General features: G+C 37.7%; 50 protein-coding genes, 1 tRNA gene and 1 riboswitch (2 of these 52 cut by a window edge). Of the genes, 21 read left to right on the top strand and 30 right to left on the bottom strand.

The genetic code is table 11. The features are described from left to right. Positions 1-137 carry the 5' portion of an acetyl esterase gene (gene aes / locus DK866_RS12435; RefSeq protein ID WP_109409160.1) on the bottom strand. Its footprint begins 832 nt before the window's first position, so only the first 137 of its 969 coding nucleotides appear in the window; it begins with the start codon at positions 135-137; the stop codon falls past the left edge of the window. A gap of 258 nt (positions 138-395) precedes the next feature. On the opposite strand from aes, the gene DK866_RS12430 reads away from it, so the two are divergent. Continuing rightward, entirely contained in the window at positions 396-821 is a 426-nt protein-coding gene (locus tag DK866_RS12430; RefSeq protein ID WP_109409159.1) for a TonB family protein, read from the top strand. A gap of 75 nt (positions 822-896) precedes the next feature. Here the strand turns inward: DK866_RS12430 and DK866_RS12425 are convergent, their stop codons facing one another. From DK866_RS12425 to DK866_RS12370, 12 genes are all read right to left on the bottom strand, one after another. Further along, positions 897-2,396: a helix-hairpin-helix domain-containing protein gene (locus DK866_RS12425; protein WP_109409158.1), complete on the bottom strand. Its 1,500-nt coding sequence runs from the start codon at positions 2,394-2,396 to the stop codon at positions 897-899. Positions 2,397-2,423: 27 nt separating this feature from the next. Continuing rightward, positions 2,424-3,923: a PP2C family serine/threonine-protein phosphatase gene (locus tag DK866_RS12420; RefSeq protein WP_109409157.1), complete on the bottom strand. Its 1,500-nt coding sequence runs from the start codon at positions 3,921-3,923 to the stop codon at positions 2,424-2,426. After that, entirely contained in the window at positions 3,923-4,963 is a 1,041-nt protein-coding gene (locus tag DK866_RS12415; protein ID WP_109409156.1) for a TerY-C metal binding domain-containing protein, read from the bottom strand. The genes DK866_RS12420 and DK866_RS12415 overlap by 1 nt, the downstream gene beginning before the upstream one ends. A gap of 106 nt (positions 4,964-5,069) precedes the next feature. Next, on the bottom strand, positions 5,070-5,708 hold the full coding sequence (locus tag DK866_RS12410; protein ID WP_072068977.1) for a vWA domain-containing protein: 639 nt from the start codon (positions 5,706-5,708) through the stop codon (positions 5,070-5,072). Beyond that, positions 5,708-6,349, bottom strand: coding sequence for a TerD family protein (locus tag DK866_RS12405; protein WP_109409155.1), 642 nt, complete (start codon positions 6,347-6,349; stop codon positions 5,708-5,710). Before DK866_RS12405 ends, DK866_RS12410 begins: the two co-directional genes overlap by 1 nt. Before the next feature lie 17 nt (positions 6,350-6,366). Continuing rightward, positions 6,367-7,005: a vWA domain-containing protein gene (locus tag DK866_RS12400; protein WP_109409154.1), complete on the bottom strand. Its 639-nt coding sequence runs from the start codon at positions 7,003-7,005 to the stop codon at positions 6,367-6,369. 526 nt (positions 7,006-7,531) lie between these two features. Further along, positions 7,532-8,020, bottom strand: a complete 489-nt coding sequence (locus DK866_RS12395; protein ID WP_109409153.1) for a tellurium resistance protein TerW — start codon at positions 8,018-8,020, stop codon at positions 7,532-7,534. Between the two features lie 307 nt (positions 8,021-8,327). Next, the gene (locus DK866_RS12390) at positions 8,328-9,272 is read right to left on the bottom strand and encodes an HpcH/HpaI aldolase/citrate lyase family protein (RefSeq protein WP_109409152.1); all 945 of its coding nucleotides are present in this window, start codon (positions 9,270-9,272) and stop codon (positions 8,328-8,330) included. Next, the gene (locus tag DK866_RS12385; RefSeq protein ID WP_109409151.1) at positions 9,272-10,348 is read right to left on the bottom strand and encodes a cysteine protease StiP family protein; all 1,077 of its coding nucleotides are present in this window, start codon (positions 10,346-10,348) and stop codon (positions 9,272-9,274) included. Before DK866_RS12385 ends, DK866_RS12390 begins: the two co-directional genes overlap by 1 nt. Before the next feature lie 2 nt (positions 10,349-10,350). Beyond that, positions 10,351-11,121 carry a hypothetical protein gene (locus DK866_RS12380; RefSeq protein WP_109409150.1) on the bottom strand — a complete coding sequence of 257 codons (771 nt, stop codon included), beginning with the start codon at positions 11,119-11,121 and terminating at the stop codon, positions 10,351-10,353. Next, positions 11,114-12,250 (bottom strand): phosphoribosyltransferase domain-containing protein, encoded by a 1,137-nt coding sequence (locus tag DK866_RS12375; RefSeq protein ID WP_208624182.1) that lies wholly within the window; start codon positions 12,248-12,250, stop codon positions 11,114-11,116. Before DK866_RS12375 ends, DK866_RS12380 begins: the two co-directional genes overlap by 8 nt. Before the next feature lie 14 nt (positions 12,251-12,264). Continuing rightward, positions 12,265-13,332, bottom strand: coding sequence for an ATP-grasp domain-containing protein (locus DK866_RS12370; protein ID WP_109409148.1), 1,068 nt, complete (start codon positions 13,330-13,332; stop codon positions 12,265-12,267). A 323-nt stretch (positions 13,333-13,655) separates the two neighbouring features. Between DK866_RS12370 and DK866_RS12365 the strand changes: the two genes are divergently transcribed. The 6 genes from DK866_RS12365 (at position 13,656) to DK866_RS12340 (ending at position 18,259) form a co-directional block, all read left to right on the top strand. After that, positions 13,656-14,240 (top strand): TerD family protein, encoded by a 585-nt coding sequence (locus DK866_RS12365; RefSeq protein ID WP_109409147.1) that lies wholly within the window; start codon positions 13,656-13,658, stop codon positions 14,238-14,240. Continuing rightward, a complete protein-coding gene (locus DK866_RS12360) occupies positions 14,241-15,419 on the top strand; it encodes a TerD family protein (protein WP_109409146.1) in 1,179 nt (392 codons plus the stop codon). A gap of 25 nt (positions 15,420-15,444) precedes the next feature. After that, the gene (locus DK866_RS12355; RefSeq protein WP_109409145.1) at positions 15,445-15,900 is read left to right on the top strand and encodes a tellurite resistance TerB family protein; all 456 of its coding nucleotides are present in this window, start codon (positions 15,445-15,447) and stop codon (positions 15,898-15,900) included. Positions 15,901-15,931: 31 nt separating this feature from the next. After that, a complete protein-coding gene (locus DK866_RS12350) occupies positions 15,932-16,972 on the top strand; it encodes a TerC/Alx family metal homeostasis membrane protein (protein ID WP_109409144.1) in 1,041 nt (346 codons plus the stop codon). Positions 16,973-17,025: 53 nt separating this feature from the next. Next, a complete protein-coding gene (locus DK866_RS12345) occupies positions 17,026-17,604 on the top strand; it encodes a TerD family protein (RefSeq protein WP_072070083.1) in 579 nt (192 codons plus the stop codon). 79 nt (positions 17,605-17,683) lie between these two features. After that, positions 17,684-18,259, top strand: a complete 576-nt coding sequence (locus tag DK866_RS12340) for a TerD family protein (RefSeq protein ID WP_109409143.1) — start codon at positions 17,684-17,686, stop codon at positions 18,257-18,259. 66 nt (positions 18,260-18,325) lie between these two features. Here the strand turns inward: DK866_RS12340 and DK866_RS12335 are convergent, their stop codons facing one another. Beyond that, positions 18,326-19,006 (bottom strand): HAD family hydrolase, encoded by a 681-nt coding sequence (locus DK866_RS12335; RefSeq protein WP_109409142.1) that lies wholly within the window; start codon positions 19,004-19,006, stop codon positions 18,326-18,328. 418 nt (positions 19,007-19,424) lie between these two features. On the opposite strand from DK866_RS12335, the gene DK866_RS12330 reads away from it, so the two are divergent. Then, entirely contained in the window at positions 19,425-20,954 is a 1,530-nt protein-coding gene (locus tag DK866_RS12330) for a methyl-accepting chemotaxis protein (protein WP_109409141.1), read from the top strand. 73 nt (positions 20,955-21,027) lie between these two features. Here the strand turns inward: DK866_RS12330 and DK866_RS12325 are convergent, their stop codons facing one another. The 5 genes from DK866_RS12325 to DK866_RS12305 all read right to left on the bottom strand — a co-directional run bounded on the left by DK866_RS12325 (position 21,028) and on the right by DK866_RS12305 (position 26,863). After that, entirely contained in the window at positions 21,028-22,194 is a 1,167-nt protein-coding gene (locus DK866_RS12325; protein ID WP_109409140.1) for a fimbrial protein, read from the bottom strand. Between the two features lie 3 nt (positions 22,195-22,197). Next, positions 22,198-24,858: a fimbria/pilus outer membrane usher protein gene (locus DK866_RS12320; RefSeq protein ID WP_109409139.1), complete on the bottom strand. Its 2,661-nt coding sequence runs from the start codon at positions 24,856-24,858 to the stop codon at positions 22,198-22,200. A 38-nt stretch (positions 24,859-24,896) separates the two neighbouring features. Continuing rightward, positions 24,897-25,613 carry a fimbrial biogenesis chaperone gene (locus DK866_RS12315; RefSeq protein ID WP_109409138.1) on the bottom strand — a complete coding sequence of 239 codons (717 nt, stop codon included), beginning with the start codon at positions 25,611-25,613 and terminating at the stop codon, positions 24,897-24,899. A gap of 65 nt (positions 25,614-25,678) precedes the next feature. Further along, a complete protein-coding gene (locus DK866_RS12310) occupies positions 25,679-26,245 on the bottom strand; it encodes a fimbrial protein (RefSeq protein ID WP_109409137.1) in 567 nt (188 codons plus the stop codon). Between the two features lie 318 nt (positions 26,246-26,563). Next, on the bottom strand, positions 26,564-26,863 hold the full coding sequence (locus DK866_RS12305; RefSeq protein WP_109409136.1) for a helix-turn-helix domain-containing protein: 300 nt from the start codon (positions 26,861-26,863) through the stop codon (positions 26,564-26,566). Between the two features lie 1,128 nt (positions 26,864-27,991). Here DK866_RS12305 and DK866_RS12300 point away from each other — a divergent pair. Both DK866_RS12300 and DK866_RS12295 read left to right on the top strand, forming a co-directional pair. Next, on the top strand, positions 27,992-29,521 hold the full coding sequence (locus tag DK866_RS12300; protein WP_109409135.1) for a methyl-accepting chemotaxis protein: 1,530 nt from the start codon (positions 27,992-27,994) through the stop codon (positions 29,519-29,521). Positions 29,522-29,725: 204 nt separating this feature from the next. Then, positions 29,726-30,634 (top strand): LysR family transcriptional regulator, encoded by a 909-nt coding sequence (locus DK866_RS12295; RefSeq protein WP_109409134.1) that lies wholly within the window; start codon positions 29,726-29,728, stop codon positions 30,632-30,634. Between the two features lie 62 nt (positions 30,635-30,696). Here DK866_RS12295 and DK866_RS12290 read toward each other — a convergent pair whose 3' ends face one another. Further along, positions 30,697-32,982, bottom strand: a complete 2,286-nt coding sequence (locus tag DK866_RS12290) for an FdhF/YdeP family oxidoreductase (RefSeq protein ID WP_109409133.1) — start codon at positions 32,980-32,982, stop codon at positions 30,697-30,699. Positions 32,983-33,646: 664 nt separating this feature from the next. Between DK866_RS12290 and DK866_RS12285 the strand changes: the two genes are divergently transcribed. From DK866_RS12285 to DK866_RS12275, 3 genes are read left to right on the top strand one after another with little or no spacing between them, the layout of a single operon-like run. Continuing rightward, positions 33,647-34,999, top strand: a complete 1,353-nt coding sequence (locus tag DK866_RS12285; protein WP_109409132.1) for a cytochrome ubiquinol oxidase subunit I — start codon at positions 33,647-33,649, stop codon at positions 34,997-34,999. Beyond that, a complete protein-coding gene (gene cydB, locus DK866_RS12280) occupies positions 34,999-36,006 on the top strand; it encodes a cytochrome d ubiquinol oxidase subunit II (RefSeq protein ID WP_109409131.1) in 1,008 nt (335 codons plus the stop codon). Before DK866_RS12285 ends, cydB begins: the two co-directional genes overlap by 1 nt. Further along, positions 35,990-36,163, top strand: coding sequence for a DUF2474 domain-containing protein (locus DK866_RS12275; protein ID WP_109409130.1), 174 nt, complete (start codon positions 35,990-35,992; stop codon positions 36,161-36,163). The genes cydB and DK866_RS12275 overlap by 17 nt, the downstream gene beginning before the upstream one ends. A gap of 74 nt (positions 36,164-36,237) precedes the next feature. On the opposite strand, the gene DK866_RS12270 is transcribed toward DK866_RS12275, so the two are convergent. The 5 genes from DK866_RS12270 to rpsU form a co-directional block, all read right to left on the bottom strand. Then, a complete protein-coding gene (locus DK866_RS12270; protein ID WP_109409129.1) occupies positions 36,238-37,155 on the bottom strand; it encodes a bestrophin family protein in 918 nt (305 codons plus the stop codon). Positions 37,156-37,715: 560 nt separating this feature from the next. Continuing rightward, positions 37,716-37,792 (bottom strand) — tRNA-Ile (locus tag DK866_RS12265). Between the two features lie 332 nt (positions 37,793-38,124). Beyond that, a complete protein-coding gene (gene rpoD, locus DK866_RS12260) occupies positions 38,125-39,978 on the bottom strand; it encodes an RNA polymerase sigma factor RpoD (protein ID WP_109409128.1) in 1,854 nt (617 codons plus the stop codon). Between the two features lie 186 nt (positions 39,979-40,164). Beyond that, on the bottom strand, positions 40,165-41,913 hold the full coding sequence (dnaG, locus tag DK866_RS12255) for a DNA primase (RefSeq protein ID WP_109409127.1): 1,749 nt from the start codon (positions 41,911-41,913) through the stop codon (positions 40,165-40,167). Between the two features lie 112 nt (positions 41,914-42,025). After that, positions 42,026-42,241, bottom strand: coding sequence for a 30S ribosomal protein S21 (rpsU, locus tag DK866_RS12250; RefSeq protein WP_001144069.1), 216 nt, complete (start codon positions 42,239-42,241; stop codon positions 42,026-42,028). Between the two features lie 342 nt (positions 42,242-42,583). Here rpsU and tsaD point away from each other — a divergent pair, with 342 nt between their 5' ends. Then, on the top strand, positions 42,584-43,606 hold the full coding sequence (gene tsaD / locus DK866_RS12245) for a tRNA (adenosine(37)-N6)-threonylcarbamoyltransferase complex transferase subunit TsaD (RefSeq protein ID WP_109409126.1): 1,023 nt from the start codon (positions 42,584-42,586) through the stop codon (positions 43,604-43,606). Between the two features lie 107 nt (positions 43,607-43,713). On the opposite strand, the gene plsY is transcribed toward tsaD, so the two are convergent. Beyond that, the gene (plsY, locus tag DK866_RS12240) at positions 43,714-44,370 is read right to left on the bottom strand and encodes a glycerol-3-phosphate 1-O-acyltransferase PlsY (RefSeq protein WP_072070074.1); all 657 of its coding nucleotides are present in this window, start codon (positions 44,368-44,370) and stop codon (positions 43,714-43,716) included. 104 nt (positions 44,371-44,474) lie between these two features. Between plsY and folB the strand changes: the two genes are divergently transcribed. Beyond that, positions 44,475-44,825 (top strand): bifunctional dihydroneopterin aldolase/7,8-dihydroneopterin epimerase, encoded by a 351-nt coding sequence (folB, locus tag DK866_RS12235; RefSeq protein WP_109409125.1) that lies wholly within the window; start codon positions 44,475-44,477, stop codon positions 44,823-44,825. On the opposite strand, the gene DK866_RS12230 is transcribed toward folB, so the two are convergent. Both DK866_RS12230 and DK866_RS12225 read right to left on the bottom strand, forming a co-directional pair. Further along, positions 44,826-46,064, bottom strand: coding sequence for a multifunctional CCA addition/repair protein (locus DK866_RS12230; protein ID WP_109409124.1), 1,239 nt, complete (start codon positions 46,062-46,064; stop codon positions 44,826-44,828). A 27-nt stretch (positions 46,065-46,091) separates the two neighbouring features. After that, on the bottom strand, positions 46,092-46,712 hold the full coding sequence (locus DK866_RS12225) for a TIGR04211 family SH3 domain-containing protein (RefSeq protein WP_072070071.1): 621 nt from the start codon (positions 46,710-46,712) through the stop codon (positions 46,092-46,094). A 219-nt stretch (positions 46,713-46,931) separates the two neighbouring features. Between DK866_RS12225 and DK866_RS12220 the strand changes: the two genes are divergently transcribed. From DK866_RS12220 to hldE, 3 genes are all read left to right on the top strand, one after another. Continuing rightward, entirely contained in the window at positions 46,932-47,855 is a 924-nt protein-coding gene (locus tag DK866_RS12220; RefSeq protein ID WP_109409123.1) for an inorganic triphosphatase, read from the top strand. A gap of 26 nt (positions 47,856-47,881) precedes the next feature. After that, complete coding sequence (gene glnE, locus DK866_RS12215) at positions 47,882-50,722, top strand: bifunctional [glutamate--ammonia ligase]-adenylyl-L-tyrosine phosphorylase/[glutamate--ammonia-ligase] adenylyltransferase (RefSeq protein WP_109409122.1); 2,841 nt, start codon at positions 47,882-47,884, stop codon at positions 50,720-50,722. 95 nt (positions 50,723-50,817) lie between these two features. Further along, a complete protein-coding gene (gene hldE / locus DK866_RS12210) occupies positions 50,818-52,242 on the top strand; it encodes a bifunctional D-glycero-beta-D-manno-heptose-7-phosphate kinase/D-glycero-beta-D-manno-heptose 1-phosphate adenylyltransferase HldE (RefSeq protein ID WP_109409121.1) in 1,425 nt (474 codons plus the stop codon). Positions 52,243-52,337: 95 nt separating this feature from the next. Here hldE and DK866_RS12205 read toward each other — a convergent pair whose 3' ends face one another. Then, positions 52,338-53,042, bottom strand: coding sequence for a GntR family transcriptional regulator (locus tag DK866_RS12205; protein ID WP_109409120.1), 705 nt, complete (start codon positions 53,040-53,042; stop codon positions 52,338-52,340). Positions 53,043-53,343: 301 nt separating this feature from the next. On the opposite strand from DK866_RS12205, the gene DK866_RS12200 reads away from it, so the two are divergent. Continuing rightward, entirely contained in the window at positions 53,344-54,972 is a 1,629-nt protein-coding gene (locus DK866_RS12200) for an alpha-glucoside-specific PTS transporter subunit IIBC (protein ID WP_109409119.1), read from the top strand. Then, positions 54,972-56,294: a 6-phospho-alpha-glucosidase gene (locus DK866_RS12195; protein ID WP_109409118.1), complete on the top strand. Its 1,323-nt coding sequence runs from the start codon at positions 54,972-54,974 to the stop codon at positions 56,292-56,294. Before DK866_RS12200 ends, DK866_RS12195 begins: the two co-directional genes overlap by 1 nt. 103 nt (positions 56,295-56,397) lie before the next feature. Here DK866_RS12195 and ubiK read toward each other — a convergent pair whose 3' ends face one another. Beyond that, the gene (gene ubiK, locus DK866_RS12190; RefSeq protein ID WP_109409117.1) at positions 56,398-56,718 is read right to left on the bottom strand and encodes a ubiquinone biosynthesis accessory factor UbiK; all 321 of its coding nucleotides are present in this window, start codon (positions 56,716-56,718) and stop codon (positions 56,398-56,400) included. A 202-nt stretch (positions 56,719-56,920) separates the two neighbouring features. Beyond that, positions 56,921-57,080: riboswitch (FMN riboswitch) on the top strand. Positions 57,081-57,205: 125 nt separating this feature from the next. Between ubiK and ribB the strand changes: the two genes are divergently transcribed. After that, positions 57,206-57,671, top strand: partial view of a 3,4-dihydroxy-2-butanone-4-phosphate synthase gene (ribB, locus tag DK866_RS12185; RefSeq protein WP_072070063.1) — the 5' portion only. The gene runs 188 nt beyond the window's last position; only the first 466 of its 654 coding nucleotides appear in the window; its start codon is at positions 57,206-57,208; the stop codon falls past the right edge of the window.

The following is a 57,671-nucleotide window of genomic DNA, read 5'->3' as shown; positions in this document are numbered from 1 at the left end:
TGATTATAAGCAAGCCGCATCGATGGATAGCCATCATTTTCTGGTGCAGGTTGCGGATTATCTGCATAAAATTGCATAACTTGTTTCATCTCTGGCGAAATAAGCTCTAGCACATTGATTTTATTTTTAGTTTTCATTCATGCCTCCAATTATCACTGTAGGGTATTGTAAATAATGGGGCTTAATAAACTGAGATCTTGATATCCAATATTGAACGTTAGCGTTAAATGGAAAGGGTGAGAGGTAAATATGTGATCTGACTTGGATTTAAATAAAATGGCTAAAATAGGATTAATTGCACAGTTTTTCTTAACTAAATAACTAAATTGAGAATAGAAATGATTATGAGATGTGTTATTGTATTTTTATATTTAATCTTATTTTAGAAAAGAAAAATGAAAATAAAATTAGCTATTTTAAGTTTACTTTGCAGCACTATTTTATTAAATGGATGTGCGACTCAATCAATACAGCCGGATACTCAATCTAATTTGTTATTGAAACCAAAATTAGCCGATGAACCAGAGAAAATGACTCAAAGTGAAATAGATGGGTTAAATCTAGCGTTTAAAAATCACCCTAAGAATTTATCACGTCCATTACCTAATTATCCTGTAAAAGCTTATTTTCAAGGTATTGAAGGTGAACTAAAGGCGAAATTTGATGTTGATGAAAATGGGCATGTACAAAATATTAGGATGTTAGATTCACCTTTAGTGGATGTTTTTGGTTTGTCACTTATTCACGCTATGGAACAATGGCGCTATGAAACAGGAAAACCAGCAAAAGATTTAAATTTGGTTATGAAATTTAAGCTTTGAGCTCAAGATTAAATTTAATACCATGAAAAAAGAGAATAATCCGCGATAAATTAAACAGATTATTCTCTTACTTTATTAATTTGATACTAATTGCACCACAACAAGTCGCCCGCCTTCTTCTGTCGATAACACAAATTGCAACCCATCTGTTAGTGCAATTTTATCGCCAATCGCTATCTGCTTTTTCTCTGGTAATACCATTAATCCATCAATACGCTCATTAACAAGCCACCATGTTGAATTGTGATAAACAAAATAACCTACACGTTTTTTCTGTTCATCGGTGGTGCGTTCATTAGGCGCAATAAGGCGATTAACATGCCAAGGAAACAGTGATTGATTACTCCAAACCATTAAGCGGTGATCGTCAGGTCTGAAACTACCCGCTTTACGTGAAGAATAAAGATTTAAAATCGGTAATTGCCCTTTATATGGCGTATGACAATAAGGACAAACGGGCTGTGTTTTTCCTGAAAAAACATACCATTGCTGTTCACAATTTTTATTCTGACAAGGCTGAACTAAATCTACTGTTTTGACTAAAGCGGTTTCCCATTCATCTGCAGTAGGCCGTTGTGAAGGATCGTGTAATCCTGTAATAAAGGCTCTTTCAAAAAGAGGTGTTAGGTAAGGCCCCATAATAGTGTATGGGATTTTTTTAGGATCAGCCCAAGGTAGAGATGACGGTTTTACCTGATTCAATTTTACCGCATTGCTATGATCTGTTGGGTGTTCAATAAACAGTGCTTTTTCACCCATAGAGAGTGTCTCATCTCTCATTTCATCGTCAAGATCGTGAATTTTACCGCCACGTAATGGGTGGCGATAAAACAGATACATATAGATTAATACCGCAAGAGCGTGTCTATCAGTGGTGATACTTGGCAAAATACGATTAGGATCTTCTTTCGGTAAATGGCTGGTTTTTACCACTTCAGGTGCAATAAAATCAGGTGTTCCAACAACATCAGGCGGGTATTTGCCGGGCACTACTAAACCGTCAATATCAATGACACAAGCATGACCTTGTTCAGGATCGATAAGGACGTTTTTATAGCTTAAATCACTATGGCATAAACCAGCTGCATGCATTCGGCGAACGGCACGAGAGAGCAATAAACAGACTTTCAGGTAATTTAATAAATTGCCTCTTTCACGAGGATCGAGAAATTTATTTTGGTTGTTGGCACTTGCAAACCATTTACCTTCTTTTTCGCGGCCTTTTATCGCTAGAAAGTCGTTGTTTTTAGAGCCATATTTAAAGAAAAAGTGGGATTGATACGTCGGCACCACAATACCGATTTTACCTTGATGTTCAACAACATCTGTTGGCCAGCAAAAGAGGTTTTTCCAATATTCTCCGCCACTTTGCTCAAAGATATTATGACGATAAGAGCCTGTTATCATATCGATTCTATCTTTGGCTTGTGCGTTTTGTTTTGTCTTATAAAAGGCAACAACATAGGTTCTGTCAGGGGAAAAATAGACATCTTTCATTGAGCCAGAGCCAATAATTTCATTGACGTACTGAACTGTTTTTCCACTTTGTGTTGTACAGGTAATGATATCTGCCATGAAACTCACCTATTTTTTCTTTGATGATCACCACGCCACAACCAGAGTGCGGTCATCGTGATTGCCTGCTGAAAAGAAATTTAGCCATTCGGCCAGTGTTTGATCAGCGGTTTCTGGTGAGGCTAAACAAGGCGATATTTCATCAATAAGCGCTGCCCATTTATTGGGATCTTGTAAGCCGTTATCTGTTTCAAACTTCGGATCAGACACACCATCTGTCATTAATATCAGGTGTGAAATTTCGCTCCATTTACCAATAATAATGCGTCGATTAAATTCGATATCATTAAGCGCATTATCATCAAGAAAACGGGTTTGTCCTGCATATTCACCACTATCAGGAATACCTAAAACGCGGACTTTTCCAGCGGGTCCATAAGCGGCAATTGCACCATCACCCATCCAAAAGGCTGCTGCAAATAGCTCATCATTGATACGTAAAGTCACTGTTGCCAACAGTGTAGTTGAAAATGATTTTACGGGTTCATTAATGCGAATGGCTTCATTTTTTAGGTGATTAATCGCAAGCTGTGACGCATTGTGAAATAGCTTAGAAAAAAAGTTGCCTACCTGCCTTTTCTCATTTTCATCATCCCATTGGTGAATGGTGTTGAGATAAGGGGCTAATGCTGGATTTTTTTCAATGTTCAATTGTTCTTGAAGGTATTCACTGACCACTTTGGTGACAATGCGTGAACCTTCACGAGAGTAGCGAGCACTACCTGCACCGTCAGCGACAATTAAAATATTCCATTGGCTTTGGCTATCGTGATGAATATAAAAATCGTCATCACGAAATGTACCTGCATGTTCATGAGAGCGACCACGACGACTTGCTCCTGCAATACGAATACCGTCTTTAAGAATAAGTTTGCTATCAATATGTGCTTTAGGATAAGGGCTATTTGCGGGAGGTTCGTTAATTTGCCATAAGCTACGAGGATCAGGATTAATGATTAATAAGACGTCATTGTGATAGCAAATGGCATTAACAGACCAATGGACAACCAATGTGAAATTGCCACTTTTTGTTGGTGTGCCGACTAAACAACAACTTTCGGCATCAAAGGTTATGCCGAGAGCTTCCGGAAAATTTACAGACTCAATTTGTGCAGTATCAAGCGTATCTAATTCAATATTAATCGAAGAATTAAATTCGCTACCGACTTTGGCATTAGAAAGGGTGATTTTGGCCGTAGGGCGGTGAATAATCGGTTTCTCTATTGGTATTGGTGATGAGTGTGTAGGAATTTGCCCTGGTTTTAATGGGTTTTCTTTTGGTAGTGATGTTTCGTCAGAGGCTAAATTGCGCGCAGGTGGCAATAACAGAAGAATAGGTTGTACTTTGTCTTGTGGTGTTATTTTTTCTGTTGTTTTTGCTTTAATTTTATCAATAATAAAATCAATATGTTGAGCAATTTCTGTATCTTCATATAACGCAATAATGAGCTCTTCATGTACCGCAATGCGTTGCGAAGTTAGCGTATCATCAATAATCAGTTTTGTGAGTAGGGCTTTCTTATCCATTAGCCTTTACCTCGAGTGACATCAAAGTCAGATTGATTGCTGTTATTTCCAAAGGTGATGCTGTTATCACACCATGGGCAAATAACTGTTTCAGGGCCATTTACACAGAGTAATTTACCACATTGGCAAACGGCAAAAGCAGTGGCATTACCACAATAAGGGCAACCAGGAGTGCCATGAAGCTCACTGGTATTTACTTGATATGCCGTAGCGCTGAGATCACTCCATGCAAAGTAATCTTCATTTAAGGTGTAGCAGCCTGTTAAATTAAACCCATTGAGGTTTAGGTTAAAATCAAGTCCAGAGGTTTTCATGGGGGGGCGTTCATATTTCATTAAATAAGGTGAGCGTGTGTGGCTACAACGGCCGACAAATGTGACACAAGATTCATCATAGGCACGAGCTACATCATCTTTCGCAAGGCGAACAATTTGCTCGGTTTTGCTTAAAAGTGGGGGTGTTTCCTCGCCAACACTCCGACTATGAGAAACCACAGACATTGTTATCCATTTTATAAAACGGGTGAAATCGCCTTCTTGTGCTTCAGTAAATAACAGCACATTTTCAGTTAATTGTGATAGCGCGTGTAAGTCAGCACTTAAGCCTAATCCAATCGCAATTAAGTTAACTTTGTTGGCGTAGTGAGCTTTCCAGCGCTTGATCTCTTGTGCGTAATCATCAGTTGGTCTGCCGTCAGTAAGAAGATAAACAACAGGTTTCCAATCACCTTTTTGCTCAAGGGTGGTTTTTCTTACTTGAGTGTCGATTTGGTGAGTGAGTTCTCGTAACGCACTGCCTAGTGATGTGCCACCACCAAGAGGAAGCTGAGGGGGATAAAAAGAGACAACTTCAGTGAGTGGAACAATGGTTTTCGCTACGCCAGCAAAGGCAATGACAGAAACCCAAGCAGTTTCAAGAGCGTGAGGATCTCGCCTGAGATCGCTAATAATAGTCGTAAGACCGTCATTCATCTTTTTTAGGTTTTCACCTATCATCGATTCTGAGCAATCTAACACAAAGAAAATAGGTAGCCTTCTCATTGTTATACCTTATCACTTTATAGTGGCTGTTATATATTTGTGATGGATAAATCAAAGCCTAAATAAAATAAAAGCAAAGCCTGTTTTAGCGCTTTGCTTTTGTGGATCATAGTACTAACTGAATTTCAGGCGGCGGTGGTGGTAATGTGTCTTTATCGGTGTTAATGCCCGCACTGGAACTGCCAGATGCGACACTAGCAGAAACCCATTTGAAAAAGCCTGAGAAGGCGTTAGAGTCTAATGTTTCTAATGCCACTACTTGAGATGTGAGCTCTTTAAGGTGGTCATGTTTGGCTTTTGGACCAACTGCACAGGCGATGATCGAACCAAATGAGCGTTTTTTCACTTCTTTAATGGCTTCACCATAGGCGTAAGCATCAGAAGGGGTGCCATCTGTCATTAAGAAAACCAGTGGGCGCCAGTCACCTTTTTGATCACCATCAGAGCGTTTAATATCACGATCAACACACTTGATTAAACATTCAAGAGCTGCACCAGTAAATGTGCCACCAGAGCTAGGAACGGTGATATCAGTGAATTGGAAATCTTCTAATGCCGTTAAAGGAATAAATTCACGTGCTTCATTATCATAAGTGATAATTGAGATATGTACACTTTCTAATGCGTAGGGATCTTGTCTCAATGCATTTAGCATTGTTTGTATTCCTACGTTAACGGCATGAATAGATTCACCTCTCATTGATCCTGATGTGTCAATAAGTAGGTAAACAGGAAGTCTTCTCATTAGGTAAAGTCCTTTAAGTAAGAAACAAAACTATCTGAACTTGAAGGTTCACCAATAGCGTTAAGTTTCCAGCCATTTTCTTCTCTGACTAATTCAGCAAATAACATTGAGCGTTGATTATTGAAGGCTTCGCCTCCTGATAAATCAAAACGAGCCATTTCTACATTTTTAGCATCAACGGCGCGGATAAAGGCATTTTGTACTTTACCAAAGTGTTGTTGTAGTTCACGCCCATTGTAAATCTGAACAATAAAGACGATTTTGGTAAATTTAGGATCTAAGGTATTTAATTTTGCGATGATCTGTTCATCATCCCCATCACCAGCACCTGTACGGTTATCACCTGTTAACCAGATTTGCCCAGATTTATGTTTAAGGCTATTAAAGAAAATAATATCGCCATTAACAAGAGAAGGTTGTCCACCTTCAATTTTACCCAGATCATTGACCTTGCCGTTTTCACCACATAAAAAGGCGATAACGTCTAAATCGTATTCTTCGCTTTTTTTGCCAAAAAGCCCACCAAGGAATCCGCGTTTTTCTTCGTTGATATCCCAACCTAAACCGATAGTGACAGAGGAAAGGTCATATTCATTTTTCTTTAAACTAATACCTTGTCCTTTTTTTAAACTCACTGACATATTCATTCCTTTTTTATTTAAAGTACAACGTTAACCTCAGGAGGAGGTGGTGGTAAGTCATCAAGATCACTAATATCTTTTTTGGTTAAATCGACTTTTTGGCTACCGACAGAAATACTGGCTGAAACCCACTTAAAAAATGATTTTATGGTGTTAGAATCCGCCGTATCTAGCTGTAATACAATCTCAGTAATATTTTTTAGTACATCCGTTTGTGCAGATTGTCCTGCTGCGCAAGCAATCACAACACCAGTACGGGCTACTTTAAATTTCTCAACGCCTTTTTTCCAATCGTCAGTTGGTGCGCCATCAGTCATTACAAAAACAAGCGGTCGCCAATCACCTTTAGTTTCAGCGGTTGTTTTTTGTACTTCGTTTTCAATACGATCAGAAACTAATGTGAGCGCCTCACCTAATGCTGTTGTTCCACTTGCAACTAAGTCAGGTACGTTAAAGTTAATTAAATCAGTGAGTGGAATAATTTGTTGTGCAGTTGAATTAAAGGTGATGATAGAAATATAGGCGGTTTCTAATGCGTAAGGATCTTGGCGTAATGTTGATAAGAGCATTTCAACGCCATTCTTTACTGCTTCAATAGGTTCGCCATACATAGAACCCGATGTATCAAGTAAAAGGTAAACTGGCAATCTTCTCATGCATTTATCCTGTTAGTGAGATAGGAATAAGCGGTTAATATACTAACCGACTGATGAACGTGTTGAATTGAGATTATGCTTAGTTTAATTAAATTAGGCAAAAAACGCAGTGATGATTGTCCGATATTATTAATCTGAAAGAAGATCACATAAAAAGTAAAATAAAAGAGAATTTAATCCACATTCACTCTTATTTTGTGTAGTTAATGGGCGTTTATTATTAAAGATATTTTTAATTGATTAGTCTTAATTGGAATAATCTTAAAAGAATGACTAATAAAGATTAGGTATAAATGCTTTTTATTTATATAATATTAAATAATTTAATAAAAAAACAAGTAAATTCAATTAATTGTGTTTGTTTTAATTTTCCATTAAAAATAATTGAAAATAAAACTACAACTCATTAATTATATAAAAAATATTTATTTAATAAGTATTTTATTTAATTTATTATTGATTGTAAAAATAGCTTGATACTAATGTATCAAGCTATTTCTTAATATATATTATTGTTTTTTTTAACCTATTTTTTGTCTTTTTCTTTTTCAGCTAATTCAGCAAGTGTTGATTGAATTAAATTTTCAATATAATGGTCAACCAATAATTCAACCGCTTCACTGCGTGTGGAATTATTTAAATAAGATAATCTGTCAATTTTGCGCAATGCTGACATTTTTAATGAAAGTGAAACCGATTTCTTCTTATCTTTATCAAGATAAACTCGGCTTGTCATTCCATTATGACGAAGATCTTCACTGGCTGATAATGCCTCACGCATACGACGTAAGGTTTTATTATCAAGTTGACCACGTTCAGTCATTTGATAAGCTCGAGACGCTTTACTGTACTTTATTTCAGCGTCATAAGAATCTCTTATCTCTTTTAAAACGCGAGTTAACGTTGGCTCTGAGCATTCAAGAGCAGAAATAATCTTAATGGTTGGAACCTTTTTTCCCGAGCTTAAAAGGGTTGCCAGTGTAAAGACTCTGACCTGACGAGTGCTTAATTGCATGCTTAGTTACCACTTATTCTGTCATTCGTGTGTTAAAATATTCGGCTGTAATTTTTATTATTCTTGTTCTTACACTTTATTTACAAGTATCAGAAACATTACAAGTATAAATAAAATAAGCGTCCTATTAAATGTAGTATAAAATAATAATTCAAATCAAAAAAATGACTTTTTAAATAAAAAAAGTCGGTTTTGTTTTTATAAGTTCTAGTTAAAGATAACATATTTTGACTAGAAACTTATAAATCAAAATCAAGATAAGATAATTATTTTACCTTATCGAGTTCATCACCTGCTATAGAGTGTTTTATGTTGCATTAAAACGTTGAGCATTATTTTGTTGGTTAGGAATAATGCCATAAATTTTAGCTCTGGTTAAAATACTCAATGCCCAGCGACGATGTGTTGCAGGTTCACACATCGCACCTTGTGATTTAAAGACGGCTTGCGTTGAGTTTAAGATACGTAAAGCATCTGAGTGGTCGGATTGAGATACCATGAGGGCTTGTTCAATCTTGTGAATTTGCTTTGGATGTATCGCCGTTTTACCAACAAGACCATTAGCAATATCAAGAGCAAGCTCTTTATCCATAATATGGTGATCATCAATATGCTCACAAACTGGCGCGGTGAGAGCAAACTGACGAGCACCAAATACAGCAACTAGCATTTTTATGACATAACCCATTGGGCCATCATAAAGTGTTAACTGGCGATTACGTCTTAGCGAAATCACATTCATTAAGTCATTGCCACCAATACGTAACGCGATAATTCTGTTATGACAAGGGTGAGTCAGTAGGTGGTTTGCAAGCGCTGTCATTTGAATAACATCAAACACCTCTTCGGTTTCAAGAGTTGGCATCATACATAAATGCGTGTTCTCAATGATATTCCACCAAACTGGTAAAGAGGCTTGAGTAAATTTAGGCAATACAAGGCCATCAATAGCACTGACATCAAGGTTTTCAGTGATCCATTGGCCCATTTCCGTATGGCGAGGGCGAATAAATAGCAAAGGCCAATGGCTACAATCATGGTTCTTTTTATGCTTTGCCAACTTAGTTAATAACGTAGCCAAATTTTCTAATGCCAGCGGAATATCAGCATCGCTAACCGCATCTTCTAAACAGATAATTAAAGAGCGTAACCCTTCAATTTTCTGATCGATAATCGTTGTCGCAATATCTGTTCGAGTTGCTGGCATATAAAGCGTTGCCCCTAAATTCCACGGGGATAATCGTTCAATCATTATTTCACCTTTTTAATGATAGTCACTGCACGATATTGACCAAGCGCTTGCCCTGCTTCAATAACAGCAATATTTTTTTCTTGTGCAAGATAAACCAGTAATGCCACATCAGGATCAGTTATCTCTCTCACAAGAACATGGTCAGGTACACGGCGTAAAACAGCGCGTGTGGCTTCAGCAATACCGGGTTTTATACGATTGATATTTGAAATATCATATTTTTTTGCAAGTGAACTAACGACGTTTTCGCTTAGCTTTTTTAAGCCTGATTGTTGTTCTTTAAATGTGGCATGTGGAATATCGTTATCAATCAAGCGATCAACGACTTTTCCTACAATATCAACAAGGTATCGACTACATTCATATTGTTTTAAATGTTGGCAATCGACAAAACCATGAAAACCTTTTTCTGTCCAAATTGAACGTGAAATTAATCCTGAAACGGGGGCGCCCATGATCCCAAAGGGAATAAGCCAATCTTCATCACTGGCACTTAGCCATGCGCAACCACAAGGATCTGCAAGGACGACAAGACGTGGTTGTGGGGGATAGCCTTTGCGTCCGGTTAACGAGCGAATTAACTCACCTGTAATAGCGCCTTTTCCCGTCCAACCATCAACAAAAACAATTCCTTCTGTACCGTGATGTTGTTCAATCCATGAAAGCGCTTCGCTATCAATGCCTCTATCTCGAATAATGCTTATTCCATAGTGATAAGAGGTTTTTCCCATTTTGCGCAATGTTTGTTGCAACATTACGCCTAAAGGAACACCTGCACGTACAAGGCTTGTTAGAATAATCGGGGTATCACCAAAGCGTTCAATAAGGGATTTTGTCAACATAATCACTTCAGTTGCTAAGCGCGTCGCACCGGTTTCTAGCGCTTTTTCAAAGAGATCAAGATGCCATGTTGTGGGTTCTGGCTCTTGGCTTAGCATGTCAGAATAGTGACGTTTACCCGATTGTATTAGCTCTTCCTTTAACTCAACCGGCGTCATTTCAATATTGACGGGTTGAAGTAGAAAATCGACATCACCTGATACATAAGATCCTGAAAACGGTTTATGATCCATCATGTTTATTCTCCAAAAATTTTTGTGTTGATCGCCTCAGCAAATTGGCTTTGGCGAGGAAGCCCATACCAACTGCACAATTTCATAAAGCGATGATCACTCAGACTATCGCCTAAACCAATGACAGGAAAAACGCCACGTTCTGCCTTTAATTTATTAAGCAAATAGGTGACGGCTTTACCTTTTTCAATAGGTTCAGGTAACCAAGCAATATTGTTACTGTTGCGATGAATATAAAAACCTTCGGTTGAGAATGTTTTTTCTATCTCATCACCTATGGCGTATAGCTCTTCTAGTCGGGTGCTATCGTTATGCTTCATCACTAAATAAATAGGCAAATCACCATATTCATAGTTAATTCGAGCCCAACCATCAATATGTCGTTCCGCCATTAATTGCGTAATGGATTGTTGTAGTGCGAGCAAACGTTGTGTATATGGCGTTAAGCTTTGAGTGATATAGCTTTGCCACTGGGCATCTGCTGTGCCTTCAGGGGTTAATACCACAGCACCATGTGTGGTAATTACCCATGAATAAAAAGGGATCGTGACTCGGCTTATTTCTTCTGTACCCCGCGCGGTAACAGGAATTAAGTCAGCATGTTCTAGCATCCAATCTACTAGCATGGCTTGTTCTTGCGTCATAAAGCTACGAGGCTCTAAGCTTCTGTCTAATGCCCCTGTTTTATAGGGTTCTAGCGCTAATTCATCTATCATTTTGCGACGCGTTTGAAATAAGGTGTCGTCGAGATCAGTTAAAATAACGGGCTTAGTCATAACTAATTACCTCAACAATTGGTGCAACTTTATTAAGGGCTTCAATCAGTTGGTTATCAATACTGTCAATCGGGGTTTCACAACAAAGTAAAATACGATCAAATTGTTGGTGTGCCACGTTATAGACAAAATTAGGAATGCCTAAACCATAATTATCAGTAAAAGTAATCGCTGACTGAATAGCAAAATTGGTTGAAATCGGTGAACGTGTTGTCGAGCTATATTTTACAATAGCACCTTGTTTTTCAAGACGTTCGGCCAATAAGAATGGTTCCCAGACAAATTCTCCCGACCCTAATACAAGAATTTTTTCATCAACTGATACTTTGATAGTTAAACCAAGATCATTTGCAGGCGTTGTCATTCCTAATCGACCCCAGCTTTGTTTGCCTGTAATCGCAACTTGACCTGATGCCGTAATATTAACATTAGGCATAACAGGTAGGGGGGCATTAGGATCAGCATCCCATTGCCATTCACCTTGAACTAAAGAGAGAGTCTTAATCGGTAATGGGGAACGCTCAGAGATAGAATCACCACTCCAATCAGTTAAGGTTACCGCAATAACCTGCTCAATATGGGTTAATCCACCTTCTTCACGCAGTGCTGAAAGCAGGTTAATAAAGGTATTGCCCGTAGTGGCTTCATCATCAATTAATACAACGGTTTTTGCTTGTTGTACCCACTGGCGTTGCTCTGCTGTTTTAGGCAAATAGAGTAAGTGATCGGTCGCGTGGCTGTGATTTTCTTTAAATTCACACAGCAATTCACCCTGCTCAACAGGATGACGTGTTGATGTTAAATAAACAGCTTGTTGATAGCGATTTCTCACTTCATCAAAAACGCCAGCACCTAAACCTACAGCAGTTTCTGCCATACCAATAAATAGAACTGGGCCTTCAAGTGAGTCAGGAAATTGACAGGCAAGCCTTTGATAGGTTTTACGCATTTTTTTCGGTGAAACAGGGATATGACGCCCCAATACTTTGCTGACAAATAAAAATGCACGCTTAGGATTGCGTCTTTCTGCAATATCAAATAATTCATCAAGTAACTCAATAGGGCAATTTGGCGTCACGCTCAATGTGCCACAACTAAGCTGGCGACGATAAACTAAAGAGTCACTCATGCCATTTTTCATTATTAATTATTATCCGTACTTATTACGTTTGTTAACGTTGAATTGAAAACAATAGAATCGGTGATTGAGCGTATTTTTGTCGGTGTAAAATAGTTATTTTGAGCTTGAGCCTCTTCAATACTCATCAATCCCAATTGGCGTAAAGCAAAAATACCAGCAAGGTTAATGCCGCAGTGTTGGGTATAACCGATGCCACCGGAAGGGCGCATATTAATTTCAAGTAATAATGGATGGCCTTGATGATCATTTCGGGTTTGAACATTCACAAGACCATCTGCTTTCATCGCAGTGGCACACGCTTTGCCTAATTCATAGGCTTCACCTGAAATTTCTAAATGTTGTATTGCACCTTCTTTGCGTCGAGCAACAGCAGCAATAACATTGCCTTGCTCAACAACCATATCAACAGAGTATTCAGGGCCAGGTAAATAAGGCATGAGCACTAATGGCTCAAAGTGTTCAACCGCTTTTAATGCATCAACATATTGTTGTGGATTAACTTGGCGATTTTCTGGGTGGTTAAACAGCGCCATCGGCGAAACCTGATTATCAAAGCGCCAAAAGCCCATTCCATAAATGCCTTTTACTGGCTTAATGCATAAAGGGATCTCACCAAAAGGTAGATTTTTTATTTGTTTTTCTAATTTATCGATTGAGTCAATATAAATGGAAGGTACAACAGGAAGACCGCATTGTTCCATAGCTTGTGCAAAAGCGACTTTATTATCAGCTAATTGAAGCTGTCCGAGCTCAGTTGCACCTGTGGTTAATTTTACCCCTAATGACTCAATTTCTTTGTGGTGTAATTCAAACCATGCGCCATTGCGCCCAGTATGAATGGCTTTGACTTGATGTTGTTTTACAACATCAGCGATAAATTTTAAGCGTAATGCCTCTTCAATAGGTTCATAAAAAGCCCCATCAGCAAGCGATAAAATCTCATTTCGTGTATGGCGATGAGATGCGAGCACAAAAATTTCTTGGTGCTGCTGTTTTGCAAAGTCTTTAACACTTTGAATAATATCGCGTTGTGATGATAAACCTTCCATAAACCAAATCGTATTGTTCATTACGCTGTATACCGTGAAATAAAAGTGTAGGGTTCAAGTCCTATAATCATGAAGTTTTCGAAGAACTGTGTCAATCATAATATGATTTATTTGATTTTAGTTTAAATTAGACTAACCAATAACGTTATTATTATAATTATTTTGTGTTTTTATAATTTATTTTTATAAAAATATTAATTATATCAATTGGTTGACAAAACTTTAGATTCAAGTGGTAAAAATAGTCTTGCTCATGTACTTCATCATGATATGATGATTTTTATGATATGGATTTAGTCACAAATGGCATTGTTATTTCACTCTACCTCTGAAGGAATTTAATTATGGTTTCATTAAGCAAGAATCAAACAGTTTCTCTCAGTAAACAAGCACCTACACTGAGCCATTTAATGTTTGGTTTGGGCTGGGATCCAATTAAGAAAAAAGGATTATTAGGTGGTCTTTTTGGTGGTGGTGGTTCTATTGATTTAGATGCAAGTTGCGTTTTACTTGACGCAAATGGCAATCAAATCGATACCATTTGGTTTCGCAAATTAAAATCAAGTTGTCAGTCAGTGGTTCACTCTGGTGATAACTTAACTGGAGACGGTGACGGCGATGATGAAACTATTTTCGTTGATTTAGACCGTTTACCAACAAATGTTGAATACTTGGTCTTCACTGTAAATAGTTTCCGAGGACAAACATTTAATGAAGTTGAAAACGCATTCTGTCGAGTTGTTGATAAAACAACTAATAAAGAGTTAGTGCGTTATACCTTAACAGAGCAAGGCTCTCATACTGGTATTGTGATTGCGTCAATGCAACGTAATCATGGTCAATGGGATTTCACCGCGTTTGGTGCACCTTGCAAAGGCCGTGTTATCAACGACATGATGCCTGATATAGTGGCGACGGTGGTGCGATAAATGAATATGACTCCCGGTGGAAATGTCCCCGTTCCTAATCAAACATTAATCGTTCGTATTCAATCTGGCGCACCTGTTGATGTTTCCGCTTTTAGACTTTATGCCTCAGGTAAAGTGAATGGCGATGCCGATATGGTGTTTTATGGACAAACAGCGAGTGATGATCGCACTGTTATTTATGCAACAGCAGGAAATAGCACTTCTTTTACCGTAGATTTAACACGTTTACGTCCTGATGTTGAAAAAATTGCGTTTACAGCGACTTGTGAAGGTCAACAAACTATCGCAAATTTACAACGATTATCGATTCAAGTTGAGGCTAATAATGAGGTCGTTGCGAATGGCAATGTTGATATTAACGGTCGTCCTGAAGCAGCACTAATTTTAGGTGAATTGTATCGTCGTAATGGTAGTTGGAAGTTCCGTTTTATCGCTCAAGGATTTAACGGTGGCTTAAAACCATTAGCTGAACATTTTGGGGTTGATATTGCAGACTCTGAACCAGCACCAGCACCAGCACCAGCACCAGCACCAGCACCGAAACCAGCTCCAGCGCCAAGTTCGGTGAACTTAAGTAAGGTTTCTCTAACCAAAGAGAAACCTGCAATCAGCCTAACGAAGAAAGATGATTTTGGAAAAATTCGTATTAATCTTGATTGGCATCGTGAAAGTAAGAGTGGTGGATCAGGGTTATTGGGTGGATTGTTTGGCGGAAATAAAGGTATCGACTTAGACATTGGTGCTTTTGTTGAACTTCAGCAAGGCCATAAATCTGTTATTCAAGCATTAGGAAACGGATTTGGTGATTTCAATCGTATTCCTTATGTTGAATTACAAGGTGATGATCGTACGGGAGATGTTGCTGGTGGTGAATGGATCTTTGTGAATGGACGTGAATGGAAAAATATCAAGCAAGTGCTGATTTTCGCGTTTATTTATGAAGGTGTACCGAATTGGAGCAAAACGGATGGCGTGGTTACCATTCATGTACCTGATCAGCCACCTATCGAAACACGCTTAACTGACGGTAATAATGGTCGTGGCATGTGTGCTATAGCACGACTGGTTAATGAGAACGGCTCAATCAGAGTTGAACGTCTCAATGAGTTTTTTAAAGGCCACCGTGATATGGATAATGCCTACGGGTGGGGATTTCGCTGGACAGCGGGTTCTAAGTGATCAAGTTGATATAAGGAAAAGTAACATGAGTTTTTTTAACAAATTAAAAGAAGGTTTTAATACGGGACGTTCTGAGTTAGCAAAGCAAGTTGGTCGCTTTAAAAATAAAAAATTTATGCAAGGAACGGTAGCTGTCTGTGCGCGTATCGCTATCGCCAGCGACGGTGTGAGTTCTGAAGAAAAACAGAAGATGCTGGGTTTTTTAAAAGCATCGGATGAACTTAAAGTCTTTGATACCTCTGAGGTGATTGAATTCTTTAATAAGCTAATTACAAGTTTCGAGTTTGATACTGAAGTCGGTAAAGGCGAAACCATGAAGTATATTCTGGCAATGAAAGATCAGCCAGAAGCTGCGCAATTAGCTATTCGTGTTGGTATCGCTGTTGCGAAAAGTGATGGTGATTTTGACAATGATGAAAAAGAAGCGGTGCGAACTATTGCTGTTGCATTAGGCTTTCAACCCGCAGAATTTGATTTGTAATTAATTTATAGGGAACCGTTCAGGAATTATTATGGTATCCACACATATTGGTTTTCCGACAGAAACTGTCATTGTCTTTGTAGTACTTGCGATTGGCGCTATTTTTATCGACTTATTCATGCATCGTGCTGATAAGCCGATAACGTTAAAGAATGCCATATTTTGGTCTATATTCTGGGTTGCTATTGCTATGGCATTCGCAGGATTCCTTTATATTCATCATGGTGCAGAAGTTGCGAGTTTATTCGTAACAGGTTATGCATTAGAGAAAGTGCTTTCCATTGATAATTTGTTTGTCATGATGGCGATTTTCTCGTGGTTTGCAGTGCCTGACCGCTTCCGTCACCGCGTTCTTTATTGGGGTATCATTGGTGCTATCGTTTTCCGTGGGATCTTTGTTGCCATCGGTACAGGACTGTTAAGTTTAGGACCATATGTTGAGATAGTATTTGCCTTAATCGTTGCTTGGACGGCAGTTATGATGCTGAAAAGTGGTGATGATAGTGAAGAAATTGAAGACTATTCACAACATCTTGCTTATCGCTTAGTAAAACGATTTTTCCCTATATGGCCAAAAATCACTGGACACGCTTTTTTGTTAACACAAAAAGAAGTTGATGTTGAATTAGCGAAACCTGAAAACAAAGATGTCACTATCGGTCGTGGTACAAAAGCTGCTCTATATGCAACACCACTTATGTTGTGTGTGGCAGTCGTTGAGCTTTCTGATGTGATGTTTGCTTTCGATTCGGTTCCCGCTATTATCGCAGTAAGCCGTGAACCCCTAATTGTTTATAGTGCAATGATGTTCGCAATCTTAGGCTTACGTACGCTTTACTTCGTGTTAGAAGCGTTAAAACAGTATCTCGTTTACCTTGAAAAAGCGGTTATTGTGCTGTTGTTCTTTATTGCTGCAAAATTAGGTTTAAATGCAACAGATCATATCTGGCAACATGGATACAGCATTTCCGCGACAACTAGCCTATTTGTAGTGCTTGGTGTTCTTGCTCTGGGGATTATTGCAAGTTTTGTATTCCCAGAAAAAAAAGATGATCAAGGTAAGACAAACTAATACATATTCTTGAAAAATCAGAATATTAAAAACAAAACTAAAGAGGTTATAAAATGAGCGTTTCTCTTTCTAAAGGTGGTAATGTCTCTCTGAGCAAAGCAGCCCCAACGATGAAAAACGTCCTTGTCGGACTAGGTTGGGATGCCCGTTCTACAGATGGTCAAGATTTTGACTTAGATGCATCTGTATTTCTGTTAGCTGCAAATGGAAAAGTGCGTAGCGATGCCGATTTCATTTTTTATAACAATTTAAGATCTGCTGATGGCTCAGTTGTTCATACCGGCGATAACCGTACGGGTGAAGGTGATGGTGATGATGAAGCACTGAAAATCAAATTAGACATGATCCCGAATGATGTCGATAAGGTTATTTTCGTTGTCACTATCCATGATGCACAAGCACGCCGTCAAAGCTTTGGCCAAGTATCAGGTGCATTTATTCGTTTAGTTAATGATGATAACCAAATTGAAGTTGCTCGTTATGACTTAACTGAAGATGCATCAACTGAAACGGCAATGTTATTTGGCGAGTTATATCGTCATAACGCAGAGTGGAAATTCCGCGCTGTAGGTCAAGGTTATGCGGGTGGTTTAGGATCAGTTTGTGCTCAGTACGGCATTAATGCCTCTTGATAGTCGATTAGTAAGATACTAACCGCTGGCAGTCATAATATGTGATTGCCAGATTATTCAATAAAGTAGGAGCTTTGATATGGCAGTTTCCCTCGTTAAAGGTGGTAATGTTTCTCTGACTAAAGAAGCACCAACAATGTCGGTTGCTATGGTTGGTCTAGGATGGGATGCCCGCGTGACTGATGGCGCAGAGTTCGATTTAGATGCGTCAGTATTCATGGTAGGTGAAGATGGAAAAGTACTTTCAGACGCAAGTTTTATCTTCTTTAATAACAAAGTGAGTCAGTGCGGAAGCGTTGAACACCAAGGAGATAACCGTACTGGGGAAGGCGACGGTGATGATGAGCAAGTCAAAATCACTTTATCAAAAGTCCCTGCTGAAGTGAAAAAACTGGTATTTGCAGTCACTATTTATGATGCTGAAAATCGTAAACAAAACTTTGGTATGGTAAGTAACAGTTTTATGCGCGTTTATAACAACGACAATAATACTGAAATTGCACGTTTTGATCTTTCTGAAGATGCGTCTACAGAAACCGCAATGATCTTTGGTGAGTTATATCGCCATGGCGCAGAGTGGAAATTCAAAGCCGTTGGCCAAGGTTTTGCGGGTGGTTTAGGTGCGTTAGCATCACAACACGGCGTAAATATCTAAGACTTTATTTAGCCCTCGTATTAGCGGGGGCTATTTTTTCTGTGTTGATAGGAAAACAGTTAGCAACTAAGACTCTTTTTTTACGGTCACTTTAATGGGCGAGTTTTTAGCTTTACGACGACCAGTATGAAAGTGACGCCAATGAGGTGTTTGAGAGGCTAGTAGCAATTCATGATCACCACGAGAATCTCCCCATGCTTTCATATGATATTGCGTTAGATCTCCGTAGACATCTTCTAAACGTTTAATTTTCTCACCACAGCGACAGTTATTCCCAATAATTTTACCTGTCAATTTTCCATCAACTACTTCAAGTGTCGTGCCTATCAGTTTAATCCCCAATCTATCTGCAAAAGGCTGTAGAACCATTGCTGGTGACGCAGAACAAATAGTAACTTGGGCATTACTTTTCACTTCTTCTGCTACTGCTAATAAGCCAGTAGGGCGCATTAATTTAGCCCAATAAAGCTGACAAAATGCTTCTGCTTTTTCTTTTAACCATTGTTCGTCAATGTTTGTTAAAAAAGTTTTGATAAGCACTTCTTTTAATTCATCACGGGTTAGTTTGCGTCTAAAACAACGTAATGTTGGTAATACCATCTTAATTAAACGGCGTGAAAATTTACGTTTACCGAAAGCAAACTTTAAAAAAGGAATAAAACTATCGTGGTAAGTTAACGTGCCATCAAAATCAAACACTGATAACGTTTTTACGGTGTTTTTTGAGTTTTCAAACTGGGGTTGCATAAAAAAGTAAGCTCCGTAAATCATCAGAGTTTTAAAGTCATTGCACATATTATATCATTGTTCTCAGAATGAGATAGTGTGTCTGTTACTTATTGAAAATAAAGCGATTTTTACACTTTAAATGTAAATAAATAAAGATTATTTATGTGATGAATAAAAAATAATATTTATCATAAAATAGAAATACTTATTTTTTAATAAAAAATAGATTTTTTATTATTAATAATATTAGTTGAATTATTTTATAAAATAAGAAAAAATTGAAAGTTATTTAAAATATAGATGTTGTTTATTGATAGATTAATATTTTAAAAATAAAAATCATTAACTTATAAATACCTATTGTTTTTAAATAAAAGAACAACTCTGTCGATAAGGAAATAAATCTTATCGATATATGTGTATAGGTATTTTTATTATGAGCATTAAACGATCTGCTAAGATAGGTTCGTCTGTATTATTATTGGTTTTTATTTTATCTTCGGCATTATCTTCATTTTTTATTTATAAAATGAAAAATAATTTCACCCAAGTGGAAACGTTGTTAACACGTTACACAGATGTATTAATGGCACGCTATGAATTAGCAACAATGCGTTCTAATGTGAATTTCTTAATGCAGGATACTGCATTAACAAACGCAAAAGATGCTGAGATTATTGAAAAAAACAAAAAATTAGCTGACAGCGCTAAACGTGCCATGGAAATGTGGACAAAAGAGAAAAAAGTCACTGTTGAAGCACAAAAAAGTGCCGATGCCATTGCAAAATTATTTTATAATTTAGTTGATAGATTAATTATCGCATCAAATACTTCAGGTTCAATAAATGTAAATGATGAAGAATTTGCTAATGATTTTGATAGATTAAATATTTTATTTGATAATTACATCACCATAAAAGCGAAGAATAGTGCTTCTCTTATAAATAACCAAGAAACCATGGTTAATTTTTCTATTTATTCAACCATTATTTCATTGTTAATTTTAGTGATTGTTTTATATTTTGTTATTCTTTGGGTAAATAAAACATTTATTTCTAATCTTCATACATTATCTGATATTTTAAATAAAGTTGGTCAAGGTGAGTTAGTTTTCACTTTACCTAAAATGAGAAAAGATGAATTTGGTGAACTATTCTCACATGTTGGCCATATGCAAAAAGCCTTAACTTCTACCATTCTTACTGTAAAGAGAGAGACTTTAGAGATAAAACGAGGTGCTTCTGAAATTGCATCGGGTAATCAGGAGCTTTCTTCTCGTACTGAAGAGCAAGCCAGCGCCTTGCAACAAACTGCGGCTAGCATGGAAGAGATTAAAACGGCTGTCGCCAATAACACCGAAAATACCCAAGAAGCCAATGTTATTATTAATCAATCCAATGATATCGTCATCGATGGTGCTAATGTGATGAAAGATGCGATGTTATCAATGAAGAAAATAGAACAAGGTGCATTAAAGGTTGGTGAAATTAATGAAGTTATTAATAGCCTTGCGAGCCAAACAAATATTTTAGCGTTAAATGCAGCAGTAGAGGCTGCAAGAGCAGGAGAACAAGGACGTGGTTTTACTGTTGTTGCTGCAGAGGTGCGAAATTTAGCCTCTAAAAGTGCAGATGCAGCCAAGGAAATAAGTCAGATATTAAAAGCATCTATAGAAGATGTGGCTGAAGGAACTGCTCTGGTTAATAAAACAGGGGAACACATGCAAGAGATTGTCACTTCAATTGCAAAAGTAAACAATATTATGCAAGGGATAAGTCTTGCTTCAGAAGAGCAACGTGTTGGTATTGAACAAATTGCGGTGGCAATTAATCAGATGGATACTGTTGTACAGCAAAATGCTTCTTTAGTGGATCAAGGCGCATCTTCAACGATGATGTTAGACGAAAAAGCGCAGATGTTGATGGATAATGTGGCCGTTTTTCAAATAGAAGAACAAGCATTATAACGATAAAAAAACTCACTCTGAATTAACGTATCAGAGTGAGTTTTTATTCTATTCTGGTAAACAGAATAAAGGATTAATAATATTCAATCATAAAGGTTGCAGCCCCATCCGCTCTACCTGCGGATATTCTGTCATCGACGCGAATATAGCGTGCACGTAATGGAATTGTAACATTCCCCGCTCTTTCAGAAGGCGGTTGTGAAAATGTTTTTAGCGTATTAAAGCTAACAAAATCCTCTCCTGTACTACCAAATGAAAGTTGTATTCCCACACCAGTTGCCGCGGCAGGAGTATTATTAATCGCAAAAGTACCAGGATATGTGGAAATAGTTGGATTTGCAGGTTTTATTCTTACTTTTATCTCATTAGGGCTTCTATCAGGAAAAGTTTGGTTCTTTTCAGTTGAAAGAATATTCCCTCTATACCCAGAATAATAGCCTCTAAATGCAGGACAGTTGGTTAAGATGATATCTGAATTTATCCAATTCGTGGTACTGCCTTTAGCTGGCAATTCAGATAATTTATGTTTACCTAACTCAACTGTGTAATCACTTGTTTTGCAACTAGATGATGTTACATTGATAGATGCTGTAATATAAGTATCAAAGAACGTATAAGGAAATTGAGGCGCTTTTACGCGGTCAAGTCGTTCATTCGGAAAGCTAATAATTGTTTGGTTTCTCGCTGTAAAATTGACATTTCCTGGTGTTATTGGCCCAATTTTTATTAATGAAAAAGATAAGTAAGGTTTACCCCAGTATTGCACATCTAAACCGCCATATACATCTTTAGCTAAGTGACGAACTACATCTCCAGATATATCGAGAGTTTGACCTGCAATTATAGGTCTGTTGAAATTTTGTGCGATAAAGAAACGAACACCAATGCCAGGTACATTTGTTTTATAGACAGCGTCAGGAATACCTGCCCCAGTGACAATAGAACCTGAAATGGAGAGCATCTTTGATGCTTCTCTCATGACAAAATCATATTCATCGCCCCTAGAATAATCCGCATGACATTGATAGTTATAGTTATATGCTGATGCATCGACATAACTTTGGTATAGAACCTTTCCTATTGGTGCATCAGGCCCTAAAAAAACAGCCCCTCCAACATTAACATGTAGCTGTTTAGTTGGTGCAATTGTTTTACATTCTACATCTTTTTTTGCCATTACTTCAGTCACGGGTAAAAGTAGAAGCATTAAGGCTAATGAGTTTTTAATAATCGGCTTCATACTTTATTCTCCACATACGCTGGTAAGTTGGACAAAACTATTTTGATTATCTTTATCTTGTGCTGGTGCACTATAGTTAATCGTACATTGCTGTATTTCACCGGGTCCCCACTTAATCGTTAAACGACCTGATGGATTTTTAACGCGGGCGTAGAGAAGTCCTCCTTGACCAATGCTACCCACTTCACTGTTCTGTTCATCGTAAGCGACACTACCAAATGGAATAGGTCCATTATTTCTTTGGATAGTAATCAACAATGGCATACCCTTATCAGTTTCAAAGACAACTTTGGTAATTGCACCTTCAAACGGAGCGACAAAGGCTTGAGTATTTTGTAATTCAACGCTAGTGGTCATATTTTTAGGGTTAATGGTGATATCGTTTAATTGATACGGAGTTAAGTAAGGCACTAAAGCATAACCAAAGCTGTTAACTTCGATGCCTGGATAGCCACTCACCGCTGCCCCTTCTGCACCATCGGCATCAACAATGGTGAAAGTATTACCTTGATAAGGCGATGTAGCTAAACCACCTGACCAACCGACTAACGAACCACTCGCGCCAACTGATGCATTTTGATAGTGCTCACCAATACCGTAGGTTGCACTTAAGCTGCTAAAGTTTGTTCTTGCATTACCACTCATCGTCATACTTGAGCCAACGCCGTGGTTTGTATTCATTGCGGTTACACCATAAGAGTAACGGTTATCCGCACCCGCAGAGCCAGAAATACCGAGTCTTTCACCCACATAACCTCGACCATCACGAGTCACAGCTGCGGTTAAGGTTGGCATGTGATCAATACTGAGGTCATATAATGGTAAGGTAAAGTTCATCTCAAAAGTGGTTTCTTTTTTACCTTCGGCATTACGGACTTGGCCTACGTTAAGACCGTAAGACAATCTACGCCAGTTGTTGTTATAACCCAATTGGTACTGTAAGTCGGTGGTATCATTATTCCAGTAGTTTTGGGTATAACCTGTCACATAAAAGTTACCCCAACCTTCAGCTAAACCCTGATCGATGGTAACGTTAAAACGACTCTTTGGACGCCAGATATTACTAATACTTCTGCCATGTTTTTCTTCATTTATTGCCTGTACTGCAGAGGTATAGTCGTAGAAGTTTTCGGAGTTAAATTTATATGCCGCAATAGTCAAGTTACTGTTGGTATCTTGAATATATTTACTGTAACTCACCTGATAACTCTGTCCGCTATTAACAGCAGAAGCGGTCGTATTTAAATGCACTCGGGCTTGTGTGACGTCGGCAGAAAAGGCACCTAAAGGTGTACTTAATGCCAAACCAACTTGAACAGCGTAGTAATCTGCACCTGTACCCTGAACACCTGCATAGCCTGTAATAATATTGGTTAAACCACGGCGGTAGGTGGCTTGATATAGAGTAGGATCATAATCTACAGATTTGGAATTTAAATGACCTGCTGCAACAGTGTAGTTATGCTGCCCAGGGCGTAATAATTGCACTAGTGAAGCATAATAAACTTTGAAGTTTTGTTGTGAACCATCGGCTTCTTGAATGGTGACATCCAAGTTACCACCATAACCAGAAGGATAGAGGTCATCAATTTCGAATGGGCCTGGTGAAACCACTGTTTCGTGAATAACACGTCCATCTTGGCGAATAATGACTCGCGCATTGGTTTTTGCAATACCACGGATGGTTGGTGCAAACCCACGTTGAGAATCCGGTAACATTTTCTCGTCACTAAAGAGTTGGATACCTCTTAGTGGCTGAGAGTCAAATAGCTGGCCTGTTGTTAGCACATCACCAATTTGTACTACGCCTCTGATTGTGGTGATAATACGCTCTAAATAGTTATAGGTTGATGTGTAATCATGGCCATTGTTTTCGTCCCATGAGTAGTTACCAGTATGATGAAAACTCCATGTTCCCAAATTCACATGGCTATCAATACCTGCAAACGCGGAATCATAATTTTTGCCGTTATTTCTAGATGTAAAATAGTTAGCATTATAATTCACTAATAGGGCATTGATCCCTCTATCCCATAGTGAAGGGCTTACATAACCTCTCGGTTTATAGCCAACAAGTGCTTGCGGCACTTCAACATTAAGGCGTTGTATTGAAGGATCATAGGTAACGGCTGTTGAAGGAACGAGATTGACTAATTCAATACATTCATGAAGCTCCATTGCACTTTTCAGCAATGGAGACTGTTTATCATTTTTGATATTGATAAGGCTCATCGTGTCTTTAGTGAGACAGGGTTCCACTTTTTGGTTAGCCATTTCTCTAAAAGTGATTTTTTGTTTAGCAATAAAATGATTATTAACGTAAACATCAACATCCCACGTACCAGGTAATATTGAGTTTTCCTTGTCAAAACGGCTGATATCAATATCACTTTGTGACGTATTCATAAAAATAGGGTTAAATGTGGTTGCGGTATTATTATTACCATTTGTGGTAGGCAAATTATTGCCATTAGCACTTGCTGGTAAACTTTGTGTCGCAACATGCGCGGGTAATGTATTTACACCCGATAATGCATGATTACCATTCGGCAGCCATTTATTCTTCTCTGTTACTGTTATATTTTCTGCATAGGTATAGGGTGCGATTAGAAAAAAAGTCGCACCAGCAGATATTATAATAGTTTTTAAAATATAACTGCTCATTTAAATATTCCCGTATATTTTATGAAATCACTGGAGAATTAAAGTTTTGATTCAACTATTTTCATTGCGCCCCAATCGTTTACATATCGATAAACGACTTTATTTCCTATATTTGTTGATATGCCATTGGGTATAGCAAAATCATGGCTACCTAATGGTGGAACTAATTCACCATCAATAGGTTGTTTATCATTTCCATTAAGAGAAATAGAAACTAAAGAAACATAATAGGGGGCATTATTGATGACTTTTAACGTGTTACCTGAAACTGAAAACTTTAAGCCTTCTGCTGCTTCAATGGCTCCCATTTTATCTTTTAGTGCTATTGGGCGATAAAATAGTTTTATTCTAGAGCGGTAAGCAATTTGTAATTTATTTTCTTCACCTGTTGCATTAGGTGGTATTTCTAATACGTTTAGCCAATAAATAGTTTCTTTATCTTTTGGTAAAGCAACGCCACCGGTATAACCAATTCTTAATGTCTGGGATTTAGTTGGTTCAATACGAAAAACGGGGGGCGTTAATACAAAAGGAACTTGAATAGTTTCTGGAGCTGCATCGACATCTCCGGTATCAAGCCAATTTTGAATTAATACAGGTACAGTTCCTTCATTAGAAACTTTAAGCGTTACTTCTTTTTCATTTTCATTATAAATAACACGAGTGCCACTAATAACAACGGCAGCATTCACCCATGTTGGAATAATAATTAATAAACTCAAAAAAAAGCTTTTAATTAATTTAGTGGTTTTCATATTTATCTTTATTCCATTAATAAAAAGCAAACAGGAAGGAGAAGCCTCCCCCCTGTTTATTTCGATTATTTATACTGCAGAGTATAAACAACGCTACTTGTTACTTTACCAGCCTCGGTTTTACCGATAGCGTAGTATTCAACAGCGTATGGTAGAGTGGCTTTTTCATCAGTAATTTGAACGTAAGCAGTTGCATTTACTTGAGAAGTATTACCAATTTTGATTGGTGCGAATGCATTGCTACCATCTAACAGTTGTAATTGAACCAGTTTTGCACCAGTTGCAGCGACATCCATATTGTTCAGACGACCAGCGGCTTGGTCAACAGTTGCACCAGTTTCAAAGAATGCAGATACTGTTTTATGGCCAGCGGTACCGACTTTACAATCAGACAGGTTCATATTGAAACCAGTACGACCAGTTACTTGGCCAGCAGCTGTTAAAGTTGCAGTACTGACTGTAGGCAGAGTAATAGTTGCATCTGGGCCTTGGCCTTCGATATCAACTTTACAAGTTGTATCCGTTAATTCACCATTAAAAGTAATCGTACCAGTATTATCAGCAGCAAAAGCATTACCAGCCATTAGACCAAATGCCATTGCTAAAGATGCACCAATGATAGATTTTTTCATTCTAAATTCCTTCGTTTTATATTAGATAACTACGTTTTAATAAATCGCTAAATATAAATAATATTTAGTAATTTATTATTTGACTCGCTATTAGTGTAAAAACAAATAAAAGCTATCCATGGCGAATAAAAACACTTAATAAGCGTTTTCTATTTTCCTAATAATTATCTATTAATACGAAATAATAGTTTCGTCGGTTGTTAACACCCCTAACTTCATAAAGCTAATAGCTCATGAAAATAAAACATAATTAAATATTTTATTTTCATGATTAATTGCTTATAGTGATGCTATAGTGATTTTTTTTAATACTTATTTTTAATTTAGTTGGCTAGCGGTTGTGCCACTAAATTCATAGTCTCTTTTTTTTGATTGTGTATTTGGCACCTTTTCGTTGTAGGTACTTATTACTTCACGATTTAAATCATCCCATGTTTTATCAAAAATAATGAGTAACTTATTTATTAAACTAAGTGACATGCTATTTTTGCCATTTTCATAACGAGATATTTGTTGTTGGCTAACAGAGATTATTTTTGCCAGTTCACGACCTGATAATTTCTTCTCTTTTCTCGCCTTTTTAAAAAAAAAGCCTACTTTAGTGTCTAGATCGTTCATAAATTAATTCCAATAACATGAGGTCTAATATTTAGAAGTTATCACATATTAAAATTAGCCATTTCGGTTTGAGTAACTATATTACACATAAATAAGTGCGTAAAAATGGTTTACCCTATGCGATATCACTATGTAATAGGTAATACCTATCAAGAGAGTAATTATTGTAAGGTTATACTTAAGTTTTAGTAAGTGATAGGCATATCAATATGTTAAGAAATTTAATGCAAACGTAAACTAATTCTGATACTCGTTTTATGAGTTTTTATTAGGTGAAAAATCTGGTTTGATAAGTTATATATTAATTTATATTTCACTTTTAGTCTTTATAGGATGGATTGTATGAAAAGGTTAGGTAATGTAAGGAAGTATGTTTTACGCGTAAAGTGAGTATTTTTGAGAAAAGTAGAATGTAAGAATTCTCTGAATAAAATCAAAAATTGGGGTATATGATGAAAATGAATTATGTGTATTTATAAATAATCCATGAAATCCTTCTTTTTGGTGAATAAGACAGAAAATTAAAATTGATCTAACTCAATAATTATTGAGAGGAATATTCATATAAAGAGGAGTTTATTGTTTGATGCTAAGAAAATAACTTTTTGAATGCATTAATTGCAATGATGTTTTAGGCACTTTCTCTAAGGTTAGATTTATTCTTCTATATGAAGGTTAAAATAGCTTGTAGGTTCTATTTCTCCTTTCTTTCTAAAAGAAGCGATAATTTTTTTATTAATAATATTCTAAGTGTTTATACCTTATCTGTGATTTTTTTAGAAGCTATTTATCTCTAATTTATGGATTGAGTTGTAAAAATACTTAAGATATTTTAATCGTTAAATGATGTTTATCATTTAATTGAGTGTGAAAAATGTTTGCTGTGTTTTATTTAAATGAAAACGGCGTTCAAAAAACGACCAACTAATAACACTAAAATACTATTTCATATTGGTATATCATCCAGATTAAGATGTAAAAATAAGAGGAAAAAACTAGTTACTATCATTGATTGAGAACCTTATTAAGCATTTGTATTGATAATTCTGATTAATAAGTAAATAAAATCTATTTCGTGCCGATAAATGAGTACATTTGTATTATTTAATTACCGGGGTGGATTATTTCATGAGTATTGAAAGATCAGCTAAAGTAGGTTCTATCATACTATTAGCCATTTTCTTATTATCATCTGTATTGTCGTCATTTTTTATTTATCGCATGCAAGAAAACTTTGCATCATTAGATTCTTTGAATACAAGATTAAATAACGTTCAGGAAGCAAGGTACGAATTAGCCACTATTCGTTCTCATGTTAATTATCTGATGTTGTTAAAAACCATGACAGATGAAAACAAACAAGAAACGATTAAATCCATTGTTGCTGAAGCAAAAGAGTTAGCAACAAAATCAAAAGCGACTATTGCACATTGGGTTGAAGTAAAGAAGATCAGCCCTGATGCACAACGCAATTCAGAGCAACTTTCTGTACTATTCTATTATCTTCTCGATGAACTTATTGCGCCTATAGATACACTAGATTATACAGAATCAAACCTTTCCAGTGATTTTAATCGCTTATCAGATCTCTTTGATGAATATCTCATAATAACTAAAGGTGTGAATGACGATATTAAATCGGAACAAGCTTGGATGGTGCAGTTATCAATTTACACAACCCTCATTGCTTTGGGGATCATTCTTGTTCTTCTTTATATTGTTATCCGTTGGGTAAATAAAACGTTTATCTTTAATTTGAATACTCTATCAGACATTTTGCAGAAAGTGGGAGAAGGGGATTTAAGTTTTACTTTACCTAAAAAACGAAATGATGAATTTGGAACTTTGTTTTCTAATGTTGGTGATATGCAAGTTGAGTTAACATCGACTATTCAACTTGTTAAAGAAGAAGCGTTAGAGATCAAAAAGGGCTCGGCAGAGATTGCTTCTGGTAATCAAGATCTTTCTTCTCGTACTGAGGAGCAAGCAAGCGCCCTACAACAAACAGCTGCGAGTATGGAAGAGATAAAAATTGCCGTTGTTAATAATACTGATAATGCGATTTTAGCAAACTCTATTACAGCAGAAACTCGTGATTTAGCAATTGATGGTTCTAATATTATGAATGATGCAATTAGTTCGATGAAAAAGATCGAAGTAGGCACATTAAAAGTTGCTGAAATCAATGATGTAGTTAATAACATTGCAAGCCAAACTAATATTCTAGCATTAAACGCAGCGGTTGAAGCAGCGCGTGCCGGTGAACAAGGCCGTGGATTTACTGTTGTTGCAACTGAAGTGAGAAATTTAGCCGCAAGAAGTGCGGATGCTGCGCGTGAAATTAACCAAATTATCAGAGAATCCGTTGCCGATGTGGCTCATGGCCGTGAGTTAGTGAATAAAACGGGTGAGCATATGCAGGACATTGTTTCTTCTATTACTAAAGTCAGCGATATCATGCAAGGTATTAGTATTGCATCAGAAGAGCAAAAAGTGGGCATCGAACAGATAGCTGTAGCCATTAACCAAATGGATTCAGTTGTTCAGCAAAATGCGGCTTTAGTTGAACAAGGTGCGACTTCTACGATGATTTTAGATGAGAAAGCACAAAATTTAACAGATAAAGTGTCAGTCTTTAAAATTAAAGAACAATATTAATCCGTTAAGTTAGTCAGTTAATATTGTATTTAAAACAAGCTCACTCTGAGAGTAAAATGAGAGTGAGCTTTTTTATTTAGTTAGGATTCCCCATTTTATCTTCTATCTTTACTTATAGATAAAAAGCTGGAAGGTAAATAAAACTGCGCGTACTGTTTATCTTATAGTATAAGAACGGCTATTTTTTCTATTCACCTGCTTATCATGAGGTCATCGCATATCGACATAAAACAATTATTTTATTTAATCGCATTAGATAAAACTCAACATTTTGGCCAAGCTGCTGAAATGTGCCATGTCACACAACCTACTTTATCCATGCGATTACGTAATTTAGAAAAAGAGCTAGATGTTGTGCTTATTAAGCGGAGTTCTCGTTTTGAAGGATTTACAGAAGAAGGCGAGAAAATCCTAAAGTGGGCGAAAACAATGGAGTCTGCTTATAATGGATTACAGGCAGAAGCGGCTAATTTTCGACAACAGTTATTAGGACAATTACGTATAGGCATTGTGCCATTAACTAATTTAAACCCAATGAAAATGTTGCAGAAAATCTCATCCGTTTTTCCTGAAATTCGCTTTCAGGTTATGTCGAGTGATAGTGAAAAGATAGTCGATTGTCTTAATAATAATAGCCTTGATATTGGTATTTGCTATTTAGAAAAAGCGAATACTCAGCAACATGAAATTTATGCTTTAAAGCAAACAGAATTGGGGCTTTTATTTCATCGTAATCATTTTATGCCTTCGGCAAAAACGATTTCATGGAATGAAGCAGTTAAATTGCCATTGGCACTGCTTAATAAAGAAAATCATTTTAGACAATCCGTTGATCTGGCATTTCAGCGCTATAATTTGCATCCGAAAGTATTAGTTGAAAGTAGTTCTACACTTCATCTTATGCAATCAGTCGATGCAGGATTTTGTGCCTCAATTGTTCCTCTTTCAAAAGGAATTGAAAAATTGAACCCAAATCTTGATGTTGTTCCTATTGCTGATGCCACAATAAATTCTCCTCTTGGTATTATTATTCGGCGCGAAGAGCCTCGTTCGATACTGATTGAGAAATGCTTTACTGAAATGTGTACATATTTAGTTGATATGAGTTTGTAGATAAAAAGAGAAGCTGAGCCTAAATATAGACTCAGCTTTTTATTTTTTAGTTGAATGAAACCTTAGGCAACTTGTGTTTTTTGGGCGTGAATTCTAACAGGTGTCGCTTTATATGAAGGTGTTCCACTTTCTTTATCAATATAGTCCAGTGGAATAAGGACATTAGCTTCTGGGTAATAAGCAGCAACAGTACCCGGCGCAATACTAAATGAAACAACAGTAATATCATTAAGCTGTAGCTTTCTATTTTGACTTACTGTTTCAATAGTCACTTTGTCGCCTTGTTTTAAACCTCTTGCGATTAAATCAACCTCGCTCATAAAGAGCACATCACGCCTACCGAAAATACCACGATAGCGGTCGTCTAATGCATAAATGGTTGTATTGTATTGGTCATGACTACGTATTGTGACGAGACGTAAAATATCATCTCCAGCGACTGGTTCATTTTCGTTAACACCCTCAAAAACAGAAAACATCGCTTTACCCGTTGGTGTATCCCAAATTCTTTCAACCGCAGGCAGTGGCATACGAAATCCGCCTGGTACACGAATACGTTGATTATAGTTTTCGAAACCCGGAATGGTTTTTTCAATCATGTCACGAATGAGATCATAACTTTCCGTAAATCTCATCCAAGGTGTTTTGCTTTCAGATAACGTTGTTGCAGCCATTTCGGCAACAATAGATGGCTCTGATTTTAATAATGGAGACGCTGGCGTTAATTTACCTGAAGAGGCATGTACCATCGACATAGAGTCTTCAACGGTGATTGATTGGCGGCCTAATGCTTGTATATCTGATTCAGTACGGCCTAAGCAAGGCAAAATAAACGTATTTTTAGCAGTTAATAAATGAGAGCGATTTAATTTAGTTCCAATATGAACACTGAGATCCAGTTTTCGCATTGCTGAAAAAGACAGTTCGGGATCAGGCAGTGCCACAGCAAAATTACCCCCTAAGCAAATTAATGCTTTTGCTTTACCTTCAACCATAGCTTGCATGGCATTAACAGCATCATGACCATGTTTATAAGGTGGTTTGAAACCGAAGATTTGTTCTATTTTTTGCAGAAATTCTGTAGAGGGTTTTTCAGTAATACCGACGGTTCGATTGCCTTGAACATTAGAATGCCCTCGTAATGGACATATTCCAGCCCCCAGTTTTCCAATATTACCTTTCATTAATAATAAATCGGCAATTAAGCGAACGTTAGCGGTTCCTTTATTATGCTGGGTAATACCCATACCATAAGTAATAATGGTGGCAGGGGAATTCGCGTAAAGTGATGCGATACTTTCAAGAGAATCTTGTGAAAGCCCACTTTCATTTTCAATATCTTGCCAAGTTGTTTGGTTTAAATCGTCAATAACGGCTTCAAATCCTTGAGTATGTTCTGCGATAAAATCATGATCAAGAATATCGCCACGCTCTAAATCCCAAGCTAATAGCGTTTTCATAATGCCTTTTAAAGCCGCAGCATCACCCCCCGCCTTAACCTGATAGTAAGATGATGCAATATTGGTTGAGCTATAAGTTGCCATCTCAATTATGCTTTGAGGATCGGTAAAGCGTTCTAATGCACGTTCTTTTAATGGGTTTAAGACGACAATGGGGACACCTCGACGAGCCACTTCATGTAATGTTCCCATCATTCTAGGGTGATTGGTTCCGGGATTATGACCGATAGCAATAATTAACTGTGTACTATCAAAATCATCTAAAGAAACAGTCCCTTTACCAATACCAATTGATTGTGGTAACCCTACGCTGGTGGGTTCATGGCACATATTTGAACAATCTGGAAAATTATTTGTGCCATATTCTCTAGCAAAAAGCTGGAATAAATAAGCAGCTTCATTTGAAGCTCTTCCCGAAGTGTAAAATTCCACACTATCTGGTGAAGGAATATCTCTTAATAATTTACCTATACGATCAAAAGCCTGTTCCCATGATACAGGAACTAGAGTGTCAGTTATTGGATCATAAGAAAGAGGGTGAGTTAAACGGCCATAACCTTCAAGTTCAAAATCTGATTTTTTTAGTAATTCAGTCACTGTGTTTTGTGCTAAAAATTCTGGTGTGACTCTTTTTTTCGTCGCTTCCCAAGTTACGGCTTTGGCACCATTCTCACAAAATTGAAAAGTAGAGTGATGCTCTTTATCTGGCCATGCACAACCTGGGCAATCAAATCCATCCGGTTGATTGGTATTAAGTAGTGTTTTAGGTGCAATTAAAGCATCCATTTGAGTACGTACTGCAATAGCTGTTGCTTTTAATGCTCCCCATCCTCCGGCTGGGCCGTTATAGGGTTTTACTCCAGGAATAAGCGATTTATTTTTACTCATATAGATATTCCTAAAAAACAAATAATAATATTTATTTATGAAAATAAATGGGCAGGTGAATATGAAAATCAATATGCTTATATAATTAAATATATAATGCTATTTGAGCGCAATAATATATTTATACTTGTTAAAATTAAAATCTAGTAAATGGAGGATAATAAGATAATATAAACATACAAAATTTTTGTTATTTAAAAAGTTAAAACAATGTGACTTAGTTGTCAACGCTCTAAATACTCTCTATAGCCCTTTGTACGGATATATTGAGTGGCGATAGAGCATATCTATCACTCAATAAAATCAATTTATTTGACTATCTGTTACGTGATGGTTAACAATATTAACACGATAAAGAATGAAAATATTTTACTTCATTTACTTTTATTACTATTTAAAAAAATTAACCTAATAGGTATTTTTATCGATATGTATAAATATATATCGTTTTATCTGTGTTGTTTTTTTTATTTATTTACAATAGGGGAGATAATCTTAATAATATATTTAAATATGAATCAAATACTTTGTTGTTAATATTAAAGCAATAAAGGTAATGAGGTTAATAATAAGAAGATAATAATAATTTATTTGAGAAAAACATAAATAGGAAAATAGAAATGAATAAATTTATGATAAATAGATTTATACGAAGAGGGGCATTATGTTTGGGTTAGACGCTTTTCATTTAGCAAGAATACAATTTGCTTTCACGGTCTCTTTTCATATTATTTTTCCTGCCATTACGATAGGACTTGCGAGTTTTTTAGCGTTATTAGAAGGCTTATGGTTAAAAACTAAGGAGCCAAGTTATTTTACGTTATACCAATTTTGGATAAAAATTTTCGCAGTGAATTTCGGAATGGGAGTGGTCTCTGGGTTAGTCATGGCATACCAATTTGGTACAAACTGGAGTGGTTTCTCGCAATTTGCAGGTAGTATTACAGGCCCAATGTTGACCTATGAAGTGCTCACTGCATTTTTTTTAGAAGCTGGGTTTCTTGGTATTATGCTATTCGGATGGAATAAAGTTGGGCGGAAGCTTCATTTTTTTGTTACTTGTATGGTGGCATTAGGAACTCTTATTTCAACGTTTTGGATCTTATCTTCAAACAGCTGGATGCAAACACCACAAGGTTATGAAATAGAAAATGGTATTGTTGTGCCTGTTGATTGGTTACAAATCATTTTTAATCCCTCATTTCCTTATCGCCTATTACATATGTCAATCGGGGCATTTTTAGCCAGTGCTTTATTTATTGCTGCATGTGCGTCATGGCTTTTATTAAAAGGGAAAGATACAGCTGCAGTACGCAAAATGTTATCTATGGCATTATGGTTAGTGTTGATTATTGCACCAATACAGGCTTTTGTAGGTGATGCACATGGCTTAAATACACTAGAACACCAACCCGCCAAAATAGCGGCTATTGAAGGGCATTGGGATAATTCATCACAAGAAGCGACACCACTTATTTTATTTGGCCTTCCAGATATGGATGAAGAAAAAACAAAGTATGCAATAGAGATCCCGTATTTAGGTAGCCTTATTCTTACTCATAGTCTTGAGAAACAAATTCCTGCACTTAATACATTTGCACCAGAAGATAGACCTAATTCCACCATTATATTTTGGTCATTTAGAATAATGGCAGGCCTTGGTATGTTGATGATTTTCCTTGGCCTATTAAGTGTCATTTTACGCAAGCAAAAGAAACTCTATAACTCTCCATTTTTTTTACGGTTTACATTATTAATGGGGCCTACGGGATTGATTGCTATCCTTGCCGGTTGGTTTACGACAGAAATTGGTCGTCAGCCTTGGGTGGTTTACGGCGTACAACGGACTAAAGATGCCGTTTCAGCGCATGGGGATTTGCAAATGAGTTTGAGCTTATTAGCTTTTATTTTGGTTTATTGTTCAGTATTTGGTATCGGTTATTTTTATATGATGCATTTAATGAAAAAGGGCCCTGTTGAATTGCATTCAGTACCATTAATCGAAGGTGAAAAATAATGAATGTTGATTTTTCGATTATTTGGTTCGCTATCATCATATTTGCCACGCTGATGTATATTATCGCGGATGGATTTGATCTGGGTATTGGTATTATTTTGCCGTTTACGAAAGATAAAATACAAAGAGACACGATGATAAATAGTGTAGCACCAGTATGGGATGGCAATGAAACATGGCTTGTTTTAGGTGGTGCTGCGTTATATGGCGCATTTCCTCTGGCTTATGCTGTGATTATTGATGCGCTGACTATTCCATTAACATTAATGTTAATCGGTCTTATATTTCGAGGTGTGGCTTTTGAGTTTCGTGTTAATGCGTTACCTAAACATCGTCTGTTTTGGGATTCAGCTTTTATTGGTGGTTCCTTTTTAGCAACTTTCTGCCAAGGTATTACGGTTGGTGCAGTAATTAACGGTTTTGAAGTAATTGGGCGTAGTTTTAGTGGCTCTGCACTAGATTGGTTAGCGCCATTTCCTCTATTTTGTGGTTTTGCCTTGCTAATTACTTATGCACTTTTAGGAAGTTCATGGCTAATAATGAAAACAGAGCATCAACTGCATCGTAAAATGTGTTCTATTACTGTTTATTTAGCGATTACATTATTGGTTGCGATTGCAATAGTCAGTCTATGGACACCTCTCGTACATGAAGATATTGCACAGCGCTGGTTTAGCTTACCTAATTTATTCTTTTTATTACCAGCACCTTTATTCGTATTAGCGTGTACATGGGGCATAGTGCGTAGTGCTTATAACTATGGGCATTATTTGCCATTTTTATTATCACTTTTATTGGTCTTTATCGGTTTTGCTGGATTGGGTGTGAGTATTTTTCCTTATATTATTCCACCAACAATTTCTATTTGGGATGCTGCATCACCCGTTTTAAGTCAGAAATTTATGTTGGTTGGTGCTGTGATTATTATTCCTGTTATTCTTATGTATACCAGTTGGAGCTATTATGTTTTTCGTGGAAAGGTAAACCCAAATGAAAGCTATCATTAGTCATTTTTTAACGATAAAACCCGTTCAAAAAAAAACATATTGGTACCAACAAATAGGGTGGATGATAATTATTTGGAGTTTAAGTGTATTAAGCTTAGCTATTATCGCTTCTTTATTTAAATTATTAATGTACAGTGCCGGAATGAGAACACATTAGCTTTTAGATGGTCATTAACAATAAAAAAACAGTGTAATTTTTTGCACTGTTTTTTTTGTTTTTATTATTTTCGATTACAATAAATTATAATGTTTATCTGGTCTTACAGTTATCGGTAATGGGCTAATATCTTGCATTTCTAATAAGTTTCTTTCAATCGTATTACAAATAGCATTTAGGGGTAAGTCATTTGCAGATATACCAAAAGGATCTTCTAATTCCTCAGCTAATGAATCCCAAGACAAAAAGGTATAAGAGATAAACACGGATACAAATGGTGTCATGTAGTGGAGATCGGCTACTAAAGCAAAAGGCAATAATGCACAGAATAGATAAACAGTACGCTGTAATATCAAGGTATAAGCAAAGGGAACCGGGGTATTTGAGATACGCTCACAACCGCCTAAAACGTCAGATAAGTTATTAATATCTTTATTAATTGATTGAAAGATAACATCACTTATCATTTTATTATCTCTCAATTCGCCTATTTTTAAACCAATATGTAATAAGATACGATTGGTAGGATAAGGGCTATTCATTATTTCATCAAATAAAGGCCGAGGTAATAAACGGTAGAGATCAACCATTGGATTAGTTTTTCTTAACTCGTGTTTTAAACTCCAACTAAAAGCAATTAATAGATTAGAAAAGTCTCGGTTGAATTGTTTATCTTCAGGTAATAAAGCCTTTATGTTTCTTAATATATTACGATGGGTAATTAACATATTACCCCATAAGGTTCTTGCTTCAACCAACCGGCTATAGCTTGCATTGTTTCTGAAACCAAGAAATATCGCAATGGCGATACCCAACAAACTAAAGGGAGCAACAGTTAAGTGTATACCTAATTGTTCATACCATTGATAAATTAAAATAGCGATAATTGACATGATAACATTAAGGCATAAGCGAAATATTATTTTTGCAAGCACAGAGCCATGCCAATCAAATAACCGAAAAAACCAGTGTTGATTAGGACGTATAACCATAATAGTAATAATATAAAACGAGGTTTGAATTTGTTGGAATATTATCTCAATAAAAGAAGTAATAAGCTAATTAATTCTCTTGAAAAATAAAGGGGTAAAAATCTGATTCATATCTGCATGTATGAATCAGAAAGATAAGTTTATAAATATTAAATATAACTATTGTTAATATAATAATATATGCATAGTTGATCTAATATATGCACCAAAGTAATGGAAGCGATTTAAATATACATGGGTAAGTTATTTTTAAAAATTTTTATCATATTGTAATGGTAAGATAATATTTACAATGTGAATGTGTTTTGGAAAACTTTATCTGGTGAAAATAAATAGAAATATAATATGTTGTTTTTTCTGAGGGGAGTGTTTTTGAGGTGCAACGAATTTTAATATTCTATTAATGAAAATGTAAAACTTGAGGTGTAGAAAAAGAGGGCCGATAAAAAATTAACCTAGTTAAAGATATCTGATGGGGCAAAAATAGGGCAACGATTTGTAAAAACAAAAAAGCCACTTGCTAAGAAGTGGCTTAATGCGCTGATTTAACAGCTAAAATTTGGTGGCCCCTACTGGACTTGAACCAGTGACCAAGCGATTATGAGTCGCCTGCTCTAACCAACTGAGCTAAGGGGCCTAATGGAGTGAGATTATACGTGCCATTTGGCACTAGGTCTAGCCTTTGAATGACTGTATGCGCAATTTATGCTCAATATAAACAATAAAAAGATAAAATAGAGAATAACTGTGATATCAATAACCTAGTGTAAGAATTGAGAGATAAGCATAGGCAGATGCGTAATATTATAAATAAAGAGGCTATTTTTTATAAATGTACATTGTAGAGAATGGTTGTTGAGAAGCTCTGAACAATAACCATAAAACGAGAGATAGGCTCGTGATTAACCGATAAAAAAACGCCTGTGAATATCACAGGCGTTTGTTATAGCATAAATGAGTGTAAGCTAATTACTCGTCAAGGAAGCTACGTAATACTTCAGAACGGCTTGGGTGGCGTAATTTACGCAGTGCCTTCGCTTCAATCTGACGAATACGTTCACGGGTAACATCAAACTGTTTACCCACTTCTTCTAAGGTATGGTCTGTATTCATATCAATACCAAAACGCATACGCAGGACTTTAGCTTCACGTAATGTTAAACCAGCTAACACTTCGTGAGTTGCTGAACGTAAGCTTTCTGATGTTGCAGAATCCAGTGGTAATTCGAGAGTAGTATCCTCGATAAAATCACCTAAATGTGAATCTTCATCATCACCGATTGGGGTTTCCATGGAGATTGGTTCTTTAGCGATTTTCAGTACCTTACGGATTTTATCTTCAGGCATCAGCATGCGTTCTGCAAGCTCTTCTGGTGAAGGCTCACGTCCCATCTCTTGCAACATTTGGCGAGAGATACGGTTTAGCTTATTAATCGTTTCAATCATGTGAACAGGGATACGAATTGTACGTGCCTGATCAGCGATTGAACGAGTAATTGCTTGGCGGATCCACCATGTTGCGTAAGTTGAGAATTTATAACCACGACGGTATTCAAATTTATCAACCGCTTTCATCAGACCGATATTCCCTTCTTGGATCAAGTCAAGGAACTGTAAGCCACGGTTGGTATATTTTTTCGCGATAGAGATAACTAAACGTAAGTTCGCTTCAACCATCTCTTTTTTCGCACGACGAGCTTTTGCTTCACCGATAGACATACGACGGTTAATATCTTTAACCTGTTCGATTGTCAGACCAGTTTCAACTTCAATTTGCTGCAGTTTTTGTAAGCTGCGTTGTACTTCTTCTTCAATACCTGCCAGTTTTTCAGACCAAGGTTTATTCATTGCACGAGCAGCAGTGAACCATGTGTCATTGGTTTCGTTACCTGTAAACAGCGTAATGAAGTTTTTCTTAGGCATCTTAACTTGATCAACACAAAGACGCATGATGTGACGTTCTTGAGCACGAACTCTGTCCATCATGTCACGCATGTTGTTAACCAGATAATCAAACTGTTTCGGTACTAAACGGAACTGTTTGAAAATTTCAGATAACAATAAGATCTCAAGTTCTGTATCTTTGTGATTACGACCTTTGGTCTTGATACTCTGGCGAGTTTTCTCGTATTGTTCACGAAGCTCAGTAAATTTTTGGCGAGCTAATTCAGGATCGATGCTGTTATCATCATCGCTATCGCTGTCATTATCGCCATCTTCATCTTCGTCTTCATCTTCGTCTTCAGCATCGTCAACTTCATCATCACTTTTGCCTAAATTGACCACTTCACTTTCTGCCACTTCTTCGGCATTTGGGTCAATAAACGCAGTAATTAAGTCAGAAAGACGTGCTTCACCAGCTTCAACACGATCGTATTGTTCAAGAAGATAAGTAATTGCTTCTGGATATTCAGCAACAGAGCATTGAACTTGGTTAATACCATCTTCAATACGTTTTGCAATATCAATTTCACCTTCCCGGGTAAGCAATTCAACCGTACCCATTTCGCGCATATACATACGCACAGGATCGGTTGTACGGCCAATCTCAGATTCTACACTAGAAAGTACCTGAGCCGCGGCTTCTGCCGCATCATCATCAGTGTCATTTGAATTTTCTGCCAGCATCAGATCATCGGCGTCAGGTGCTTCTTCCATAACCTGAATGCCCATGTCGTTAATCATCTGGATGATGTCTTCGATTTGATCTGAATCGACGATATCTTCCGGCAGATGGTCATTGACCTCAGCATAGGTCAGGTAGCCTTGCTCCTTACCTTTAGTAACAAGTAGCTTCAGCTGTGACTGCGGGTTTTGCTCCATAAGACGGTATCCACACTTCAAAGTAATTTGGGTTGGTGTCGGTCGGCGATAACTGTTCAGCCAACAATAACTACGGAGGGGCATTTTCATTGTCGATTGCTACGGTCCCCTCAGCGTAGCAAATGTAGGTTTTTAGTACCTACCGATAGCGGCAATTAAGCCGTGTTTTTAATCTTAATTCTGTATTTACTTTTTAACGCGTGCCTGTATTATCAATTGGACTTCTTCGCGTTCATCTTGCGTTAGGCCTTCTGTTCTCTCTTTTGCAATAAGGGCGTTTAAACGTTCGTCCATTGCGGTTAGAAAAAGATGATCTAACGTGTCAGTAAAGGTTTTTTCTGCAATCTCATCTATATCTATATCGTTCCACATTGCCAATTTTTCAAGCTGTTTACCGAATTTATTCTCTCTGTAGAGTTCGATAATCTGTCCTGTATTAAGGCCAGGTTGTGCTTGGCAAACGGAAACAAGTTCACTAAAGAGTGACAAACCTGCAATTTTTTCTGTATTTAACCCCTCAAGAGGGGGTACTAATTTAGAGAATTCTGGGTTTTGTATCAATAAGGCAATTAATATACGCATTGGCGTTGGACGTAATATCGTTGGTTGATACGATAATTCGTGGCTCGCCGCTGTTCTGCCAAATAAACGATCCATTTGCTCAATATCAGGATTTCCCGTTAAGCTTCCAAGCTCTCTTAATAAATATAGACGTAAAGTTTCACTTGGGATCTTATCTATTAATGGTCGAGCTAAACTGTATAACTTACCATTGCCTTCTTGAGTACTCAGATCCACCTGAGGAACGAGCGAATCAAATAGAAATTCTGATAATGAATGTGATTGTTCCATACGTTTTTCAAAAGCTTCTTTACCTTCACGACGTACCAATGAATCAGGGTCATCGCCTTCAGGTAAAAACATAAAACGTAAAGAACGGCCATCATTTAAAAAAGGAAGTGCAGTTTCTAGTGCTCGCCAAGCGGCATCTCGTCCTGCTCTATCTCCATCATAGCAGCAAATAATGTTATCCGTTGTTCTAAAGAGCAACTGAATATGTTCTGCTGTCGTGGAGGTTCCTAATGAGGCAACGGCATAATCAATACCAAACTGCGCTAATGCCACAACATCCATATAACCTTCAACAACTAATAGCTTTGTAACGTTATTATTAGATTGTTGTGCTTCATAAAGACCGTAAAGTTGACGTCCTTTATGGAATATCTCTGTTTCCGGTGAGTTCAAATATTTAGGTAAATCATCACCTAAAACACGTCCACCAAAGGCAATAACACGGCCACGTCTATCTCGGATAGGAAACATGACGCGTTGGCGAAAACGATCATAAGTACGGCCATTATCGTTTGTTATTACCATGCCTGCTTCAAGAAGTAGGGCTTTATTATCGGCATTTTGACCAAACCGCTTTAGGACATTATCCCAACCAGTAGGAACAAACCCAATAGAAAAACGACTAATAATATCTTCACTAAGACCACGATGTGCAAGGTAATTTCTAGCTTCCAGAGCATCTGGCTTATTGAGAGCACTACTATAATATTGGTTCAACTTCTCCATCACTTGATAGAGATTTTGTCTTATATGTCGTTCAATTGGGCTACTGCCAGTTCCTGATTCATAAGGAACTTCTAACCCATGCATTGCTGCTAACTCTTCAATGGTTTCGACAAAATCGAGTCTGTCGTAGTTCATTAAAAAATCAATAGCATTGCCATGCGCGCCGCAACCAAAACAGTGATAAAACTGTTTGTCGCTATTTACTGTGAATGAGGGCGTTTTTTCGTTATGAAACGGACAACACGCTGAATGATTTTTGCCTTGTTTTTTTAACGGCACACGAGCGTCGATAAGATCGATGATATCGGTTCGAGCTAGTAAATCATTAATAAATGAACGTGGAATTCGTCCAGCCATAAGCCCTTTTACGCCTGTTGTTGAACGAGAATAAGCCGCGCTCTCATAAGAAAGCACGGCCTTTAACTGCGACTACAGTGTCTGCATATGTTGCGGTATAAGCCGCAAAATATTAGTACAGACGAGTACGACGTGCGTTTTCGCGAGCTAATTTTTTAGCGTGACGTTTTACTGCTGATGCTTTAGCGCGTTTACGTTCAGTCGTTGGTTTTTCATAAAACTCACGACGACGAACTTCTGCTAATACGCCTGCTTTTTCACAAGAGCGTTTGAAACGACGAAGAGCAACGTCAAATGGCTCGTTTTCACGTACTTTGATTACCGGCATGTGCCTCTCACCTCAATAGAAATCGGTTTGCGCTGGCATTATTTAAGCCAGCCGACATTTAAAATGGTGCGGAATTTTACTTCAAAGCAGGGCACTTTGTAAAGAGATGCACAAAATTGAAACGCAAACTCCCACTTTTGTGTCTTTTTAGTGAGTACACAAAAAGCGAAAGTTGCTAACCACACATTTAAATCACTTAAAATAGGTGAATAATTATAGACCAGAAAAAGGAATTTGTCACATGCTGGTATGTAAAAGATGTTGCGAAGGCGTATAAAATCACCGAAATAATGGTACAATTGATTTATTACGCGAGTCTGCGAAGAAGAATTTGGAAGCGTTATGCGAGTTTTAGGTATTGAAACATCTTGTGATGAAACCGGTATTGCAATTTATGATGATAAAGCCGGTTTATTAGCGAATCAACTTTATAGTCAAATTAAACTGCACGCTGATTATGGTGGTGTGGTGCCTGAGCTTGCTTCACGGGATCATATCCGTAAAACAGTGCCTCTTATCCAAGCCGCACTAAAAGAAGCAAATTTAACGGCAAAAGATATTGATGCTGTTGCTTACACTGCAGGCCCAGGTCTTGTTGGTGCATTATTGGTGGGAGCGACTATCGGACGCTCACTCGCTTTTGCGTGGGATGTTCCTGCTATTCCAGTTCATCATATGGAAGGCCATTTATTAGCACCAATGCTTGAAGAAAAAACGCCTGAATTTCCTTTTGTTGCCCTACTGGTTTCAGGTGGTCATACACAATTAATTAGTGTGACAGGAATTGGTGAATACTCCTTATTAGGTGAATCTATTGATGATGCCGCGGGTGAAGCCTTTGATAAAACGGCTAAATTACTGGGGTTAGATTACCCAGGGGGACCTGTATTATCAAAAATGGCGCAACAAGGAACAGAAGGGCGATTTGTTTTCCCTCGCCCAATGACAGACCGGCCAGGGCTTGATTTTAGCTTTTCAGGCTTGAAAACCTTTGCAGCTAATACTATTCGTCAAAATGATGATTCAGACCAAACTCGCGCAGATATCGCTCGTGCTTTTGAGGATGCTGTTGTTGATACTTTGGCGATAAAATGTCGTAGAGCTTTAGAACAGACGGGCTTTAAACGTTTAGTGATGGCCGGTGGCGTGAGTGCAAATCGTACATTACGGGCCAAAATGGAAGCGGTTATGAAACAATTAGGTGGTGAGGTTTTCTATGCTCGCCCCGAATTATGTACCGATAATGGCGCAATGATCGCATTAGCGGGCATGATCCGTTTTAAAGGTGGTACAGAAGGCCCATTAAGTGTGACTGTAAGACCACGCTGGCCTTTAGCTGAATTACCTGCCCTCGAAAGTAAATAATATATTGTAAAGTGTCTATTTTTAATTTGGCACACGATATCTGCAAAAGAAAAGCCACTTTCAAAGTGGCTTTTCTTTTTTCAATTCAAATTTTAAACAGAAACTAATTAATCTTCTTTTTCTTGCTCTTTCGCTTCTTGAATAATTTCTTTTTCTGTTTTTTCAGTTTTCTTCTTTAACTTATGCCAGATCCGGCTCTCTTGACCTCGCCATAAACGTTGAATATTGTCATGATGACGGTAAAGTACCAGACATGATAGTAAAGCAACAGGATAAGTGAATTCTGGCTTAAACCACCATACATAAAAAGGGGCTAGCAATGCGCTGATGATGGCGCCAAGTGATGAATAGCCACTGAGTAATACGGTGAGTAACCAAGTTCCAGCAATAAGACCACTTAAATCCCAACCAATAGCGGCGATAGCACCAAAGGCTGTTGCAACCCCTTTTCCGCCCTTAAAGTGGAAGAAAACTGGGTAGATATGCCCAAGGCAAGCCGCAATGGCAACAATGCCAAGGTAAAAAGGAGGCACATTTAAGTAATAGGCGAGCCAAACAGGGATCATCCCTTTTAGGACGTCACAGATAAGAACTGCCGCGGCGGCCGCTTTTCCACCAATACGTAGAACGTTGGTCGCTCCGGGATTGCCAGAGCCAGATTTTCTTGGATCAGGTAATCTTGCCAATCGGCAAATCAATATCGCGCTGGAGATTGAGCCGCACAAGTAGGCGAAGATGATCATTCCAAGTGCGTTAGCACTCATTTGTATTCTCCAATGTTTATGTAAGTTCGTTAGGCATGTATGGATAATACGCATATTTCATCGGAAGTGGTATCCGATGAGCAGAAAAAATAAGAGATGACGTGATGGATATCGTATTTATTGAGCAATTATCAGTAATAACCACAATCGGTGTTTATGATTGGGAAAAAAACATAAAACAAAAACTAGTGTTCGATATCGAAATGGAATGGGATAACAAACGCGCATCCCAAACCGATGATGTTGCTGATTGTTTAGACTATGCAAGTGTAAGTAGTGCAATTATTGATTATGTTGAGACGCGACGTTTTGAGCTGGTTGAACGTGTCGCAGAAGAAGTGGCACAGCTTTTGATAACGCAATTTGCTGTACCTAGAGTAAAAATAAAATTAGCTAAACCAGGCGCGGTAGCACAAGCGACGAGTGTGGGTGTGATTATTGAGCGTAAAGCTTAATTATTCGTTATCCTGATTAAGTCGCGATTTCCATTTTATAATCGCGACTTCTCGTTGTTTTGTTAATGCTTCTCGTATTGCGCTGCCCTTTAATCCGCTTTCAATGATTGGCTTTATATCCACATTATTTGCTATAGCAAAAGCTTGGCAAAGAAAAGAACGTTGTGGATAAGCTAGGTTTTCTAACCCTAGACGTCCTCTAGCATCCGCTTCACTGACCATCGCTAATTGTTCAACACGTTCAGGTTTTCGCCATGCATCAATGGCATCAAATAAGCGGATAATTTTAGAAGGGCGCATTCTATCAATACGATGGATATGATCGTGAAATCTTGCCGTTAAGCGAGCTAAATCACGAATGTGATTTGGAATACGATATCGTTGACACAATGCTTCAACTAAAGGTACGCCAGCAGGACCATGCCCATGATGATGAGGCCATTTTTCAGGTGGAGTTGTTCCTTTTCCTAGATCATGACATAAGGCACTAAAACGAACAGCAATATCATCTGTTAATTGACTGGCGATACTAAGCACCATCATGGTGTGAACGCCTGTATCAATTTCAGGATGCCATTTTTCAGGGGCCGGTACGCCAAATAAGGCATCAATTTCGGGAAAAAGAACCTTTAAAGCACCGCACTGGCGTAAAACTTCAAAGTAAACCTGAGGAGCATGGCTCTCAAGGGCTTTTTCAGTCTCTTTCCAAACACGTTCTGCCGTTAGTGCGTTTAGTTCGCCACTTTGCGCCATTACTTTCATTAACTGTAGTGTTTCTGGTGCTACGCTAAAACCTAAAGGCGCAAATCGAGCCGCAAATCGTGCAACACGTAAAACTCTTAAGGGATCTTCTGAAAATGCGTCAGAGACATGGCGAAGTAATCTTGCATTGATGTCATCTATGCCGTGGTAAGGATCGATATATTCGCTATTAGCAGAATAAGCAATAGCGTTTATGGTGAGATCACGACGGGCTAAATCATCTTCTAAGGTAACATCCGGTGCGGCGTAGCAGGTAAATCCCGTGTAGCCAGAACCCGATTTTCTTTCCGTACGCGCAAGGGCATATTCTTCATGTGTATCAGGATGAAGAAAAACGGGAAAATCTTTGCCAACTTGTTGATAGCCTTGTTGTAACAGTTCATCGGGTGTTGCGCCAACAACAACCCAATCTCTGTCTTTTACAGGTATCTGTAATAATTGGTCACGCACAGCACCACCAACAAGGTATATTTTCACGGGATCATGATTCCTTTTGGCTGAATATTAGTTCATCCAACGATCGTTGCGTTTACGGCGACGAGGAATGATATGCGGAAGGATCAGACCAAAAATAAGACCCGCACCAGCAACACCACCACCATACATAAACCACTGTAAGATGATGTCACGTTGTCGATCATCTAACTGTTGATTAGCAAAATCGAGTTTTTTCTCAGCAACCGCGAGTTTTGTTCTCATCTGCTCATTTTCTTTTTTCAAACCGTTGATTATGTCATCGCTGTTTGAGACTTTATTTTGCATATCTATAGTACGTTGATTCCAGCTTTGGTCGATATTCGCTAGTTTATCGCGTAGTGTTTGGATCTCTTTTTCCATAGCAGGAATACGAGTACGCATACTTGGTTGGGCGCTTAGTTGGTTTTCTGGCAACCAGACAGTACGATCTTTATCATCTTTAATTTGTACATAACCTGTTGCCGCATTGCGAGAAAGTACAGTCACTGTTGAACCTGAATTTAAAGAGCCAACAATTCGGTACTGATTTCCTGGTCCACTATGCACATAAGTGGATAATTCATCGGAAACATAGCGAGTTTCTGCGTGTGAGCTCAGAGAAACACCTAAGCCAAGTAAGGAAATAAAAAGTAAGGGTAATTTTCGCATTATGTTTTCAACTTTTTTATCTATACAAGAGAATATTTTTACTGATACTAAAGAGTAAAGTTTGCGTAAGCAAATAGTAAACCAGAATGAGAACAGTCTTAACTGGTAGAATATAGGGGTAATCTGCCTTTTATTCATTATTGTTATTAGGCTATCACTTGCTAAATGAAAATGCGTCAAATATTTTACTAATCAATTGATTTACTTAAGGGAAATAGAATGAGCCAATTAGAAATCGAACTCAAAATGAGTGCCATACCTGCCGCTATTCCTCATATTATTCAGCGCATTCTGACTCTACCACATCAGCACTCTGCACCCAAAAAGCTGACTAATCTTTACTTTGAGACGACAGATAATCAAATTCGTCGTTGGGATATGGGGCTACGTATTCGTGGTGTTGATGACAGTTATGAAATGACAATTAAAACAGCCGGCAAAGTTGTTGCAGGTTTGCATCAACGTCCAGAATATAATGTTGAATTAACACAACCTAAATTAAATTTAGCTCGCTTTCCCGCAGAAATCTGGCCAGAAAAAACGGATCTAGCTTTATTAGAATCTCAGCTTAATGTGTTATTTCATACGGATTTTTATCGTGAAATCTGGCTTGTTGAGTATCAAGACAGTCAAATAGAAGTGGTTTTAGATCAAGGCACTATTCGTACTGAGCAATATGAATTACCGATTGAAGAGTTTGAGCTAGAACTTAAAAAAGGTAAGGTGTCAGACGTTATTGCATTAGCGACGTATTTAGGTGAAAAAGGTGGATTACGTCTTGCCTCTCGCAGTAAAGCGGCTCGAGGTTATTATCTGGCAAAAGGTAAGCCTGCGTTATCGTTGTGTGTCGTGAATCTGTCTCCTAGTGATACAACGGCACAACAACTTACAAAATGGTTAAGTGCAATACAGGCATTAGAAGAAGCTATTTTTGCTAATCCAACACCTCCGACAATTACTATGCCAGCAATGTTGGCGTTATTTTCAGATTGGTGCAAAAAACAATCTGATCTGCCTGAATTTATGCAACAGTCACTCAATGCAATTTCACCGTTAACATTTACAACCGCAACCGACTATTATCACGTTTTATGGCTGAACTTTAAGTTATCTTCTACGTCGTGGTTACTGTCTATTGCTTAATTTCCTGACAACGTGAGAGTCTATTTATGTCTGTTATCAGTGTACTTCAATCATTGTGGGATAAAGCACAGTGTGGTTTTTCTTCTCAACTTAATGCACTGGCACCTTTTAGTGAACAAGAACAACAATTTCTTGCATTTAGTCCTTTTGCCACCGAGCATTTTCGAGTTAATCCTCAATGGTTGACTGATATCAGGCAGAATCCACCCACAGGTATCGAATGGCAGAGTTATGAAACTCAACTAACAGCAATGTTAGCCAATGTTGATAATGAAGATGATGTTATGCGGATCTTACGTCAATTTCGCCATCAACAATTAGTGCGCATTGCATGGTTACAATTTTTCCAATTAGGCGATATCCCTTGTGCGCTAAAACATTTAAGTGTGCTGGCTGAAACCCTAATTTGTGTCGCAAGAGACACGCTTTATCAGCAATGTTGCCAACAATGGGGAACACCTTGTGATAATGAAGGTAAACCTCAACCATTTCTGATCTTAGGTATGGGGAAATTAGGTGGATTTGAACTTAATTTTTCTTCTGATATCGACTTAATTTTTGCTTATCCTGAAAATGGGTTTACCCAAGGTGGGCGTCGAGAGCTTGATAATGCTCAGTTTTTTACACGATTAGGCCAAAAGCTGATTAAAGTACTGGATCAACAAACTATTGATGGCTTCGTCTATCGTGTTGATATGCGATTGCGTCCATTTGGAGAAAGTGGGCCTTTGGTAATGAGTTTTGCTGCGCTTGAAGATTATTACCAAGAGCAAGGGCGAGACTGGGAGCGCTATGCAATGATCAAAGCGCGCGTATTAGGGGCAGAAAAGAAAGCGTATTGCCAAGTTTTACGTCAAATGCTACGTCCTTTTGTTTATCGTCGCTATATTGATTTCAGTGTTATTCAATCGCTACGAAATATGAAATCCATGATAAGTCGTGAAGTACGTCGCCGTGGCATGATTGATAACATAAAACTCGGTGCAGGTGGCATTCGTGAAATTGAATTTATTACACAAGTTTTTCAGTTAATTCGTGGTGGCAGAGAGCCAGATCTACAGAGTAACTCACTATTAACAGTATTAAAGGCAATCACAACGCTTGAATTATTAACAGAAAAAGAAACAGCGCAATTAGCTGAAAGCTATCTCTTTCTTCGTCGATTAGAAAACTTATTACAATCCATTGGTGATCAGCAGACGCAAACCTTACCAGATAATGAAGAGGATAAAGCACGGCTCACTTTTGCAATGGGATATGATAATTGGGAAACGCTTTATCAAGAAATTAGCCACAAAATGCAGGCTGTTTCTGTTATTTTCACGCAATTGATTGGCGAAGAAGATGAAAATGATGAAGAAGAGGATATCTCAGAGTTTAAACGTCTCTGGTTACTAGGGCGTTTGCCTGAAACGTCGTCATTACTTCATCAATCACTTACGGTTGAGTCACTGAATGCGATTAATCAGACGTTACAGATATTTCGCCAAGATATCGGTAAGCGAACGATAGGGCCGAGAGGGCGAGATGTTCTTGATACATTAATGCCAAAATTACTGGCTAAGATTTGCCAACAACCTCAAACGTTAGTTACGTTACAACGAGTCACTCCGTTACTATTAAGTATTGTGAGTCGTACAACCTATTTAGAGTTGATGCAAGAGTCTGATGAAGTTCTCACTCATGTTATACGATTATGTGCAGCATCTCCGATGATAGCAGAACAGTTGGCACTTCATCCTTTACTGTTAGATGAATTACTTGATCCTAATTCACTCTATCAGCCACTACCTTTAGAGGCGTATCGTGATGAATTACGTCAATATTTATTACGTGTACCAGAAGAAGATGAAGAACAACGACTAGAAGCACTGCGCCAATTTAAACAAGCTCAACTGTTACGCATTGCTGCGGAAGATATCACGGGCGTATTACCCGTGATGAAAGTTAGCGATCACTTAACATATCTAGCGGAAGCCATCATTCATGCTGTTGTTCATCAAGCTTGGTCATATATGGTGAAGCGTTATGGTGAGCCTGAACATTTAGCCAATCGTGATGGGCTAGGTTTTTCGGTGATTGGGTACGGCAAATTAGGAGGATGGGAATTAGGCTATAGCTCAGATTTAGACTTGGTATTTTTATTAGACTGTCCAATGAATATTGTGACAACTGGAGCAAAACAGATTGATGCTCGTCAGTTTTATCTGCGCCTAGCTCAACGCATTATCCATTTATTTAGTACACGAACCTCCTCTGGCGTATTGTATGAAGTTGATGCGCGTTTACGCCCTTCCGGTGAATCAGGAATGTTAGTAAGTACGATCCAAGCTTTCGATGAATATCAGAAAAATGAAGCATGGACATGGGAACATCAAGCCTTAATTAGAGCCAGAATGATTTATGGTGATGAGCAACTACAACAGATGTTTTCTCGTATTCGCCACGAAACATTATGCCTTTCTCGTGATGCCAATGTATTACAACATGAAGTGCGCGAAATGCGCCAAAAAATGGTGCAACATCTTGCACCAACACAAGCAGACAAGTTTGATTTAAAAACCTCATCAGGCGGTATTACCGATATTGAATTTATCGCTCAATATTTGGTATTGCGTTTTTCTCATCAATATCCTGCATTAACACGTTGGTCTGATAATGTGCGTATTTTTGAGTTAATGGCAAAATATCAAGTGATGGATGAAGAAGAAGCTCAGGCTTTAACACATGCTTATGTCACATTACGTAATGAATTACACCATCTTGCACTACAAGCGTTACCTGCGATTGTCGATAACAATTGTTTTATTGTAGAACGAGAACACGTATTAAAAAGCAAGCAAAAGTGGCTTGGTGAGCAAGAATAAGGGTTTGTTAGCAGGAACGCTTATGAGTGTCTCTTTTTGCTTAACAAGTTATGGTATTATTTCGGCTTATTTTGAAAATAAATGTGGAGTATGGGATGAAAGTAACGCTGCCGGATTTTAATAAGGCCAATGTACTGGTTGTCGGTGACGTCATGTTAGACCGCTATTGGTATGGCCCCACAAGCCGTATTTCACCAGAAGCCCCAGTGCCAGTGGTCAAAGTAGATACCACAGAAGAACGCCCCGGTGGTGCGGCAAACGTGGCAATGAATATTGCTTCACTTGGTGCTAATTCACGTTTAGTGGGTTTAACGGGTATTGATGAAGCTGCCAAAGCATTGAGTAATACATTAAATCAGGTCAATGTACGCTGTGATTTTGTCTCTGTTGCGACACATCCAACCATTACAAAATTACGAGTGCTTTCACGTAATCAACAATTAATCCGTCTTGATTTTGAAGAAGGGTTTAGCAATGTTGATCCTCAACCTATCTATGAACGAATTCAACAAGCCTTGCCTTCTATTGGCGCACTGATTTTATCAGATTACGCGAAAGGCGCACTTTCTCATGTTCAAGAAATGATCCAACTTGCAAAGAAAGCGGGTGTTCCAGTATTAATCGACCCTAAAGGGTGTGATTTTGAGCGTTATCGTGGCGCAACGTTATTAACGCCAAATATGTCAGAATTTGAACAAGTTGTCGGCGCTTGTAAAAACGATGATGAGCTAGTGGAAAAAGGCACTCAATTAGTTCGAGATTTAGAGCTTGATGCTTTACTGATCACACGTTCTGAACGTGGAATGAGCCTTATTCGAGCGAATGAAGCGCCATTACACTTACCAACACAAGCCCAAGAAGTTTATGATGTTACTGGTGCGGGCGACACTGTAATAGGTGTATTAGCAACCTCTTTAGCAGCAGGTAAACCTTTAAGTGAAGCCTGTTTCCTTGCAAATGCCGCTGCGGGTGTTGTGGTGGGTAAATTAGGGACATCGACAGTATCACCTATTGAACTGGAAAATGCCATTCGTGGTCGTGCCGACAATGGTTTTGGTATAATGGAAGAAGAACAATTAAAACAGGCAGTTGAATTAGCACGTCAGCGCGGTGAGCGCATTGTGATGACTAATGGATGTTTTGATATTCTTCACGCAGGCCATGTCAGTTATTTAGCAAATGCACGTAAATTAGGTGACCGCCTTATTGTTGCTGTAAATAGTGATGCATCGACTAAGCGATTAAAAGGTGAAACACGTCCTGTTAACCCATTAGAGCAGCGTATGACAGTGCTTGGAGCCTTAGGTGCAGTAGACTGGGTTGTTGCGTTTGAGGAAGATACACCACAGCGCTTAATTGCCTCTGTCTTACCAGATATTTTAGTCAAAGGTGGGGATTATAAACCTGAAGATATCGCGGGTAGTAAAGAAGTTTGGGCTGCAGGCGGTGAAGTAAAAGTGCTGAATTTTGAAGATGGCATTTCTACAACAAATATTATTAATGCGATTAAAAAGAAATAATGGCATAAATTAACGACGAAAAGCACTCTTTGGAGTGCTTTTTTTATAATAAAGGATCAACTATTATAAATTTTTAATGATACTTTTATTAATGGTTATTGTTCTCTTTTTAAATGATACTCAACAATATAATCTTGAGTGTTTCTATACATAATTGAATAGTTAATATAATCGCCTTGAGTGCTATATGATAATGTACTGAGTCTTAATATTGGAATGTTAGTTTCTATTTTTAATAATTGACAAATATTGTTATCCGGCATAATTGGGTGAAAAGTTTCATAACTTCCTGATATTTTTATTTGGCAAATATTTTCAATAAAATCAAATTTAGAACCTTCTAAATGGGTTAAGGTTAAATTACGAAAATATTTAACAGGCATGTAACTGTCTTCAACAATAAGCGGTTTATTATCGACATAACGTATTCGCCTTGAATAAAAAATACGTTCATTTGAGTTGATACGTAATTTACTGGCGATAGATAAAGGGCAAGGAATAACACGAAATTCTATGACTTCACTTTTTACATTGTGACCAGTATTTGCCATTAGTTCGACAAAGCCTTTCAGGCTAGCATTTTCATGATGAACATCTTTTTCTTTAATATAAGTACCAGAACCATGTTTTCGTTCTAATAATCCTGCGGTCACTAATAAATCCACTGCTTTACGTATTGTCATTCTCGATACGTTGTATTGTTGTGCTAATGATTTTTCTGCTGGTAAAGGGTCACCAATTTGGTATCCAGCCGAATTTATTTGAATTCTTAGGCTTTTTGCAATGTTTTTGTAGATCACATTTATACCTCTTTTTATTCTTAAAATCGGCTCTCTTTATTTAATCTATCTGAATATAATCTTTTGATATATATGATAATCATTTATACCTCTAAAATGTGAACGTTATCAAAAAATAAAAAGTGATCTGCTTTTTGACTAAAAATGAGATCACTTTGCCTGAAAGATTAGTATGAATCAGATCACGAATAACTCATTTCAGATGAGAGAATAAAGAGAAAAGAATCTAATCTGAATTTACAGAAAAAGAATGAATTAAATAGCATATCGTTTCAGTAGCAGTAAATAAGAGGATATTTTTATGCTCAGTCAAATACAACGATTTGGTGGAGCCATGTTTACTCCTGTCCTGCTATTTCCATTTGCAGGTATTGTTGTAGGCATTGCCATTTTATTACAGAATCCATTATTTATTAGTGAAGATTTATTAAGACCCGATAGTTTATTTTCCCAAATTGTTCATATTATTGAAGAGGGGGGATGGACTGTTTTTCGTAATATGCCTCTTATTTTTGCAATTGGCTTACCAATCGGTTTAGCTAAAACTGCACAAGCAAGAGCTTGCCTTGCTGTAATGGTGAGTTTTCTCACTTGGAATTATTTTATTAATGCAATGGGAATAGTTTGGGGAAGTTATTTCGGCGTAGATTTTACAAATGAAATTGGCGGAAATAGTGGCTTAACAATGATAGCTGGAATTAAAACATTAGATACCAGTATTATTGGGGCGATTATTATTGCGGGTATAGTTACAGGTATTCATAATCGTTTTTTTGATAAACAGCTTCCTGTCTTTTTAGGTATATTTCAAGGAACTTCGTATGTTGTATTAATTAGTTTCTTTGTTATGTTACCGTTAGCGTGGATAACATTATTTTTCTGGCCCAAAGTGCAAATTGGTATTCAATCTTTGCAAGTATTTATGGTTGAATCTGGCTCTTTAGGTGTTTGGATATATACCTTTCTTGAACGTATTTTAATTCCTACTGGCTTACATCACTTTATTTATGGCCCATTTATTTTTGGCCCAGCAGTCACTGAACATGGAATTCAAGTTGATTGGGCCCAAAATATGCAATATTTCAGTCAAAGCACTGAATCTTTAAAAACGTTATTTCCTGAAGGTGGCTTTGCACTACATGGTAATAGCAAAGTCTTTGGTTCTATTGGTATAGCACTTGCTCTCTATTTTACTGCTGCGCCTAAAAATAGAGCCAAAATTGCAGGTTTACTTATACCCTCTGCATTGACCGCTGTATTTGTGGGAATAACAGAACCTTTAGAGTTCACATTCTTATTTATCTCTCCGCTATTGTTTGCCATTCATGCCGTGTTAGCCGCCACATTAGCGACAACGCTTTATCACTTTGGAGTTGTCGGAAATATGGGCGGAGGGATCATCGATAATTTCCTACCTATGAATTGGATCCCAATGTTTCATAACCATTACGGGATGATTATTACGCAAATAGTTATAGGTCTGATTTTTACAATGATTTGGTTTGTGGTGTTTAGAACATTAATTATCAAACTTAATTTAAAAACACCAGGTCGTGAAGAAGATGATGAAGAGATCAAGCTCTATAGCAAACAAGATTATAAAAATAAAAAATCACAGGTTTCGGATAGTTCAAAAACAGCAAAAGAAGATCGCAAACTCGCACTCCCTAAAGGCATTCTTGAAGGCCTAGGAGGAGGGGCAAATATCAAATCTTTAAATAACTGCGCAACACGTTTACGTATTGAAGTGATTAATAACGAAGTAATTGAAACAGATGCCTATTTTAAAGAGCTCGGTGTACATGGTGTAGTGCGTAAAGGCCATGCATTGCAAATCATTATCGGGCTACACGTTTCTCAAGTGAGAGACAAAATTGAACAACTTATGAAAGAAGATCCACAAAAAATCACCTTGTCGGAGGCTATATAATGAAGAAGTTCTCAGTCGTAATTGCAGGTGGCGGTAGTACATTTACACCCGGTATTATTTTGATGCTACTGGAAAATTTAAAACGTTTTCCATTAAGAGCCATCAAATTTTATGACAATGATGCCGAGAGGCAAGAAACCATTGCTAAAGCTTGTGAAATAATTCTTACTGAAAAAGCACCTGAAATTGAATTTTGCTATACCACAGATCCTAAAACTGCCTTCACGGATGTTGATTTTGTTATGGCTCATATTCGTGTTGGTAAATATCCAATGCGTGAAAAAGATGAAAAAATTCCTTTACGCCACGGCGTATTAGGGCAAGAAACCTGTGGGCCTGGTGGTATTGCTTATGGTATGCGTTCTATTGGGGGCGTATTAGAATTGGTTGAATATATGGAAAAATATTCACCAAATGCATGGATGTTAAATTATTCTAACCCAGCAGCCATTGTCGCCGAAGCTACTCGTCGCTTAAAGCCAAATGCAAAAATCTTAAATATTTGTGATATGCCAATTGGTATTGAGTCACGTATGGCGCAAATTGCAGGATTAAAATCACGCAAGGAGATGCGTGTCCGCTATTACGGCTTAAATCACTTTGGCTGGTGGACGCAAGTTGAAGATTTACAAGGTAATGATTTATTGCCTATTATTCGTAAACATGTTGCTGAGCATGGGTATATTCCTAAAGTAGCAGGAGAGCCAGTTGAAGCAAGTTGGAACGATACCTTTGGTAAGGCAAAAGATGTTTGGGCGTTAGATCCAGCAACTATGCCAAATACTTATTTGAAGTATTATTTGTTCCCTGATTATGTTGTTGCGCATTCTGATCCTCATCATACGCGTGCTAATGAAGTGATGGAGCACAGAGAAAAGAACGTTTTCAGCGCTTGTCGAGCCATTACAGCCGCGGGTAAATCATCAGCAGGCCATCTTGAAATAGATGAACATGCTTCTTACATTGTCGATCTTGCAACGGCTATCGCGTTTAATACCCAAGAAAGAATGTTGCTGATCGTTCCTAACAACGGATCAATTATTAATTTTGATCCTGAAGCAATGGTGGAGATCCCTTGTATTGTCGGAAGTCATGGGCCTGAGCCTTTAGTCATGGGCAAAATTCCATTATTCCAAAAAGGGATGATGAGTCAGCAGGTTGCCGTTGAAAAATTAGTGGTAGAAGCCTGGATTGAAAAATCCTATTTGAAACTGTGGCAAGCCATAACGATGTCTAAAACTGTGCCAAGTGCGACCGTTGCAAAAGCAATTTTAGATGATTTAATTGAAGCGAATAAAGACTATTGGCCAGAGCTAAAATAGTGAGTAATTGATTTATAGAGCACATAAAAAATAACCCTGTGTCTGGGTAAGATACAGGGTTTTTGCTTTATTAATAAAGAGAATAACTAATAAAGTAAATGGATTAAGCTTTATTTTCTGCTTGAGTTTCTACTGTAATTTCAACGTCTTCAACTTGGATAACTTCAGCTTGAGGTTTTGCAATCAGACCAGCTTCTAGCTCATTTAAACGGTGTTCTAAGCGTGTTAGTTTTTCACGAGTGCGTAATAAGACTTGAGTCTGTACATCAAACTCTTCGCGATTAACTAAATCCAACTTGTTTAATTGAGATTGCAGAACAGTGCGGATTTTTTTATCAATATCATCACCAAAATCTTTGATGCCTTGTGGCAGAACGTTTTGGATTTGGCGCGCGACTTGTTCAAGTTTTTTCGGGTCCAACATGGGAAGTCCTCACAAATAAAATAGAAAGCTGAGGCTAAGTGTAATATGAGGGCTGAGGGAATAAAACTAGATATCAGGATTATTGTTACTTTTTTATTATAAATCGTTAAATAACCGTATGTCATAAAGTGATTATGTGATTAAACAAGTATTGTCACGGATTGATGATTGCCTCTTATAATTTTAAAGCGTATAGTTTCTTCGTTAATCTCAGGGCGGGGTGAAAGTCCCCACCGGCGGTAGATACTTGAAGCTCCAAGTAAAGCCCGCGAGCGCTTTGTGTTGCCATTGTAATGCAAAGGTCAGCAGATCCAGTGTGATTCTGGAGCCGACAGTTAAAGTCTGGATGGGAGAGAATAAAATAGCATCAGTAGGATCATTGTATCCATTCCTGTTGTTTCTGCTTATGTTTTTTATTAAGCAGAGATCCACTCCTAAGACTGCCCTGGTTCTGGTAACTTTCATTAATTATTGAGGTTTTTTTACCATGAATCAGACGCTACTTTCCGAATTCGGTAATCCATTTGAGCGTGTTGAACTTGCTCTTGAAGCCCTTCGTGCTGGTAAAGGCGTGATGGTGCTCGACGACGAGAACCGCGAAAATGAAGGCGATATGGTTTTCGCAGCAGAAACGATGACCACAGAACAAATGGCGATGTCTATTCGTCATGGTAGTGGCATTGTGTGTTTATGCATTACAGAAGAACGCCGCCAGCAACTTGATTTGCCTATGATGGTGGAAAATAACACTAGTCATTTCCATACAGCATTTACAGTAACGATTGAAGCGGCACAAGGTGTAACAACAGGTGTTTCAGCATCTGATCGTTTAACCACAGTACGTGCAGCTGCTGCTGACAATGCAAAACCAAGTGATTTAAATCGCCCAGGCCATGTATTCCCATTACGAGGCCAACCTGGTGGTGTATTGACTCGTGGAGGACACACAGAAG

The sequence above is a fragment of the Proteus genomosp. 4 str. ATCC 51469 genome, assembly GCF_003144375.1.
Taxonomy (GTDB): domain Bacteria; phylum Pseudomonadota; class Gammaproteobacteria; order Enterobacterales; family Enterobacteriaceae; genus Proteus.
This window is presented reverse-complemented; position numbering and strand designations above follow the sequence as displayed.

Excerpts from the sequence above, each read along its gene's own strand:
- DK866_RS12345 (WP_072070083.1), top strand. The coding sequence starts at position 17,026 with ATGAGCGTTTCTCTTTCTAAAGGTGGTAATGTCTCTCTGAGCAAAGCA.
- DK866_RS12390 (WP_109409152.1), bottom strand. The coding sequence starts at position 9,272 with ATGATTGAACGATTATCCCCGTGGAATTTAGGGGCAACGCTTTATATG.
- DK866_RS12270 (WP_109409129.1), bottom strand. The coding sequence starts at position 37,155 with ATGGTTATACGTCCTAATCAACACTGGTTTTTTCGGTTATTTGATTGG.
- DK866_RS12375 (WP_208624182.1), bottom strand. The coding sequence starts at position 12,250 with ATGAGTGACTCTTTAGTTTATCGTCGCCAGCTTAGTTGTGGCACATTG.
- DK866_RS12275 (WP_109409130.1), top strand. The coding sequence starts at position 35,990 with ATGAAAGCTATCATTAGTCATTTTTTAACGATAAAACCCGTTCAAAAA.
- DK866_RS12400 (WP_109409154.1), bottom strand. The coding sequence starts at position 7,005 with ATGAGAAGATTGCCAGTTTACCTTTTACTTGATACATCGGGTTCTATG.
- DK866_RS12430 (WP_109409159.1), top strand. The coding sequence starts at position 396 with ATGAAAATAAAATTAGCTATTTTAAGTTTACTTTGCAGCACTATTTTA.
- DK866_RS12395 (WP_109409153.1), bottom strand. The coding sequence starts at position 8,020 with ATGCAATTAAGCACTCGTCAGGTCAGAGTCTTTACACTGGCAACCCTT.
- DK866_RS12290 (WP_109409133.1), bottom strand. The coding sequence starts at position 32,982 with ATGAGTAAAAATAAATCGCTTATTCCTGGAGTAAAACCCTATAACGGC.
- DK866_RS12420 (WP_109409157.1), bottom strand. The coding sequence starts at position 3,923 with ATGGATAAGAAAGCCCTACTCACAAAACTGATTATTGATGATACGCTA.
- DK866_RS12195 (WP_109409118.1), top strand. The coding sequence starts at position 54,972 with ATGAAGAAGTTCTCAGTCGTAATTGCAGGTGGCGGTAGTACATTTACA.
- DK866_RS12225 (WP_072070071.1), bottom strand. The coding sequence starts at position 46,712 with ATGCGAAAATTACCCTTACTTTTTATTTCCTTACTTGGCTTAGGTGTT.
- DK866_RS12300 (WP_109409135.1), top strand. The coding sequence starts at position 27,992 with ATGAGTATTGAAAGATCAGCTAAAGTAGGTTCTATCATACTATTAGCC.
- DK866_RS12295 (WP_109409134.1), top strand. The coding sequence starts at position 29,726 with ATGAGGTCATCGCATATCGACATAAAACAATTATTTTATTTAATCGCA.
- hldE (WP_109409121.1), top strand. The coding sequence starts at position 50,818 with ATGAAAGTAACGCTGCCGGATTTTAATAAGGCCAATGTACTGGTTGTC.
- dnaG (WP_109409127.1), bottom strand. The coding sequence starts at position 41,913 with ATGGCTGGACGAATTCCACGTTCATTTATTAATGATTTACTAGCTCGA.
- DK866_RS12385 (WP_109409151.1), bottom strand. The coding sequence starts at position 10,348 with ATGATGGATCATAAACCGTTTTCAGGATCTTATGTATCAGGTGATGTC.
- DK866_RS12415 (WP_109409156.1), bottom strand. The coding sequence starts at position 4,963 with ATGAGAAGGCTACCTATTTTCTTTGTGTTAGATTGCTCAGAATCGATG.
- ubiK (WP_109409117.1), bottom strand. The coding sequence starts at position 56,718 with ATGTTGGACCCGAAAAAACTTGAACAAGTCGCGCGCCAAATCCAAAAC.
- DK866_RS12350 (WP_109409144.1), top strand. The coding sequence starts at position 15,932 with ATGGTATCCACACATATTGGTTTTCCGACAGAAACTGTCATTGTCTTT.
- DK866_RS12315 (WP_109409138.1), bottom strand. The coding sequence starts at position 25,613 with ATGAAAACCACTAAATTAATTAAAAGCTTTTTTTTGAGTTTATTAATT.
- DK866_RS12380 (WP_109409150.1), bottom strand. The coding sequence starts at position 11,121 with ATGACTAAGCCCGTTATTTTAACTGATCTCGACGACACCTTATTTCAA.
- DK866_RS12410 (WP_072068977.1), bottom strand. The coding sequence starts at position 5,708 with ATGAGAAGACTTCCTGTTTACCTACTTATTGACACATCAGGATCAATG.
- DK866_RS12425 (WP_109409158.1), bottom strand. The coding sequence starts at position 2,396 with ATGGCAGATATCATTACCTGTACAACACAAAGTGGAAAAACAGTTCAG.
- DK866_RS12355 (WP_109409145.1), top strand. The coding sequence starts at position 15,445 with ATGAGTTTTTTTAACAAATTAAAAGAAGGTTTTAATACGGGACGTTCT.
- DK866_RS12305 (WP_109409136.1), bottom strand. The coding sequence starts at position 26,863 with ATGAACGATCTAGACACTAAAGTAGGCTTTTTTTTTAAAAAGGCGAGA.
- glnE (WP_109409122.1), top strand. The coding sequence starts at position 47,882 with ATGTCTGTTATCAGTGTACTTCAATCATTGTGGGATAAAGCACAGTGT.
- DK866_RS12285 (WP_109409132.1), top strand. The coding sequence starts at position 33,647 with ATGTTTGGGTTAGACGCTTTTCATTTAGCAAGAATACAATTTGCTTTC.
- DK866_RS12200 (WP_109409119.1), top strand. The coding sequence starts at position 53,344 with ATGCTCAGTCAAATACAACGATTTGGTGGAGCCATGTTTACTCCTGTC.
- DK866_RS12370 (WP_109409148.1), bottom strand. The coding sequence starts at position 13,332 with ATGAACAATACGATTTGGTTTATGGAAGGTTTATCATCACAACGCGAT.
- rpoD (WP_109409128.1), bottom strand. The coding sequence starts at position 39,978 with ATGGAGCAAAACCCGCAGTCACAGCTGAAGCTACTTGTTACTAAAGGT.
- tsaD (WP_109409126.1), top strand. The coding sequence starts at position 42,584 with ATGCGAGTTTTAGGTATTGAAACATCTTGTGATGAAACCGGTATTGCA.
- rpsU (WP_001144069.1), bottom strand. The coding sequence starts at position 42,241 with ATGCCGGTAATCAAAGTACGTGAAAACGAGCCATTTGACGTTGCTCTT.
- DK866_RS12320 (WP_109409139.1), bottom strand. The coding sequence starts at position 24,858 with ATGAGCAGTTATATTTTAAAAACTATTATAATATCTGCTGGTGCGACT.
- DK866_RS12405 (WP_109409155.1), bottom strand. The coding sequence starts at position 6,349 with ATGTCAGTGAGTTTAAAAAAAGGACAAGGTATTAGTTTAAAGAAAAAT.
- DK866_RS12310 (WP_109409137.1), bottom strand. The coding sequence starts at position 26,245 with ATGAAAAAATCTATCATTGGTGCATCTTTAGCAATGGCATTTGGTCTA.
- DK866_RS12360 (WP_109409146.1), top strand. The coding sequence starts at position 14,241 with ATGAATATGACTCCCGGTGGAAATGTCCCCGTTCCTAATCAAACATTA.
- DK866_RS12330 (WP_109409141.1), top strand. The coding sequence starts at position 19,425 with ATGAGCATTAAACGATCTGCTAAGATAGGTTCGTCTGTATTATTATTG.
- DK866_RS12220 (WP_109409123.1), top strand. The coding sequence starts at position 46,932 with ATGAGCCAATTAGAAATCGAACTCAAAATGAGTGCCATACCTGCCGCT.
- folB (WP_109409125.1), top strand. The coding sequence starts at position 44,475 with ATGGATATCGTATTTATTGAGCAATTATCAGTAATAACCACAATCGGT.
- DK866_RS12365 (WP_109409147.1), top strand. The coding sequence starts at position 13,656 with ATGGTTTCATTAAGCAAGAATCAAACAGTTTCTCTCAGTAAACAAGCA.
- DK866_RS12340 (WP_109409143.1), top strand. The coding sequence starts at position 17,684 with ATGGCAGTTTCCCTCGTTAAAGGTGGTAATGTTTCTCTGACTAAAGAA.
- DK866_RS12325 (WP_109409140.1), bottom strand. The coding sequence starts at position 22,194 with ATGAAGCCGATTATTAAAAACTCATTAGCCTTAATGCTTCTACTTTTA.
- DK866_RS12335 (WP_109409142.1), bottom strand. The coding sequence starts at position 19,006 with ATGCAACCCCAGTTTGAAAACTCAAAAAACACCGTAAAAACGTTATCA.
- plsY (WP_072070074.1), bottom strand. The coding sequence starts at position 44,370 with ATGAGTGCTAACGCACTTGGAATGATCATCTTCGCCTACTTGTGCGGC.
- cydB (WP_109409131.1), top strand. The coding sequence starts at position 34,999 with ATGAATGTTGATTTTTCGATTATTTGGTTCGCTATCATCATATTTGCC.